Origin of the sequence: Exiguobacterium algae, from assembly GCF_018617875.1 — a bacterium.
Lineage (GTDB): Bacteria > Bacillota > Bacilli > Exiguobacteriales > Exiguobacteriaceae > Exiguobacterium > Exiguobacterium algae.
Genome location: NZ_JACSKZ010000001.1, coordinates 172,842 through 230,512, shown reverse-complemented (window position 1 = coordinate 230,512; position 57,671 = coordinate 172,842). Strand labels below are relative to the sequence as shown.

57 protein-coding genes and 1 pseudogene (2 of these 58 cut by a window edge) are annotated in these 57,671 nt (G+C 50.8%); 46 read left to right on the top strand and 12 right to left on the bottom strand.

The features are described from left to right. The 12 genes from yfmH to KNP03_RS01065 all read left to right on the top strand — a co-directional run. A protein-coding gene (yfmH, locus tag KNP03_RS01120; protein WP_214824030.1) for an EF-P 5-aminopentanol modification-associated protein YfmH crosses the window boundary here: on the top strand, positions 1-545 show its final stretch. It extends 715 nt beyond the left edge of the window; the window shows 545 of its 1,260 coding nt (coding positions 716-1,260); the start codon falls outside the window, past its left edge; it ends in the stop codon at positions 543-545. Further along, positions 542-1,237 carry an elongation factor P 5-aminopentanone reductase gene (gene ymfI, locus KNP03_RS01115; RefSeq protein ID WP_214824028.1) on the top strand — a complete coding sequence of 232 codons (696 nt, stop codon included), beginning with the start codon at positions 542-544 and terminating at the stop codon, positions 1,235-1,237. Before yfmH ends, ymfI begins: the two co-directional genes overlap by 4 nt. Positions 1,238-1,328: 91 nt before the next feature. Then, the gene (locus tag KNP03_RS01110) at positions 1,329-2,105 is read left to right on the top strand and encodes a DUF3388 domain-containing protein (protein WP_214824026.1); all 777 of its coding nucleotides are present in this window, start codon (positions 1,329-1,331) and stop codon (positions 2,103-2,105) included. Positions 2,106-2,132: 27 nt separating this feature from the next. Continuing rightward, complete coding sequence (locus KNP03_RS01105) at positions 2,133-3,005, top strand: helix-turn-helix domain-containing protein (protein WP_214824018.1); 873 nt, start codon at positions 2,133-2,135, stop codon at positions 3,003-3,005. A 32-nt stretch (positions 3,006-3,037) separates the two neighbouring features. Continuing rightward, a complete protein-coding gene (gene pgsA / locus KNP03_RS01100; RefSeq protein WP_214824017.1) occupies positions 3,038-3,616 on the top strand; it encodes a CDP-diacylglycerol--glycerol-3-phosphate 3-phosphatidyltransferase in 579 nt (192 codons plus the stop codon). 67 nt (positions 3,617-3,683) lie between these two features. After that, positions 3,684-4,910, top strand: a complete 1,227-nt coding sequence (locus KNP03_RS01095; protein ID WP_214824015.1) for a competence/damage-inducible protein A — start codon at positions 3,684-3,686, stop codon at positions 4,908-4,910. A gap of 76 nt (positions 4,911-4,986) precedes the next feature. After that, positions 4,987-6,036: a recombinase RecA gene (recA, locus tag KNP03_RS01090; protein ID WP_214824013.1), complete on the top strand. Its 1,050-nt coding sequence runs from the start codon at positions 4,987-4,989 to the stop codon at positions 6,034-6,036. Between the two features lie 187 nt (positions 6,037-6,223). Then, complete coding sequence (gene rny, locus KNP03_RS01085) at positions 6,224-7,786, top strand: ribonuclease Y (RefSeq protein ID WP_420827871.1); 1,563 nt, start codon at positions 6,224-6,226, stop codon at positions 7,784-7,786. Between the two features lie 48 nt (positions 7,787-7,834). Further along, positions 7,835-8,629, top strand: a complete 795-nt coding sequence (locus KNP03_RS01080) for a TIGR00282 family metallophosphoesterase (RefSeq protein ID WP_214824009.1) — start codon at positions 7,835-7,837, stop codon at positions 8,627-8,629. A 26-nt stretch (positions 8,630-8,655) separates the two neighbouring features. Continuing rightward, the gene (locus KNP03_RS01075) at positions 8,656-8,916 is read left to right on the top strand and encodes a stage V sporulation protein S (RefSeq protein ID WP_012726477.1); all 261 of its coding nucleotides are present in this window, start codon (positions 8,656-8,658) and stop codon (positions 8,914-8,916) included. A gap of 166 nt (positions 8,917-9,082) precedes the next feature. After that, the gene (tdh, locus tag KNP03_RS01070) at positions 9,083-10,159 is read left to right on the top strand and encodes an L-threonine 3-dehydrogenase (protein WP_214824008.1); all 1,077 of its coding nucleotides are present in this window, start codon (positions 9,083-9,085) and stop codon (positions 10,157-10,159) included. A 14-nt stretch (positions 10,160-10,173) separates the two neighbouring features. After that, on the top strand, positions 10,174-11,355 hold the full coding sequence (locus tag KNP03_RS01065; protein ID WP_214824005.1) for a glycine C-acetyltransferase: 1,182 nt from the start codon (positions 10,174-10,176) through the stop codon (positions 11,353-11,355). Between the two features lie 377 nt (positions 11,356-11,732). Here the strand turns inward: KNP03_RS01065 and KNP03_RS01060 are convergent, their stop codons facing one another. After that, on the bottom strand, positions 11,733-12,281 hold the full coding sequence (locus KNP03_RS01060) for a DUF4256 domain-containing protein (RefSeq protein ID WP_338082695.1): 549 nt from the start codon (positions 12,279-12,281) through the stop codon (positions 11,733-11,735). An 88-nt stretch (positions 12,282-12,369) separates the two neighbouring features. Between KNP03_RS01060 and KNP03_RS01055 the strand changes: the two genes are divergently transcribed. The 4 genes from KNP03_RS01055 to KNP03_RS01040 all read left to right on the top strand — a co-directional run bounded on the left by KNP03_RS01055 (position 12,370) and on the right by KNP03_RS01040 (position 14,653). Next, positions 12,370-13,176 (top strand): hypothetical protein, encoded by an 807-nt coding sequence (locus tag KNP03_RS01055; protein WP_214824002.1) that lies wholly within the window; start codon positions 12,370-12,372, stop codon positions 13,174-13,176. Between the two features lie 214 nt (positions 13,177-13,390). Then, positions 13,391-13,948, top strand: a complete 558-nt coding sequence (locus KNP03_RS01050) for a GNAT family N-acetyltransferase (protein WP_214824001.1) — start codon at positions 13,391-13,393, stop codon at positions 13,946-13,948. Next, on the top strand, positions 13,923-14,315 hold the full coding sequence (locus tag KNP03_RS01045) for a transposase (protein ID WP_240544400.1): 393 nt from the start codon (positions 13,923-13,925) through the stop codon (positions 14,313-14,315). Before KNP03_RS01050 ends, KNP03_RS01045 begins: the two co-directional genes overlap by 26 nt. Next, a complete protein-coding gene (locus KNP03_RS01040; protein ID WP_214824000.1) occupies positions 14,312-14,653 on the top strand; it encodes a hypothetical protein in 342 nt (113 codons plus the stop codon). Before KNP03_RS01045 ends, KNP03_RS01040 begins: the two co-directional genes overlap by 4 nt. A 24-nt stretch (positions 14,654-14,677) precedes the next feature. On the opposite strand, the gene KNP03_RS01035 is transcribed toward KNP03_RS01040, so the two are convergent. Further along, positions 14,678-15,682, bottom strand: coding sequence for a tyrosine-type recombinase/integrase (locus tag KNP03_RS01035; protein ID WP_214823999.1), 1,005 nt, complete (start codon positions 15,680-15,682; stop codon positions 14,678-14,680). Between the two features lie 101 nt (positions 15,683-15,783). Here KNP03_RS01035 and hflX point away from each other — a divergent pair, with 101 nt between their 5' ends. From hflX to glnA, 4 genes are all read left to right on the top strand, one after another. Continuing rightward, a complete protein-coding gene (hflX, locus tag KNP03_RS01030; protein ID WP_214823998.1) occupies positions 15,784-17,031 on the top strand; it encodes a GTPase HflX in 1,248 nt (415 codons plus the stop codon). 2 nt (positions 17,032-17,033) lie between these two features. Beyond that, entirely contained in the window at positions 17,034-18,332 is a 1,299-nt protein-coding gene (locus tag KNP03_RS01025; protein ID WP_214823995.1) for a methionine gamma-lyase family protein, read from the top strand. Between the two features lie 92 nt (positions 18,333-18,424). Continuing rightward, on the top strand, positions 18,425-18,829 hold the full coding sequence (locus tag KNP03_RS01020; protein ID WP_214823993.1) for a MerR family transcriptional regulator: 405 nt from the start codon (positions 18,425-18,427) through the stop codon (positions 18,827-18,829). A 48-nt stretch (positions 18,830-18,877) separates the two neighbouring features. After that, positions 18,878-20,218, top strand: a complete 1,341-nt coding sequence (glnA, locus tag KNP03_RS01015; RefSeq protein WP_214823991.1) for a type I glutamate--ammonia ligase — start codon at positions 18,878-18,880, stop codon at positions 20,216-20,218. 163 nt (positions 20,219-20,381) lie between these two features. On the opposite strand, the gene KNP03_RS01010 is transcribed toward glnA, so the two are convergent. Next, complete coding sequence (locus KNP03_RS01010) at positions 20,382-20,822, bottom strand: metal-binding protein (RefSeq protein ID WP_214823989.1); 441 nt, start codon at positions 20,820-20,822, stop codon at positions 20,382-20,384. Beyond that, a complete protein-coding gene (gene lexA, locus KNP03_RS01005; RefSeq protein ID WP_214823987.1) occupies positions 20,822-21,442 on the bottom strand; it encodes a transcriptional repressor LexA in 621 nt (206 codons plus the stop codon). The genes KNP03_RS01010 and lexA overlap by 1 nt, the downstream gene beginning before the upstream one ends. Before the next feature lie 203 nt (positions 21,443-21,645). On the opposite strand from lexA, the gene KNP03_RS01000 reads away from it, so the two are divergent. From KNP03_RS01000 to KNP03_RS00970, 7 genes are all read left to right on the top strand, one after another. Then, entirely contained in the window at positions 21,646-21,882 is a 237-nt protein-coding gene (locus tag KNP03_RS01000; protein WP_214823985.1) for a hypothetical protein, read from the top strand. Positions 21,883-21,953: 71 nt separating this feature from the next. Then, positions 21,954-22,598: a YneB family resolvase-like protein gene (locus KNP03_RS00995; RefSeq protein WP_214823983.1), complete on the top strand. Its 645-nt coding sequence runs from the start codon at positions 21,954-21,956 to the stop codon at positions 22,596-22,598. 60 nt (positions 22,599-22,658) lie between these two features. Continuing rightward, entirely contained in the window at positions 22,659-22,892 is a 234-nt protein-coding gene (locus KNP03_RS00990; RefSeq protein WP_214823982.1) for a DUF896 domain-containing protein, read from the top strand. Between the two features lie 200 nt (positions 22,893-23,092). Beyond that, positions 23,093-25,084: a transketolase gene (gene tkt / locus KNP03_RS00985; protein ID WP_214823980.1), complete on the top strand. Its 1,992-nt coding sequence runs from the start codon at positions 23,093-23,095 to the stop codon at positions 25,082-25,084. A 132-nt stretch (positions 25,085-25,216) separates the two neighbouring features. Next, complete coding sequence (locus tag KNP03_RS00980; protein ID WP_214823978.1) at positions 25,217-25,447, top strand: YneF family protein; 231 nt, start codon at positions 25,217-25,219, stop codon at positions 25,445-25,447. A gap of 117 nt (positions 25,448-25,564) precedes the next feature. Further along, positions 25,565-27,319, top strand: coding sequence for an ABC transporter transmembrane domain-containing protein (locus tag KNP03_RS00975; RefSeq protein ID WP_214826142.1), 1,755 nt, complete (start codon positions 25,565-25,567; stop codon positions 27,317-27,319). Then, positions 27,309-29,072 (top strand): ABC transporter ATP-binding protein, encoded by a 1,764-nt coding sequence (locus KNP03_RS00970; protein ID WP_214826144.1) that lies wholly within the window; start codon positions 27,309-27,311, stop codon positions 29,070-29,072. The genes KNP03_RS00975 and KNP03_RS00970 overlap by 11 nt, the downstream gene beginning before the upstream one ends. 77 nt (positions 29,073-29,149) lie before the next feature. On the opposite strand, the gene KNP03_RS00965 is transcribed toward KNP03_RS00970, so the two are convergent. Beyond that, a complete protein-coding gene (locus KNP03_RS00965) occupies positions 29,150-29,332 on the bottom strand; it encodes an aspartyl-phosphate phosphatase Spo0E family protein (RefSeq protein WP_214823977.1) in 183 nt (60 codons plus the stop codon). Between the two features lie 188 nt (positions 29,333-29,520). Here KNP03_RS00965 and KNP03_RS00960 point away from each other — a divergent pair, with 188 nt between their 5' ends. Beyond that, positions 29,521-30,219, top strand: coding sequence for a cytochrome c biogenesis CcdA family protein (locus KNP03_RS00960; RefSeq protein WP_214823976.1), 699 nt, complete (start codon positions 29,521-29,523; stop codon positions 30,217-30,219). Positions 30,220-30,238: 19 nt separating this feature from the next. Then, a complete protein-coding gene (locus KNP03_RS00955) occupies positions 30,239-30,691 on the top strand; it encodes a CcdC family protein (protein ID WP_214826140.1) in 453 nt (150 codons plus the stop codon). Positions 30,692-30,728: 37 nt separating this feature from the next. Here the strand turns inward: KNP03_RS00955 and KNP03_RS00950 are convergent, their stop codons facing one another. The 3 genes from KNP03_RS00950 to KNP03_RS00940 all read right to left on the bottom strand — a co-directional run bounded on the left by KNP03_RS00950 (position 30,729) and on the right by KNP03_RS00940 (position 33,297). After that, entirely contained in the window at positions 30,729-32,288 is a 1,560-nt protein-coding gene (locus KNP03_RS00950) for a solute symporter family protein (protein ID WP_214823975.1), read from the bottom strand. Continuing rightward, positions 32,285-32,614 carry a DUF485 domain-containing protein gene (locus KNP03_RS00945; protein WP_214823974.1) on the bottom strand — a complete coding sequence of 110 codons (330 nt, stop codon included), beginning with the start codon at positions 32,612-32,614 and terminating at the stop codon, positions 32,285-32,287. The genes KNP03_RS00950 and KNP03_RS00945 overlap by 4 nt, the downstream gene beginning before the upstream one ends. A gap of 251 nt (positions 32,615-32,865) precedes the next feature. Then, complete coding sequence (locus KNP03_RS00940; RefSeq protein ID WP_214823973.1) at positions 32,866-33,297, bottom strand: DUF2621 domain-containing protein; 432 nt, start codon at positions 33,295-33,297, stop codon at positions 32,866-32,868. A 179-nt stretch (positions 33,298-33,476) separates the two neighbouring features. Between KNP03_RS00940 and KNP03_RS00935 the strand changes: the two genes are divergently transcribed. The 12 genes from KNP03_RS00935 to KNP03_RS00880 all read left to right on the top strand — a co-directional run bounded on the left by KNP03_RS00935 (position 33,477) and on the right by KNP03_RS00880 (position 47,793). Further along, the gene (locus KNP03_RS00935; protein ID WP_214823972.1) at positions 33,477-35,075 is read left to right on the top strand and encodes a peptide chain release factor 3; all 1,599 of its coding nucleotides are present in this window, start codon (positions 33,477-33,479) and stop codon (positions 35,073-35,075) included. A gap of 192 nt (positions 35,076-35,267) precedes the next feature. Then, the gene (gene acnA, locus KNP03_RS00930) at positions 35,268-37,982 is read left to right on the top strand and encodes an aconitate hydratase AcnA (protein WP_214823970.1); all 2,715 of its coding nucleotides are present in this window, start codon (positions 35,268-35,270) and stop codon (positions 37,980-37,982) included. Between the two features lie 113 nt (positions 37,983-38,095). After that, positions 38,096-38,587, top strand: a complete 492-nt coding sequence (locus KNP03_RS00925; RefSeq protein ID WP_214823968.1) for a DUF3939 domain-containing protein — start codon at positions 38,096-38,098, stop codon at positions 38,585-38,587. Positions 38,588-38,714: 127 nt separating this feature from the next. After that, complete coding sequence (locus KNP03_RS00920) at positions 38,715-40,283, top strand: BCCT family transporter (protein WP_214823966.1); 1,569 nt, start codon at positions 38,715-38,717, stop codon at positions 40,281-40,283. 102 nt (positions 40,284-40,385) lie between these two features. Beyond that, positions 40,386-41,066, top strand: coding sequence for a hypothetical protein (locus KNP03_RS00915; RefSeq protein ID WP_214823964.1), 681 nt, complete (start codon positions 40,386-40,388; stop codon positions 41,064-41,066). A gap of 56 nt (positions 41,067-41,122) precedes the next feature. Continuing rightward, on the top strand, positions 41,123-43,381 hold the full coding sequence (locus KNP03_RS00910; RefSeq protein ID WP_214823962.1) for an AAA family ATPase: 2,259 nt from the start codon (positions 41,123-41,125) through the stop codon (positions 43,379-43,381). 31 nt (positions 43,382-43,412) lie between these two features. Continuing rightward, positions 43,413-43,829: an acyl-CoA thioesterase gene (locus KNP03_RS00905; RefSeq protein ID WP_214823960.1), complete on the top strand. Its 417-nt coding sequence runs from the start codon at positions 43,413-43,415 to the stop codon at positions 43,827-43,829. A 78-nt stretch (positions 43,830-43,907) separates the two neighbouring features. After that, positions 43,908-44,822, top strand: a complete 915-nt coding sequence (locus KNP03_RS00900) for a M15 family metallopeptidase (RefSeq protein WP_214823958.1) — start codon at positions 43,908-43,910, stop codon at positions 44,820-44,822. A 12-nt stretch (positions 44,823-44,834) separates the two neighbouring features. Continuing rightward, on the top strand, positions 44,835-45,452 hold the full coding sequence (gene plsY / locus KNP03_RS00895; RefSeq protein ID WP_214823956.1) for a glycerol-3-phosphate 1-O-acyltransferase PlsY: 618 nt from the start codon (positions 44,835-44,837) through the stop codon (positions 45,450-45,452). A gap of 186 nt (positions 45,453-45,638) precedes the next feature. Then, entirely contained in the window at positions 45,639-46,409 is a 771-nt protein-coding gene (locus tag KNP03_RS00890; RefSeq protein WP_214823954.1) for a DeoR/GlpR family DNA-binding transcription regulator, read from the top strand. A gap of 15 nt (positions 46,410-46,424) precedes the next feature. Continuing rightward, a complete protein-coding gene (locus KNP03_RS00885) occupies positions 46,425-47,078 on the top strand; it encodes a copper homeostasis protein CutC (RefSeq protein ID WP_214823952.1) in 654 nt (217 codons plus the stop codon). Positions 47,079-47,148: 70 nt separating this feature from the next. After that, positions 47,149-47,793, top strand: a complete 645-nt coding sequence (locus KNP03_RS00880) for a DUF975 family protein (protein ID WP_214823950.1) — start codon at positions 47,149-47,151, stop codon at positions 47,791-47,793. 52 nt (positions 47,794-47,845) lie between these two features. On the opposite strand, the pseudogene KNP03_RS00875 reads toward KNP03_RS00880, so the two are convergent. From KNP03_RS00875 to KNP03_RS00865, 3 genes and pseudogenes are all read right to left on the bottom strand, one after another. Beyond that, positions 47,846-48,040 (bottom strand): annotated as a pseudogene (locus KNP03_RS00875) (DUF2188 domain-containing protein); the annotation flags it as partial. A 45-nt stretch (positions 48,041-48,085) separates the two neighbouring features. Continuing rightward, positions 48,086-48,958 carry an NAD(P)-dependent oxidoreductase gene (locus KNP03_RS00870; protein WP_214823946.1) on the bottom strand — a complete coding sequence of 291 codons (873 nt, stop codon included), beginning with the start codon at positions 48,956-48,958 and terminating at the stop codon, positions 48,086-48,088. Beyond that, positions 48,955-50,685 carry an ABC transporter ATP-binding protein gene (locus tag KNP03_RS00865; protein ID WP_214823944.1) on the bottom strand — a complete coding sequence of 577 codons (1,731 nt, stop codon included), beginning with the start codon at positions 50,683-50,685 and terminating at the stop codon, positions 48,955-48,957. The genes KNP03_RS00870 and KNP03_RS00865 overlap by 4 nt, the downstream gene beginning before the upstream one ends. A 107-nt stretch (positions 50,686-50,792) precedes the next feature. Between KNP03_RS00865 and KNP03_RS00860 the strand changes: the two genes are divergently transcribed. The 5 genes from KNP03_RS00860 (at position 50,793) to KNP03_RS00840 (ending at position 57,546) form a co-directional block, all read left to right on the top strand. Next, entirely contained in the window at positions 50,793-51,899 is a 1,107-nt protein-coding gene (locus KNP03_RS00860) for an exonuclease SbcCD subunit D (protein ID WP_214823942.1), read from the top strand. Then, entirely contained in the window at positions 51,896-54,904 is a 3,009-nt protein-coding gene (locus tag KNP03_RS00855; protein ID WP_214823940.1) for an AAA family ATPase, read from the top strand. The genes KNP03_RS00860 and KNP03_RS00855 overlap by 4 nt, the downstream gene beginning before the upstream one ends. Then, positions 54,904-55,692 (top strand): AAC(3) family N-acetyltransferase, encoded by a 789-nt coding sequence (locus KNP03_RS00850; RefSeq protein WP_214823938.1) that lies wholly within the window; start codon positions 54,904-54,906, stop codon positions 55,690-55,692. Before KNP03_RS00855 ends, KNP03_RS00850 begins: the two co-directional genes overlap by 1 nt. A 32-nt stretch (positions 55,693-55,724) precedes the next feature. Continuing rightward, positions 55,725-56,612, top strand: coding sequence for an alpha/beta hydrolase (locus tag KNP03_RS00845; RefSeq protein ID WP_214823936.1), 888 nt, complete (start codon positions 55,725-55,727; stop codon positions 56,610-56,612). A 70-nt stretch (positions 56,613-56,682) separates the two neighbouring features. Continuing rightward, positions 56,683-57,546, top strand: coding sequence for a sulfite exporter TauE/SafE family protein (locus KNP03_RS00840; protein ID WP_214823934.1), 864 nt, complete (start codon positions 56,683-56,685; stop codon positions 57,544-57,546). Between the two features lie 12 nt (positions 57,547-57,558). Here the strand turns inward: KNP03_RS00840 and KNP03_RS00835 are convergent, their stop codons facing one another. After that, positions 57,559-57,671: the 3' portion of a hypothetical protein gene (locus KNP03_RS00835; protein ID WP_214823932.1), read on the bottom strand. 85 nt of this gene lie beyond the right edge of the window; 113 of the gene's 198 nt are visible here — the last part of the coding sequence; its start codon lies off the right edge, out of view; the stop codon is at positions 57,559-57,561.

The window sequence follows — 57,671 nt, the reverse complement described above, 5'->3', positions numbered from 1 at the left end:
TCCGTCTATCCGAACGTGTCATCGAGATGGATGTCTCAGTCCCGAAAGTGATGATCGGCTATAAAGACACGCCGCTCGCAGGTGAAGATGGATTGAAACAGGAACTGACGGTCGAATTGTTGATGCATGCCCTCTTTGACACGACGGCACCCCTTTACACGGAATTGTACGCCGAAGGCTTGATCGACGATGCGTTCTCGTTCGATTACACATCGGAGGAATCGTTCGCATTCGCCGCCTTATCGATGGAGACTCCGCATGTCGATGCGTTTGTCTCAAGAATCACGGCGGCGCTCGAGAAACCGCTCCACCTCGATGAAGCGACACTCGAACGGAAAAAACGGATGATGCAAGGACAATTCTTGAAGGCGTTGAACTCACCGGAGTTTATCGCCAACCAGTTCTCGCGCTATGCCTTAAACGACAGCAACTTGTTCGATATTCCAGCCCTTCTTGAGACGATTACGCTCGATGCGTTGCATGAGGCTTACTCACGCCTCTTCCGTCAGGACCAGCGAACCGTCTGTATCGTTAAAAAACCATGAAGACGCTGATCACAGGAGCGAGCGGTACGATCGGTCGTGCCGTCTCGCTCGCCTTTCGTGATGATGAGCTGATTTTACATGCGAATCAAAATACCGAGGAGCTCCAATCCTTCGTCGAGCAGTCGTCTTTACACGCAGAAGTGGTGACGTGTGACTTGACGAACGATGCAGCCGTCGAGACATGGGTGTCGTCACTTGGTACGGTGGACCGCTTCATCTTCGTTGCCGGGCACGCTCTAAACGGCCTGGTCGTCGATCAGTCCATTGATGAGCTGGACCGTCTGTACCAAATTCATGTCCGCTCGATGGTACGAATGGCTCAACATCTCGTCGCAATCAAGCCGTATGATCGACCGCTCGAGATCGTCATCGTCTCGAGTGTATGGGGTGAGGTCGGCGCAGCGGCAGAGGTGTTTTATTCGACAGTCAAAGCGGCTCAACTCGGCTTCGTCAAGTCGTTCGCGCGTGAGATGGGACCGTTTCACGTCCGGATCAACGCCGTGACGCCGGGCTGGATTGATTCTCCGATGAATGATACGGTAGAGGAGTCGAAACAAGAAGTGATGGCTGACATTCCACTCGGCAGGCTCGGTACGGCAGACGAAGTGGCCGCGACGATCCGGTTCCTTTGTTCGGATGCCTCCTCTTACATGACGGGTGCGGTGTTACGAATCGATGGCGGGTGGCAATAAACCGCTTTTCAGTCGAAAGCAGTTCTTTTCAATTCTTCTAAAATAATTTAGAATAACAGGGTAGCGCATCTCGTTCGAAAGGGTGGTTGGGATGGAACACAAATTCGAAGAATGGTATCTCGAATATGAGCTGTGTCAAAATCGACCGGGGATCCTTGGAGATATCGCTTCACTGATGGGCATGCTTCAAATTTCCATCGTCACCATCAATGGGGTGGACCTGCAGCGTCGGGGCATGTTGTTGAAGGCGCCGGCGGCTGACCATGTGTACCGTCTCGAGCACATCTTGAAAAAGATGGAGGCCATTGCAGTCATCAAATTGAGACGTCCGAAATTACGGGACCGTATCGCCATCCGGCATGGCCGATATATCGACCATGACAGTGACGATAAAAAGACGTTCCGCTTCGTCCGGGAAGACTTGGGGATTCTCGTCGACTTCGTCGCAGAACTCATGAAAGAAGAACGGCACCTGTTGATCGGCGTCAGGGGAAATCCCCGTGTCGGGAAAACAGAATCGATTGTTGCGGCAAGCGTGTGCGCCAACAAACGCTGGCTGTTCCTTTCGTCTACCTTGATGAAACAGACCGTCCGTACCTCGTTGTTCGAAGAAGAACGGGAAGGCGATCATGTATACATAATCGATGGGGCCGTCACGACGCGGACGATGGACGAGCGACATCGTCAATTGATCCGGGAAGTGATGCGTTTACCGGCCGTCAAAGTGATTGAGCATCCTGATTTATATGTCCGAAACACCGATTGCGTGTTGGAAGACTTTGATTATATTATTGAATTGAGAAACAATCCGGAAGAGGACATCCTCATTCCGCAAGAGACACATCGTGAGTCAGAATGGTTTGAATAATTATGTGAATGGAAGGTGTGGACCCCTGTGACAGAACTAGGGACTTTTTTGAAACAAAAGCGTGAGGCGAGCGGCTTGTCGCTCGACCAGATTCAGCAGACGACGAAGATTCAAAAACGCTATATCATCGCGATTGAGGAAGGTGACTACAAAAATCTCCCTGGCTCATTTTACGCACGGGCGTTCATTAAAACGTATGCGGAGTCGCTCGGTCTGGATGTAGATGAACTATATGAGACATATGCGAAGGATTTACCAAAAATCGAACCGCAACCGACCGTCCAGCTCTCACGAAAAAAGACGTACTCAAAAGCGTCGGAATCGACGAGCCGCGTCTCGAGATGGGTTCCGAAAGTACTGCTTACGCTTTTGGTGTTCCTTTTGATCACGGCGATCTACTTCGCTGTGAGAAGCTTCGATTTTGGTGGCAAAGAGGCGACGCCGACCGAACCACCGGATTCAGGTGTGACGGTCAACCAAAATGAGGACGTGACAGAGGAAGAGCCTGCGGAAGAAGAGCCGGTCGAGGAAGAACCGGTGGAAGAAGAGCCGCAGGTCGAGACTGGTCCGATCGCAGTCAAAGAGACGAACGGTGCAGATTTGACTTATGAGATCGAGACGAATGACAAGCTTACGACTGAAATTTATGTCAAAGACTCTCCGGCTTCATACGTCGGTGTCCGGGATACGTCACTAGAAGGTCCGTTCCTCGCTCCGGAGTATCCGAACCAATCGAAACAAAATCCGATTGTCATCGAAAACGCAGAGACAGACACGCTCCGAATCCGGATCGGTCTGATCGCAGGTGTCGAAAAAATCGTCGTCAACGGTCGTGAGCTAGAACTTCAAGATGCTCCGGTCACCCAAAACATTTTCGTAACGAAAGTCGCCGCTGAATAAGCCGCCTTTCGTTCCAAGAGGAGGAGTTCTACATGAACCTACCTAACCGATTGACGATGTTACGCGTGGTACTCATTCCCGTGTTTGTCGTCTTACTCGCTGTTGATTTTGATTGGGGAAACGTCTCGTTTTTAGGCGCAGACGTCCCGCTTCACCAATTCATCGCCGGCATCATCTTCACGATTGCCGCGATCACAGACTGGCTGGATGGTCATTTGGCCCGAAAACGGAACCTCGTGACGAATTTCGGGAAATTCATGGATCCGCTGGCGGATAAGTTACTCGTGACTGCCGCTTTGATCTTGCTCGTAGAGATGGATCTCGTGGCTGCCTGGGTAGTCGTTGTCATCCTGTCCCGCGAGTTCGCCGTGACTGGACTTCGTCTTGTCGCTGCGGATGAGGGCATCGTCGTCGCTGCCGGGAAATCCGGAAAGGCGAAGACGTGGGTCCAGCTCTTTGCCATCATCTTCTTATTATTCGGCAATCCGATCTTCAGCTACGTCGGGATCCCGTTCGGTGAATGGGCGATGTGGTTAGCCCTCGCACTCACGATTTATTCGGGAGGCGAATATTTCGCACAAAACTATAAACTCATTGTGAAATCAATGTAATCATTCATGAAAGGAGACGAGTTGTACACGCAGCTCGTCTCTTTTTTCAAACTGAGGGGGAATCCGGGTGAAACGCACCGAAATCATTGCGGTAGGTACTGAACTTCTCTTAGGGGAAATCGTCAACACGAATGCTAGTTACATATCAGAACAGCTGTCGCGGTATGGGGTTCCGGTCCTGTATCATAGTGTCGTCGGGGATAACGCCGGGCGGATGAAGGAGGCGTTTGAGTTGGCCAATCGTCGTTCGGAACTGGTGATCGTCACGGGCGGGCTCGGCCCGACTGCCGATGATGTCACGAAAACCGTGCTCGCCGAACTGCTCGACCGTCCGATCGTCCGGGATGAGGCGGCACTTGCGACAATCGAACAGTTTGTCCGGTCCCGGGGTAGAGAGATGAATGCCGGGGACCGAAAACAAGCGGATGTCTTATCGGGCTCAGAAGTGCTTGCCAATCCGGTCGGTCTCGCACCGGGCATGTGGATTGAAGGGGACACGACGTGGATGCTGTTACCGGGTGTCCCGCGAGAGATGCGGTCAATCGTCGACGCGACGTTCCCGACGAAGTTTTCAGGCGCGACACTCGTCTCGGAGTCGTTACGGTTTTATGAGATCGGGGAGTCCGCGCTCGATGAAGCGGTGCTCGACCTATTGGAAGGAACCAACCCGACCGTCGCCCCGTATGCGGAGACCGGGGAGGCCCGACTCCGGGTCAGCGCACGGGCCGAGACGGAGCAAGAGGCTCGTGAGATGATTGATCAGGTAAAAGAAGATATCCTACAACGGGTCGGACCGTATTATTTCGGCTCTGATGACGAGACGCTGGCGACGTCGCTCATCAAAGCGCTCACCCGTTTGAACCGGACGCTCGCTGTCGCCGAGTCGTTGACGGGCGGAGAAGTTCAATCGATGCTGACGTCGACACCGGGAGCGTCTGCCGTCTTCCTCGGGGGCGTGGTCACCTATTCCGATGAGCTAAAAAATAGGAGTTTAGGGGTATCGCTTGATACAATTGAACAGCATTCAGTCGTCTCAAAAGAAGTAGCCCTTGAGATGGTCAATGGATTGACCGCGCTGACGGGTTCCGATTACGGGCTTGCCTTCACGGGGGAGGCGGGGCCGACCTCGAACTCAGGTCAACCGGTCGGTACGGTATGGATCGGCGTGAAGACGCCGGGCGGCGTGGATGTCCTCGAACGTCGTTATCCCCATCAGGAGCGAAATGTCATCCGGACCCGGGCTGCAAAAGATGGATTATGGGCATTGATTCAACAAATAAAAAAAGGCGAATAAATGTTCGTAAAAAACTTGTGTATCGAAATGCGTTCCCGTATAATGAAAGTATCAATTAAAGGAGGCTCATTTATCCATGAGTGATCGTAAACAAGCGTTAGAAATGGCATTGCGCCAGATTGAAAAACAATTCGGTAAAGGCTCGATTATGCGCCTTGGTGAAAATACAGAGCAACAAGTTTCCGTCATCCCTTCAGGTTCGATCGCATTGGACGTTGCCCTTGGAGCAGGTGGGTATCCACGTGGACGTGTGATCGAAGTGTACGGACCTGAATCGTCAGGTAAGACGACGGTCGCGCTTCACGCGATCGCAGAAGTTCAAAAACGTGGCGGTCAAGCCGCTTTCGTCGATGCTGAGCATGCGCTCGACCCGAAATATGCTCAAAACCTCGGTGTCAACATCGATGAATTACTACTCTCACAGCCTGATACAGGGGAGCAAGCGCTTGAAATCGCAGAAGCACTCGTTCGTTCCGGCGCAGTAGATATTCTCGTCGTCGACTCGGTTGCGGCACTCGTTCCGAAAGCAGAGATCGAAGGGGAGATGGGAGACTCGCACGTCGGTCTTCAGGCGCGCTTGATGTCTCAGGCGCTTCGTAAGCTTTCCGGTGCGACGAACAAGTCGAAGACGATCGTCATCTTCATCAACCAGATCCGTGAGAAGATCGGGATCATGTTCGGTAACCCGGAGACGACTCCAGGTGGACGCGCGTTGAAGTTCTATTCATCGGTTCGTCTTGAAGTACGTCGTGCGGAAACGCTCAAACAAGGTCAGGACATGGTCGGGAACCGTACGAAGATCAAAATCGTCAAAAACAAGATTGCGCCGCCGTTCAAAACAGCGGAAGTTGACATCATGTACGGAGAAGGGATCTCTCGTGAAGGGGAGCTCATCGACATCGGTGCAGACCTCGATATCGTTCAAAAGAGCGGTGCTTGGTACTCGTTCAACGAAGAGCGTCTCGGTCAAGGCCGTGAGAACGCGAAGCAGTTCATGAAAGAAAACCCTGCCGTCGCAGCGGAGGTAGAGCGTCAAATCCGTGACCACTATGGATTGAACGGTGAAAAAACCGTGACGGTCGAAGGTGACGATGACGAAATGCTTTCACTCCTTGACGACGAATAAACACAACCTCTCATCCGGAATTCCTGGATGAGATTTTTTTAGTATAATTTTTTAGACAATTGGCAGTTCTATCCTGTCCGTGCATTGCATTCTCCCATGTAAATAAGTACAATAAAGTTATGCGCGGGCTCGCCCGTGTATTTCACTTATTAAAAAAATAAAATAACCTTGCGAAAGGGAGGTGAACATGATGGAATGGCTATACTGGCTTATTCTGATCCTCCTTTTGCCGATAGCTTTTGTTGCAGGTTTTTTTGTGCGTAAATCGATCGCCGAAGCGAAGATTCAAGGTGCCGAGACGGAAGCGACCAAGATTGTGGAGCAAGCCAAACAACAATCGGAAGCGATGCAAAAAGAAGCACGGCTTGAAGTAAAAGAAGAGATGATTCAACTTCGCAATGAAACGGAAAAAGAATTGCGTGAGCGTCGCGAAGAACAGAAAGTGAAAGAGAACCGACTCGTCCAAAAAGAAGAAATCCTCGACCGTAAAGCAGACATGCTCGAACGGAAAGAAGACTCATTGGACGAACGGGAAGCTGGCCTCGCGAAACGTAAACGTGAAGCAGAAGTGCTCGAAAGCAAAGTGGAGGAGTTATATGAAGAGGCGCGTCAAGAACTCGTACGAGTGGCCGCCCTCTCAAAAGATGAAGCACGTACCATCATCATGGACGAAGCGAAGCAGGAAGCGCTTCACGATGCTGCTCTCCTTCAAAAAGAAATCGAGCAAAAAGCAAAACAAGAAGCTGATAAAAAAGCGAAACACCTCTTATCTCTCACGATGCAACGATATGCTGCTGAACATGTTGCCGAGACGACGGTATCTGTCGTCAACTTACCGAGCGATGAGATGAAAGGTCGCATCATCGGGCGCGAAGGACGAAACATCCGTACGCTCGAGACGCTGACCGGAATCGACCTCATCATCGATGATACGCCGGAAGCGGTCATCCTGTCAGGATTTGACCCGGTTCGCCGTGAAATCGCGAAGATGACGCTTGAAAAACTTGTCCAGGACGGACGGATTCACCCGGCACGAATCGAAGAGATGGTTGAGAAATCTCGTCGGGAAGTCGATGAGCGAATCCGTGAGTACGGAGAAGAAGCGACATTCGAAGCAGGAATCCATGGTCTCCATCCGGACCTCGTGAAAACACTCGGTCGGATGCGTTACCGTACGAGTTACGGACAAAACGTATTGTCCCACTCGGTCGAAGTGGCACACCTTGCCGGCATGATGGCAGCTGAACTCGGGGAAGATGTCACGCTTGCGAAGCGGGCAGGGCTCTTACACGATATCGGGAAAGCCATCGACCACGAAGTCGAAGGCAGCCACGTCGAGATTGGTGTCGAACTTGCGACGAAGTACAAAGAACATCCGGTCGTCATCAACTCGATTGCTTCCCACCACGGGGACGTCGAGGCGACATCGACGATCGCTGTCCTTGTTGCAGCGGCTGACGCCTTGTCAGCAGCTCGCCCTGGTGCTCGTCAAGAGACATTGGAAAGCTACATCCGTCGTCTTGAACGCCTCGAATCGATCTGTGAGTCGTTCGAAGGAGTCGAGAAGTCGTACGCGATCCAAGCCGGACGAGAAGTTCGTATCATCGTTCGCCCTGACGTCGTCGACGATGTCGTTGCCGGTAAGATGGCACGCGACATCTGTAAACGAATCGAGGACGAACTCGACTATCCAGGTCAAATTAAAGTGACGGTCATTCGCGAAACGCGTTCCGTCGATTATGCGAAGTAAACAAAGCGGAGACATTCTCCGCTTTTTCTATTTGAAGGAGGACAACACATGAAGATCTTATTTATCGGCGACGTCGTCGGTAAACCAGGCCGGGACATCTTGAGCGATCAGATTGGCCGATTAAAAAACAAGTATAATCCGACGTTCATGCTGGTCAATGGTGAGAACGCCGCGAACGGGCGGGGAATCACGAAAAAGATTTACAATCAGTTCCTTGAACTTGGTTTTCACGGGGTGACGATGGGGAACCATACGTGGGACAATCGTGACATCTTTGACTGGATTGACGATGCCGACCGCATCGTCCGCCCGGCGAACTATCCGGAAGGAACACCGGGTGTCGGGATGATGAAGCTAAAACAGAACGGGAAAAAACTCGCCGTCATCAACGTGATGGGGAATGTCTTTTTACCGACTCTCGATTGTCCGTTCCGGACGGTCGACCGTCTCGTCGAAGAAGTACGCGATGACGTCGATGCGATTTTTGTCGACGTCCATGCCGAAGCGACGAGCGAGAAGATCGCGATGGGCTATCACCTGGACGGACGCGTTCAAGCCGTCGTCGGGACACATACACATGTCCAGACCGCCGATGAACGGGTGTTGCCGAAAGGAACGGCATATATTACAGATGTCGGGATGACAGGGCCGCTCGATGGGGTGCTCGGAATGGATGCATCGGTCGTTCTAAAAAAATTCATGACTCAGCTCCCAGTCCGGTTTGAAGTTGCCGAGGGACGGGAACAATTAAATGGAGTTTTCATTACAATCGATGACCAGACGAAACGAGCAACAAAAATCGAACGAATACACCTAGATGATCAGACCGTTTGGTTTGATTAAACATCCTACCCGAGGGGGCAACAAGAATGGACGTACTCAAAGTTTCGGCAAAATCGAACCCTAACTCCGTTGCGGGTGCTTTAGCTGGTGTTCTGCGCGAAAAAGGGACATGTGAGATACAGGCGATTGGGGCGGGCGCGCTCAATCAATCGATCAAAGCGGTCGCCATCGCCCGAGGCTTCGTCGCGCCGAGCGGTCTCGATTTGATTTGTATCCCGGCCTTCACAGATATTATGATTGACGGGGAAGAACGGACTGCCATCAAGTTGATTATCGAGCCGCGTTGAAGCGGCCGGGACATAGGTCCTATTCTTGTGCAGAGTAGCCATCGGCGCGGATGGCTACTCTTTTTTATTGAATTCTGTCGTAGTATCTTCTCAGTTTCGTCATTTTATGACAAGATGATAGAGAACGTGAAGTTCGATAACATGAGACAAGAGGGGGACGTTTTCAATGGAGCAGTTAGTGTCAACCACAGAGAAGGAAACATCGACACCTGTAATGAAAGCGATTCAAAAACACACGGCTGGATTTGGAGCAAAGTTGGTAGAAGTACCGGTACCGACTCCGGGTCCTGGGGAAGTACTCATTCAAGTGAAAGCGACATCGATTTGTGGCACCGATGTCCATATTTACGAATGGGATGAATGGTCACAGAGCCGCGTCAAACCGCCATATGTCTTCGGACACGAATTCTCGGGGGAGGTCGTGGCACTCGGTGAAGGGACGAAGCGCATCCAGATCGGACAAACCGTTTCTGCGGAGACGCATATCGTCTGTCACCAATGTAAACAATGTTTGCGCGGACAATATCACATCTGCAAGAACACGAAGATCATCGGCGTCGACACGCAAGGCTGTTTTGCAGAGTACGTTGTCATGCCGGAAGAAAACCTGTGGGTGAACCCGGAGACGATGCCGGCGAAGCTCGCCTCGATCCAGGAGCCACTCGGTAACGCCGTCCATACGGTACTCGCGAGTGATGTGTCGGCGAAGTCGGTCGCGATTGTCGGTTGTGGACCAATCGGACTCATGGCGGTCGGTGTCGCGAAAGCAGCCGGGGCAAGTCGCGTCTATGCGATCGATATCAATCCGTATCGCCTCCAGCTCGCTGAAGAGATGGGAGCGGACGTCGTCATTAACAGTCTTGAACAAAACCCGCTCGAGCTGATTGATCGTGAGACGAGCGGAGACGGCATCGATGTCGTCTGTGAGATGAGTGGACATCCGGTCGCCATCGACCAGGCGTTCAAGATGGTCACGGCAGGCGGGGACGTCAACGTCTTGTCACTCCCGGCCCGTCCGGTCGCCATCGACTTGACACGTGACCTCGTGTTCAAGGGCGTCCGTGTCCAAGGCATCACAGGTCGGAAAATGTATGAGACGTGGGGGCAAGTATCAACCATGCTCGCGACGGGGCAGTTGAACGTCGAACCGCTCATCACGCACGTCTTCAAGCTCGAGGAGTTCGAGAAAGGGTTTGAACTCATGCGGGCAGGGAAATGTGGAAAAGTCGTCCTAATACCTTAAAGGGGGAAATAGATATGGCATTTGAACATATTACGGAAGCAGTCAATGAGATGAAAGAAGCGGGTACGTTCCGAAAGCTCGTCCCGCTCGAATCTGCACAAGGGAACGAGGTCCTGGTTGACGGGAAGCCGCTCGTCCAATTGTCATCGAACAACTACCTCGGTCTCGCGAACCATCCCCGTCTAAAAAAAGCGGCGATAGAAGCGGTCGAACAGTACGGTGCGGGGACGGGATCGGTCCGGACAATCGCCGGGACGTTCGAGATGCATGAAGCATTCGAACGCGAACTCGCGGAATTCAAACATACGGAAGCGTCGCTCGTCTTCCAATCCGGATTCGCGACGAACCTCGGCGTATTGTCTGCGCTTCTCGGGCCGGAGGACGTCGTCATCAGTGACGCGCTCAACCACGCCTCGATCATCGACGGAATCCGTCTCACGAAAGCGGCGCGCCGCATCTATAAGCACGTCGACCTTGAAGATTTAGAGAAGGCGCTCCAGGAGACACAAGATTATCGCACACGCCTCATCGTCACAGACGGTGTGTTCTCGATGGACGGGAACATCGCACCGCTTCCTGCGATTGTTGAACTCGCGGAGAAGTATGACGCTGCCGTCATGGTCGACGATGCCCACGCATCAGGCGTCCTTGGGAAAAACGGTCGCGGAACGGTCAACCACTTCGGTCTAGACGGACGCGTCGCCCTACAGGTCGGGACGCTCTCGAAAGCAATCGGTGTCCTCGGGGGCTATGTCGCTTGCTCGCAAGACGTCCGTGACTTCCTGATCCATAAAGGCCGTCCGTTCCTCTTCTCGACATCGCATCCACCGGCTGTCGTCGCGGCGAACCGTGAGGCAATCCGCGTCATGCAGGAAGAAGAGGAGTTGTTCGACAAGTTATGGGCGAACACCGAGTTCTTCAAAAATGGACTTCGTGAGCTCGGTTTCGATATCGGCCAGGCGACGACGCCGATTACACCGGTCATGCTCGGCGAAGAGACACTCGCGCATACGTTCTCAGACAAATTGAAAGAGCGAGGGGTCTTTGCCCAAAGTATCGCCTTCCCGACAGTTGAAAAAGGGAAAGCCCGAATCCGAACGATCGTGACGGCGGAGCATACGCGTGAGGACCTCGAACGCGCGCTTGACGCCTTCAAGTCGGTCGCAGAAGAATTGAATGTGACGCTTCACGCGTAAGGGAGGACTGCAGACAAATTGTCTGCAGTTTTTATTTTGAAGAAAATGGTATAATCTCGTGAAGGGAATGAATCGAAGGAGATTGTGCAGCAATCATTATTTCAAATACCGAATTTAAAAAAGTTTGTTTTTACTATGTGGTGAGGAAATGGGAGGAAGGTCAATCATCTCGATTATCTGACGTACCTTAACGGGAAATCGCGATTGTAGGGATAAGTGTCATCTTGAGTTTATTCCGATCGACAGATAGTCGGTTGATTTGTTGGCCATGGCTGATAGCGTATTTTTGGTTGGGGGTTCAGTTGAGAGGATTGACGAGGCTCGACGGGAACTTCCGATGAAAAAATCGAATAGAAAAGAGAGGCGTGTAGCCTCTCTTACACAGTGACGATGCCGCGGAATCCGCGAGCGGCGTAATACGAGTCGGCGCCGTTATGATAGATGAAAACATGGTCGTAGCGACGGTCGCAAAACAAGGCGCCACCTTTTTGACGAATCGCTTCAGGTGTTTTAATCCAACTCGACGTTTTCAAGTCGAACTCACCGAGCGTCTGGAGATGGTGGTACGTCGCTTCATCAAGTAACTCGATTCCCATACGACTTGCCAAGTCAACCGCACTTCCAACCGGCTTATTCTTCTTCCGTGCCTCTAAAGCTGCCTCATCATAGCAGAGACTACGTCGACCGGTCGGACTTTCGACTGAGCAGTCGCAAAAGGCGAGGTCTCCGTTAGGCAAACGAATAACATCTGGTTCTCCACCGGTCTGTTCCATTAGGGTGAGTGAATTCAACTTGTCCTGATCAACTTGAATTCGTTCCAATACATCAGACCAAACAATGTCAGGATGACGTTCAACGTTCGCTTTAAAGCGAGACTCAAGTTTATTTAATAACTCAACAATCTCTTCGTTTGAAAGATTCGACACGAAAATCACTCCAATCATTTGTTTCTTTCAGTATAAGACATTACTTAGTTCAATTTACTTTATTCGTTACAAGAAAGGGGAACCTAATTTGAACTTCGATGAAATAAACGTCGAGCATCTAAAGATGGATTCATTTCAGACGATGGACATGTTTACGTTGAAAAGTGATTATCTTCTTCAATTGCCTGTCGGATTGTATCGCGTGATAGATTTTTGTGAGCTTGATTTGATTGTCACGAAGTCACAAATACTTCAAATCCGGTACATTGATTTGACCCTACCACTAGGAATTTATGTGGGACAACGTCTTCTCTTCTTATACGATCCGTATCGTCGTGAAATCTTTTCAACCCATGAACGTGTCAATCATTCTAAAAACCAGCGTATCTCGACAGTTGATTTCTTATGCGCTTACAGCCGAGACTTTCATGATCCTGACTCGTATTCTCTAAAAACAGAAAATCTGTATAAACTACCGTCGGATAGCTACTGGAGGGAATTTGGGTTACCAAAAGTGCAGTCATCTCCTGCGTTCATCTCCCGACTACTAAAATTACTAGACGTCTCTTCTTTTCAGATCGTTTCTCAAAAAAATCGATTTTTCTCTGACCTCAAGGGATGGGCAGATGGGACAAAGTGTGAGTACAATGTCGAACATAACGGGAAAAGGATGTGGTCAGATTACTATACGATGACCTGTCATCTTTCAAACGTATCTGAAAGTGAATTCCTTCAATTGATTACAATGATTGAGGCAAGTGAAGAGTTAGACGGATTTCGATTTTTGATCGAGACTGAAGCGTGCCTTCTTTCACTTTTCATTTTAGGAGATTTGAAGCGTGGCTATGGCTTAGGAGTGTTTCAATACGAAAGTGAGACGAATAGGGAGCTATGACGATGTAGTTCGAGGTATCACAAATCAAGCGATTCGAATAATCCGGGTATTTGGATTTTTTGAAACGAAAGCGTTTCTCATTTTGGGAGTTGATTTTATAGTTTACGGAAAAGAGTAACCACATCATCAACATTTTAAAGTTTAGGAGACGTATATTACTTAAGGTCGATATGGATTGGTACATATTTTGATGAGTGAGAAGGATGGATCAAAAATGCTTGAATACAACATAAATGATGATATAACTCTAAGAATGTTTAATGTAGACGATGCTGAAGCATTATTTCAACTGACGATGGCTTCGAAGCCTTATCTGCGAGAGTGGCTCGGTTGGCTTGACTACATTGAAACAGTAGAAGACTCGAAGCAGAACATAGAGGGTCGAATCAAAGGATTGATTAAAACGGGTGGATTCCCAAAATCATTCGCTATCATGTATAAAGGAGTGCTTGCCGGAACGATTGGATTTAACGAAATCAATCGTGGAATCCAATGTGGCACGATTGGGTACTGGCTCGGGGAAGGCTTTCAAGGAAAAGGCATCATGATGAAATCACTCGAGGTATTGATTGACTATGGGTTCAGCGAACTTGACTTACATAAGATTGAGATCCGGGTCGCACCGGGGAACGTCAAGAGTCGAGCATTACCGGAACGTCTCGGGTTCAAACAGGAAGGTGTCATTCGGGACGCCGAATGGCTGTATGACCGTTACGTTGACCATGTTGTGTATGGGTTGTTGAAAGATGAATGGAGAAGGAATAATGACTGAAATAAATCAAGAATTCGTTAAAGCGATATATGACACGGTAATAAAAGAAGGAATCGACGAATATAAAGATTTGTATGAAACAGTAGAAGTGGATTCAAGCATGGATGCGTATTGGAAAAATGCAATTACGTTATATCAAGACTCTAATCCTGAAGAAAAGGAAACATTATTAAAGATGATGGAACAAACCATGATTGATACAGTCTCTCATATGCTAGGGATCATTGATGGAAGTTCCACGCTGAATGATAGTGAACTCGAACCTAAATTACTGCTAGATTCACAAGATACAGAGAACGAGCTACAGGACTCATTCTTAGAATTGATCGAATTGAAATCGTATGACAACGATGAGGAGAATAGATGAGATATTATATTGATTTAAATGATGATTGTAACGATCAATTTGAAATTGCTGAAGATAATGTAGGTACCGTCAAAATCTTAGATGGAGGCGATGAGGTATTAGGTGGTAATTATAGAGTCATGTTGACATTGAGTAAGAACGGAATGATTGGTCTTGGAACAGAATTGATTCGAATGGCTCACCAGTTTGAAATCGGTCGACACGATCACATAGAACCTATGGTAGAAGATTTCATTGTTCAACGTATGGGGATTTTCTTAACTCCGGAAAGTAGAGAAATCATTGTAGCATGTGGAACTGAAAGTGAAGTGGATTCGTATTTTCCTCCAGATTCTTGAGTTTACACTAGAAAGACCCGCCCTTCACGAGAGGGCGGGTCTTTCATCTGACTCGAACAATTCTGTTCCGAACTCTTCATACGCCTGCTCATAGCGGCGAAGTGAAGATTCTTTATGCATACACGTGATGTTCATGCGCTCGGATGGCGTCATGTCGGTCGCGTACGTTTTCAGCACATGTGCGTTCCGAAGCATCGACGGGGTGACGGATCGTGCGAGTCCGCTTCGCTCGTTCAACTGGCGCATCATCTTTGTGATCATGACGATCGTCAGCTGCTTCGGCTGATTCTTCGCATACACCCAGCGGAACGTCATCCGGGCGAAGTCGAACGAGACGAACACCGGGTCTTCCGAATACCAGCGCGGGCGTACCGGTGTCGGGATATCGGCCAGGTAGTTCATCAACAGCGTTTGGTCTTCTTGCGATAACTTCAATGTATAGCGGTTCCCGAGCCGGTCATACACGTCAAAGGTGTGATCCGCCAAATGCAAGTCGCTCATTCGCAAACGAATGATGTGATGGACACGCAATCCGTATTTATAGAAGAGTGTCACGATCAGCTCATTCCGGTTGACGAGATAAGGATGCGCCTGAAGTTGGTTCTCGCTCAAGCCCCGTGTCGAACGGATGGTTTGAATCAACCGGTCAAACTCGGGCTCGAGGGCGATCTGGTCAACGGTCAGCGTATGTGCCGGTTGGGAATACGCGAGCATCTTTTTCCGGAGCGGATTCAAAAAATGCGTCAAGCTGTTGATGACGGTGACGATCCGGGCGACGGTCGCTTGTTGGTAATGCTTTTCTTCGATCAAAAAGTCATTGATGAACGTCTTCCACGACTCGAGCGGGACTTCCAGCCAGTCCGTCGGTTCATTCAGTTCCACGTTATGGTCGTGAAAATATTTGTGTACGTCAATCAGGTCATAGCGATAGCGTTTTAACGTCGACGGCTGTCGACCGCTCGCCCCAAGATGATACAAATAGGACTCGATAAATTCCGGGAGCGGATAGTCTTTTCTTCGTTTCGTCATGGACGTTCCTCCTTCTTCTTTTATCCTACCACAAACGGACGTTCTCCATTCGGTGATTCGTGGTAAGATGGAGTGTGAGACTTTAAGGAATGAGGGATACCATGATAGAACGTGAAAAAGTAATCATCGTCGGTTGTCAGTTACCGGACGTCGATGATTGGACATACGAACAGTCGATGGGCGAGCTGGTCGAACTCGTCGATACGGCAAAAGGTGAGGTCATCGCCCGTCTCGACCAAAAGCGTCAGCAAATCGACCGGCGTACCTTCATCGGGAAAGGGAAGATGGAAGAGCTCGCGATGCTCGTCGAACAGTTGGAGCCAGACCTGTTGATCTTCAACGCCGAACTGTCCCCTGCACAGTCGAAGAACATCCGAATCGTGCTGAACGATCCCGATGACATGAAGTTGATCGACCGGACGCAGCTCATCCTCGACATCTTCGCGGGCCGTGCTCAGTCGAAGGAAGGGAAGCTTCAAGTCGAGCTCGCCCAGATGAATTATTTGCTTCCCCGATTGATCGGACAAGGAACCCAGTTGTCCCGTCTAGGCGGAGGAATCGGGACACGTGGTCCGGGTGAGACGAAACTCGAATCGGACCGCCGTCATATCAAACGCCGGATCGACGAGATCACGATGCAGCTCGAAGGGACGGTCGCGCACCGTAACCGATACCGAGAACGCCGGAAAGAAAACCGGGTGTTCCAGGTCGCGCTCGTCGGATACACGAATGCCGGCAAATCGACGATTTTCAACCGGCTGACCGAAGCGGACACGTATGAACAGGACGAGCTGTTCGCGACACTTGACCCGCTCACGCGTGAACTCGAACTGCCGCGAGGTGGAAAAGTGCTCATCACCGACACGGTCGGCTTCATTCGTGATCTGCCGACGAAACTCGTCGCGGCTTTCCGCTCCACTTTAGAAGAGGTCGTCGGTGCCGATTTGATCCTTCATGTGATCGATGCGTCGAACCCGCACTATTTGAACCAAATCGATACGACGAACGATGTTCTCGACGAGCTCGGTGCGAGTGAGGTACCGCAACTCGAGGTATATAATAAAAAAGACCGGCTGACGGATGACTTCGTCGGCGGACCGCTTCTCATCTCGGCAATCGACCCGGAGGATATTGAAAAGTTGACCGGGGCGCTCGAGGATAAGATCGCGGACGTCTTGACGAAAGTCCATGTCGTGTTACCGGTGACGTCGTTTGAACATTATCATCCAGCGAAAGAGGCGATGTATCGACTCGAGGAAAAATTCCTTGACGACGGATCGGTCGAACTAGAAGGTTATATGAGAGAAGACACGCGTCTATATGCGACGCTAAAACAATTTGAGGTGTAAGTATGTGGCAAGAAAAGGTTGAGTATTATGATGAACTCGCGCCGTTCGTAAAAGAAGCGGAGGCGCGGGTCAAACCGTTCTTCGAGGAGATCGAGGAGACGGCGGAATTTAATCAGTACCGTGTGCTGGAGTCGTTCAAGAAACATAAAGTTTCTGATTTTCATTTTAATCCGACGACCGGCTATGGTTATGACGATATCGGGCGCGATACGCTCGAGTCGATCTACGCGGACGTGTTCGGTGCCGAGCTCGCCCTCTGTCGACCGCAAATCATCTCGGGGACGCATGCAATCGGGATCGCCTTGTTCGGTGTGCTGCTGCCGGGAGATGAATTGCTTTATATCACAGGGAAACCGTACGACACGCTCGAAGAAATCGTCGGGATCCGTGGGGACGGACGCGGTTCGCTCAAAGAACTGGGTGTCCATTATGACACGGTCGAGTTGAAAGAGGAGCGCGAAATCGATGTCGAACAGGTCATCGCCCGTATCCGTCCTGAGACGAAACTCGTCGGGATTCAGCGCTCGAAAGGGTATGCGAACCGTCGCAGCATCCCGGTCGCCGAGATCGGTGAGGCGATCGCCCGGATCAAAGCGGCCCATCCGCACGTCTATGTGTTCGTCGACAACTGCTATGGTGAGTTCGTCGAGACGATCGAACCGACGCATGTCGGTGCCGACTTGATGGCAGGGTCCCTCATTAAAAACCCGGGTGGGGGTCTGGCGAAGACAGGCGGATACATCGCCGGAAAGCAAGAATTGATCGAGCGATGCTCGTTCCGGATGACAACACCGGGAATCGGGAGTGAGGCCGGTCCGTCGCTTTATTCCCTTCAAGAGATGTATCAAGGCTTCTATATGGCACCGCATACGGTCGCGCAAGCTCTGAAAGGCGCCCATTTGACAGCAAGCCTGTTGTCGCTCCTTGGTTTTGAGACCGACCCGCACTATACGACACGTCGCACCGATTTGATTCAATCGGTGACGTTCCGTGACCGGGACAAGATGATCTCGTTCTGTCAAAGCATCCAGATGGCCTCTCCGGTCAACGCCCATGCGTTACCAGTCCCGGCCTACATGCCAGGATACGTTGATGACGTCATCATGGCGGCAGGAACGTTCATTCAGGGCTCTTCGATCGAATTGTCGGCGGATGGACCGCTCCGTGCACCGTTCACCGCCTATGTCCAAGGTGGTCTGACGTATGCCCATGTAAAAGTGGCATTGATGTTGGCACTGAGCCATTTACGTTCAAAGCAGCTTGTTGATTTTGAGCGGACAAATCACACATCCAATTTGTAACCGATCTGTCATGTTAAGTTTCTTAACATCTATTGACAGAATTGTTGTCATATATTATTCTCACATTGTGAGACAGAAAAGGAGGGGTAAGGATGGCCGATCAATTTCGTCGCTCCAACCCGTTGTTTCCGATTGGAATCGTCCAAGATCTGACGCAGCTGACAGGTAGGCAGATTCGGTATTACGAAGAGCAGGGTCTGATTTCGCCTAGTCGGACGGAATCGAAACGACGACTTTATTCCTTTAATGATGTCGAACGTCTACTCGCAATCAAGGACTACATTGACCAAGGGTTCAATTTAGCGGCAATTCGTCATATGTTGGACCAAGAAGGGGAAAAGGAAGCAGAACCGTCTGCTCCGGTAGCACCGGTCAATGAAGCACCAAAGGTTTCAGAAAAAGAGTTACATCATTTGTTGAAGACACAGCTTCAAGAAGCTGGTCGTTTCAATAAGACGTCGCTCATTCAAGGCGAGCTTTCACGTTTTTATCGATAACGCCAGCCACACATCAACCATTACTCAATGTGAGAGGGGACATTTACCATGGCCAGAAAAACGTTCACAAAAGAAGACATTAAACGCATCGCACAAGAGGAAGACGTACGCTTTATCCGTCTTCAATTCACGGACATCCTCGGAACAATCAAAAACGTCGAGGTGCCGATCAGCCAATTGGACAAAGCACTTGATAACAAAATGATGTTTGACGGATCGTCAATCGAAGGATTCGTTCGCATCGAAGAATCAGACATGTACTTATATCCAGACCTCAACACATGGGTTGTCTTCCCGTGGACAGACGGCAGCGGTAAAGTCGCTCGCTTAATTTGTGATATTTATAACCCGGACGGCACGCCGTTCAGCGGTGACCCGCGTGGTATCTTGAAACGCAACCTCGAGAAGATGCAAAAGCTTGGTTTCACAGCGTTCAACGTTGGACCAGAGCCGGAATTCTTCTTGTTCAAGAAAGATGAAAAAGGCAAACCGACACTCGAACTCAACGACCAAGGTGGATACTTCGACTTGGCACCGGTTGACCTCGGTGAGAACTGCCGTAAAGAAATCGTCATCGAACTTGAAAACATGGGCTTCGAAATCGAAGCATCACACCACGAAGTTGCACCAGGACAACACGAAATCGACTTCAAATATGCAGACGCAGTCACAACTGCGGATAACATCCAAACGTTCAAGCTCGTCGTCAAGACGATCGCTGCGAAATACGGTCTTCACGCGACATTCATGCCGAAACCACTCTTCGGTGTGAACGGTTCAGGAATGCACGCGAACATGTCACTCTTCAAAGGGGACACAAACGTCTTCTACGATCCAAACGGCGACATGGAACTTTCTGACACAGCTCGCGCGTTCACAGCGGGTATCTTGGAGCACGCTCGTGCGTTCACAGCGGTATGTAACCCGACTGTCAACTCATACAAACGTCTCGTACCTGGTTACGAAGCGCCTTGCTACGTTGCATGGAGCGCGCGCAACCGTTCACCACTCGTCCGTGTACCGGCGGCTCGTGGTCTCTCGACTCGTATCGAAGTACGTTCAGTTGACCCGTCAGCGAACCCGTACCTCGCACTCGCTGCACTCTTAGCTTCTGGCTTAGACGGAATCGATAAGGACTTGAACGCTCCAAAACCAATCGACAGCAACATCTACGTGATGGACAAGCCAGAACGTGTTGCGAACGGGATCGACGATCTTCCGGCGACACTCTTCGACGCACTCGAAGTACTCCGTGCGGACAAGGTTGTCATGGACTCACTCGGTGAGCATATCGGCGAACACTTCCTCGAGTTGAAAGAAATCGAGTGGGATATGTTCCGTATGCAAGTAACAGAGTGGGAACGCGATCAGTACATGACGCTCTACTAAGAAAGAGTAAGGAGTTCCTTCTCCTTAACCAAAGAACCCTGAATGGCGATTTCGGTTGCTCATTCAGGGTTCTTTTTGCCTGAAATAGGGCGTGTGTGTAAAACGCTATGAATGAATAAAAACCCTTTTCTCGTAAGAAAAGGGTTTTTGGTCACTCATTTTATTAAAACGCCCGTTTGAAGAACGTTGACGTATAATCCAATGCCGTATGGAGCGTCGTTGCGATGACGAGTCCGAAGAAGAAAGACATGCCGTTCGTGTCGACCCAGGACCGGGCGTTCGCCTCATACTCCGTCAATGACGTGAGAAGCGTGATCGGGAATCCGATGTAGGCGACGCGGATGACATCGCTCAGCCCGGGTAGATGCGAAAACAGGGAGCGGTGCGGCATGAGTTTTACGTAAGGCAACCAAATCCATTTCAATGGACCCCATCGATAAAAAGCGTCCGATTTCAAGTCGAGGTCCGGGGAGAGCCAGAGCGTGCCGATGAGGGCGCCCAACACGACGGTGAATGGAACGGCCACATCAATAAAAGGCGTGGCAACCGCAAGAGCACCGATTGCCACGAGATTCGTACGGGTATGGGTCTTGCCACTAGCCATTAGTGAATCGTCCGGTATACACCGATGACCTTTCCTAAGATCGAGACGTTATCAAAATACATCGCCTCGAGCTCGTCGTTCTCCGGTTGGAGGCGGACTTTTGAAGCCTCTTTATAAATGCGCTTCACGGTTGCCTCGCCTTCATCGGTCATGGCGACGACAATCTCTCCATTGTCTGCCGTATTTTGTTGACGCACGAGGACGCGGTCCCCGTCCAAAATTCCGGCGTTGATCATCGAATCTCCAGATACCGACAGCATGTATACATTATCTGAACCGACCATATGTGCGGGAAGCGGGAAATGCTCTTCCACGTTTTCAATCGCCGTGATGGGTGTCCCGGCCGTGACTTTCCCGATGACAGGAACATACATGACCGATTCATGCTCTTCGATCATCGGCATATCCTCAGTCAAAATCTCAATCGCACGAGGTTTCGTCTTGTCCCGGCGGATCAAACCGCGTTTTTCTAGACGGTCCAAATGCCCGTGTACAGTCGAGCTTGAAGCAAGCCCGACGGCTTCTCCGATTTCCCGTACAGAAGGGGGATACCCTTTAGCCCGAACCTCGTCTTTGATGAAGTCAAGAATCTGTTGTTGTCGCGCTGACATTTTTTTCATTAGTTTCACCTCGATAATATCGAATAACCTGCGAACGCATCCTATTCTTTATGCATTCAGTGTAACACAAGAACACATGAGCGTACAAACATTCGTTCGTTTTTTTATCTTGACCGAACAAAGGTTCTTGTTTTATGATGAGAACAGATAAACGAACAAACGTTCTAACGAACATATATTCTAGTACAGGAGGACATGCAATCATGAAGGATACACTTAACGGAATCATTTTAGTCGGGATGCTCTTGCTCGGGATGTTCGCTTTTTATATGGCTGGTGAGATGCGCGGGGGACAGGAGACGGTGGCACCGGTCGTGGTGTCAGAGCGTACGATCGAAGAAGAGGTGGCTCTCGTCGAAGCGGAATCACTCGAAGAAAAAATTTTGGCCGAACGGGAAGCACATAACGAACGGAAGACGAAATGGTTCGCTGCGGAGTGATCGTTTAGGATTGCGACGTCCCATTTTCCTGTGTATCGTATGGAATGAATGGAAAGAAAGGGAGTGATGCGATGCGAGTCGTCATTTATTGTCGGGTTTCGACGAACAAGTCCACCCAGGAGACATCACTCAGTCGTCAGGTCGAGGAATTACGTCAGATGGCAGCCCGATTGAACGCGGAAGTGATTGATGTCATCACAGAGCAAGAGAGTGGGTATGAGGTGAATCGACAAGGGTTGCTTGACCTGCTTGAACACGTCTCTGCTTCAGAACTGGATGCCGTGCTCGTGACCGATGATAGCCGCCTGGGTCGCGGGAATGCGAAAATCGCGATCCTGCACACCTTGATGAAACATGAGGTCAGGTTGCTTACATTGCAGTCAACGGACGAGTACGTCGTTTCCGATGCGGAGAAGATGGTGCTCGAGATCGTGAGTGTCGTCGAGGAATACCAGCGTAAAATCCACAACGCGAAAATTTCCCGAGGCATGCGGCGTGCGGTCGCCAACGGGTTCGACCCTCAGCGCAATATCCAGCATCAGGATCAGGGTGGCCGGCATCGAATCGAAGTGCCGATCGAAGAAATCGTACAGTTGCGGGAACGGGGGCTCACGTTCGCGGAGATTGCCGCGACGCTCCGGGGATTTGGCTACGAAGTCTCGAAGGCGACAGTCAACCGGCGTTACCTCGAGCACATGTCGGTATCTGAAACTTGATTCTCCTCTCCTTATTTTGTAAAGTTAAAGGACAAATTAAGTAGAGAGGGGGCGAGTCTGATGCTAGCACCTGAGCAATTGGAGCGAATCAATTTCCTCGCCAACAAAGCGAAGACAGATGGACTGTCTCAAGAAGAGATGAATGAGCAACAAGAGTTGCGTCAACAATATTTGAAAGCGTTCCGTCAGTCATTCAAATCACAGATGATGGGAATGAAAGTCGTCGATCCTGAAGGGAACGACGTCACACCGGAAAAGCTAAAAGAAGAACAGAAGCGCCATCGCGGCGAGTAATTTTCAATGCACATCCTATTTCGTATAGGATGTGCATGTTTGTTATACGCGAACTTTGAACAGGGAAACGAATTACATAAAAAAACAGCGAATGTGAAGAAATGATTGTGACAAATGTGTTATACTAATTAATTGGTTGTGACACACGAATGAGTGTGATAAAATATGACGGGTAGAAAACTTTCTTAACAACAGAGAGGATGAAATTAGTGGAAACAACTACTAAAGAATTATTAGCGATTAACACGATCCGGACGCTCTCAATCGATGCGGTCCAAAAAGCGAACTCTGGTCACCCGGGTATGCCGATGGGTGCGGCACCGATGGCATTCACGCTTTGGACAGATCAAATGCGTCATAACCCGAAAAACCCGAACTGGTTCAACCGTGACCGGTTCGTCCTTTCAGCGGGACACGGTTCGATGCTCTTGTATTCACTTCTTCACTTGTCTGGATACGATGTGTCGATGGATGACCTCAAATCGTTCCGCCAAATGGATTCGAAAACTCCGGGTCACCCTGAGTATGGTCATACGGCTGGTGTCGACGCAACGACAGGTCCACTTGGACAAGGGATTGCAATGGCTGTCGGGATGGCCATGGCAGAAAAACACTTGGAAGCGACATACAACCGCGATGAGTTTAACGTCGTTGACCACTATACGTTCGGGATTTGTGGGGATGGAGACTTGATGGAAGGTGTCTCTGCAGAGGCGGCTTCGCTCGCAGGTCACTTGAAGCTCGGCAAACTCGTCGTCCTTTACGATTCAAACGACATCTCGCTCGATGGCGACCTTCACAAATCGTTCTCTGAAAGCGTAGAAGACCGTTTCAACGCGTACGGTTGGCAAGTCATCCGAGTCGAAGATGGAACGGACATCGATTCGATCGGTAAAGCGATTGAAGCAGCGAAAGCTGAAACGTCGAAGCCGACATTGATCGAAGTGAAGACTGTCATCGGATTCGGTTCTCCGAACAAATCTGGTAAATCGGCTTCACACGGTGCGCCACTCGGTGACGCTGAAATCGAATTGACGAAACAGTTCTACAAGTGGGAAGGCGAATCGTTCTACGTACCGACTGAAGTATACGACTTGTTCAAGGAGAAGGTTGTTGAGGCAGGTGCTCAGCATGAGTCAAATTGGAACGAACTCGTTGCAGCTTATAAAGAAGCGCATCCTGAGCTTGGCGCTCAGTTCGAACGTGCAATGAACAACGAACTTCCTGAAGGTTGGGACAGTGAATTGCCAACATTTGAAGTCGGTTCGAAAAAAGCGACACGTCAAACAAGCGGTGAAGTCTTGAACGCGATCGCAAAAGCTGTACCGACACTCTTCGGTGGTTCAGCTGACCTTGCAGGATCGAACAACTCGATGATCAAAGGCGCAGCGGATTTCGACGAAGATCCAGCGGGCCGTAACATCTGGTTCGGTGTCCGTGAATTCGCAATGGCAGCCGCTGTGAACGGTATGGCGCTTCACGGAGGCGTTGTGCCTTACGGTGCGACATTCTTCGTCTTCTCAGACTACCTTCGTCCGGCAGTCCGTCTTGCGGCGCTCATGGGTCTTCCATCAACATTCATCTTGACGCACGATTCAATCGCGGTCGGTGAAGATGGTCCAACGCATGAACCGGTCGAACACTTGATGAGCTTCCGCGCGATGCCAAACCTTTCTGTTCTTCGTCCGGCAGACGGAAAAGAAACGATTGCGGCATGGAAACAAGCGGTCACATCAACATCGAAACCTTCACTTCTCGTCTTGACACGTCAAGCATTGCCTGAACTTGAAGGAACATCTGTCGAAAATGCTGCGAAAGGCGGATACGTCGTCGCGGGTGATTCGAAAGATGCGGACGTCCTCTTGCTCGGTACGGGTTCTGAAGTACACGTTCTCGTCGAAGCACGCGAACAGTTGGCTTCTGAAGGCGTGAAGGCAGCGGTCGTATCGATGCCATCATGGGAACTCTTCGAAGCTCAGTCTGCTGAATACAAGGAGTCTGTCCTTCCAGCATCGATCACGAAGCGTGTAGCCCTCGAAGCAGGCGCGACACTCGGCTGGTACAAATACGTTGGATTCGGCGGAAAAGTACTCGGTATCGACAAGTTCGGCGCATCTGCACCTGGGGATCTCCTCATGAAAGAGTACGGCATGACGGTTGAAAACGTCGTTGAGGCTGTAAAATCTCTCTAATTGAAGAAAATAATCGATTTGTGACAGCCGAGTGCATTCTTGGCTGTCACTTTTTTTCATGACGACTAGCGATTTCAACTATTTTAGTGTATAGTAAAAAACGATGTTTCATATGGTAGAGGAGGTAAAACCTTGAGTACATTATTCTGGATTCTTATTGTAGTGGCAGCACTCATCGGGGGTATCGCGATCGGATTCTTCGTCGCGCGTAAATACATGATGAACTACCTTGAACAGAACCCGCCAATCAATGAAGACATGATTCGTACGTTGATGATGCAGATGGGTCAAAAGCCGTCACAGAAGAAAGTCAACCAAGTAATGCGCGCCATGAACGTGCAAATGAAGAACGAAAAGAAATAATTTTGAATCATGAAAGCACTTCGACACCGTCGAGGTGCTTTTTTCTGTTAGACAATCGAACAGACTTTCGCTACGATTAAGAAATAACTTTATAGAGATACGAAGGGGGCGTTTCACATTCAAGTTTTTAAACAACTATCCTGGTTCTTCCGTCTGGAGTGGAAGACGTATGCGATCGGGGTCGTCTTACTCGTTTTCGTTGCGGGTCTGGAATTGATCCCTCCACGCATCATCGGTCGGATCGTCGACGAGATGAATCAGGGGACCATCACCTCGAACGTCTTGTGGCTCTTTCTAGGGGGACTTGCCGCAGTCGGGATTGCCAATTATATCGCCCGTTTCTTTTGGCGGTATTTTATTTTTGGGGCGTCCATCCGATTAGGGCGCATGTTGAGAAGTCGATTGTATCGCCATTTCACGGATTTGGACCAACGATTTTATAAAAGGTCACGGGTCGGGGACTTGATGGCCCATGCGACGAATGATGTCCAGGCGGTGTCGATGACAGCCGGCGCCGGAATTTTGACACTCGTGGACAGTTTGACGATGGGGACGTTCGTCATCATCACGATGGTCACGACGATCAGTTGGAAGCTGACCGTCGTCGCGCTCCTTCCTTTACCGGTCATGGTCGCGTTGACGACGCGTTACGGAAAGATGTTACATAGCCGTTTTGGGGTCGCCCAAGCAGCGTTTTCAGAATTGAATGACAAAGTACAGGAGAGTGTCAGTGGCATTCGGGTCTTGAAATCGGCTGGCGAAATCGACCATGATGTCGAGTCGTTCGAGGATCTTTCGAACGAGGTCATGGCCAAAAACGTACGCGTCGCCAAAATCGATTCTTTGTATGACCCGACGATTTTTGGGATTGTCGGACTATCTTATATTCTTGCGGTCGGATACGGGGCTTATTTGATCGAACTTGGAGAACTGACGATTGGACAGATTGTCAGCTTTACGGCCTATCTGGCATTACTCACCTGGCCGATGCTCGCTTTCGGCTGGTTGTTCAATATTGTCGAGCGGGGACGCGCCTCATACGATCGGATTGAGCGGATGCTCGCGGTCAAACCGGAAATTCAGGATGATCAGATGGCCGCGACGACCATTCCGCACTCGGAAGTTGAAGTGGAAGTCGATTCCTTCTCCTATGAACAGTCGACCGTGCTAGAAGACATCCACTTTCGGATCGAACGCGGGAAAACGATTGGAATCGTCGGTCGTACCGGGGCCGGGAAAACGACGGTCGTACGCCTGTTGACAAGGGAATACGATGTCTCGAAAGGAAAAATCAAAATCGGTGGCAAGAACATCCGACAAGTGAAAAAGTCCTTGTTGCTCGAGAAAATCGCCGTCGTCCCGCAGGACCATTTCCTGTTCTCTGAGTCGATTGCGGACAACATCGCTTTCGGACGTCCGGAAGCGACGATGGAAGAAGTCATGGAAGCTGCCAAAATCGCAGAGGTTCACGAAGACATCATGCGACTCCCGGAAGGTTATGCGACGCTCGTCGGAGAGCGTGGTGTCACACTATCCGGCGGTCAAAAACAACGGGTCTCGATTGCCCGTGCCTTGATGACCGAGGCGGACATCCTCATCCTGGATGATGCGTTATCTGCTGTCGATGCGAAGACGGAGGAAGCAATCATTGACCATTTCCGGGTAGGGAATCCGGAACAGGCCCGTGTCATCGTAGCGCATCGCCTCTCGGCGGTCGAGCACGCGGATGAGATCCTCGTTCTCGAAGATGGGCGGATCATCCAACGCGGGACGCATGAACAGTTGATCGAAGACGGCGGTTGGTATAAAGAAACATATGACCGACAACAGCTCGAAGCGATTGTCGAAGGGGGTGGGCATGATGAAACATGATGTGAACGAGTGGGCGGTCATCAAACGATTGCTCGGCTATGCCAAACACTATCGACAACCGCTCAGTTTGGCATTTATTTTTCTACTGCTTGCCACGGGGGCGAAACTTGCCGGACCGTTTCTGATCAAAGTGTTCATTGACGAGTTCGTCACGCCGGCGACGTATCCGACGAACTGGGTCGTCGCACTTTTCGTCGTCTATATGGTGCTTCACCTATCGGCGGTGCTGTTCGATTACTTACAATCGATCTCGTTCCAAAAGATTGCGCTGAACATCGTCCAAAACATCCGGATGGACATTTTCCGGCATGTGATGGGGATGCGTCTCGCTTATTTTGACCGGACACCGGCAGGCGTGCTCGTCTCACGTATCACAAACGATACGGAAGCGGTCAAAGAACTGTATGTCGGGGTCATGAGTACTTTCGTGCAGTCAGCGGTCCAGTTGGTCGGAACGTATATCTTCCTGTTCATCCTGGAACCGACACTCGCGACGATGGGGCTCGTCCTTGTGCCGTTATTTTGGCTCATTATTTGGACGTATCGTCGTTTCTCGACAAAATACTTTGCACAAGTACGTGATTTGTTATCACAACTGAATGCGCAATTGAACGAATCCATCAACGGGATGGGGATCATCCAACAGTTCCGTCAAGAAGAGCGATTGATTCGGCAGTTTGAAGAGACGAATGAAGCGCATCAGGAAGCCCGTTTCCGTAACTTGAAGCTCGATAGCATGCTGCTTCGTCCGATCATCGAGCTATTGCTCGCTTTCTCCATCATCGGCTTACTCGGCTATTACGGCGTCCTGTCGATGAATGAGCAAGTACAAGTCGGGGTCGTCTACGCATTCATCAGTTATATCGAACGAATCTTCCGACCGGTCCTCGATATCATGCAACGGTTGAGTGAGTTTCAGCAGGCGGTCGTATCGGCCGACCGGGTATTTAAAATATTGGATACGGACGAGCCGGCGCCAGGGAAGAGCCTTCCCGGCGAAGCAGACATCACGTCCGGGGAAGTACGTTTTGAGGACGTGACGTTCAGCTATGACGGGGAAGTAGATGTATTGAAAAACATCTCCTTCGTCGCCAAACCGGGGGAGACGGTCGCGCTCGTCGGGCACACCGGGAGTGGGAAAAGTTCAATCATCAACTTACTGACCCGTTTTTATCCGTACCAGCAAGGCCAAATCACGATCGACGGCCAACCGCTTGAACAGTTCGAAGAAAAAGAATTACGAAGTAAGGTCGGTCTCGTCTTGCAGGACCCGTTCCTGTTCACCGGGTCGATCGAAGAGAACTTGAAGCTGTTCAATCCTGATGTCGACTCAGAACGTGTACGTGAGGCTGCTGAGTTCGTCCAGGCGCACACATTCATCGAAAAATTGGATGCCGGGTATGGACACGTAATCGGCGAGCGTGGGGCGACATTCTCGAGTGGCGAGCGGCAACTGCTTGCTTTTGCGAGAACCGTCGCCCGTGACCCGAAAGTTCTCATCTTAGATGAGGCGACAAGCTCGATTGATACCGAGACAGAAGAACAGGTGCAAGTCGCGCTCGAGCGGATGCGAAGAGGACGGACGACGATTGCCATCGCCCACCGACTGTCGACGATCCAGGATGCAGACATGATTCTCGTGTTACATCGTGGAGAGATTGTCGAACGCGGGAACCATCAGGAACTATTGAAGCAAGACGGTTTGTATAAAAAAATGTACGAATTGCAGTCAGGTCAACGTCTAATGTCATAAATTACTAAGGACACCCCCGTAGGTGTCCTTTTTTCCATGGAAAAAGCTCACCACATGAATGTGATGAGCCGAAAAAGTTAAGATTGAAGTTGGTCTTTTGTATGGTTTGACAGGACGTGCCGGTTGATCAAGGAATCCAGTTCCTGACTCACGTGTAAGACTTCAGGAGACGTCCACGTATACTGTGACGCAATCCGATAGAGTTCGGCACGTTTTTGCTCAATGGCTTGGTGTAAGGTGTCTGCTGCGGTGACGGCCACGATGTTTCCCCCATCTTCATAAGATAGAATTTTGTGAAGTAGAATATCCAAATCTTAGCACCTTGGTTTACAGATGACAAGTTTCATTTCCATTTCAAAAATTACAAACTGATGTTACAGGACGAGGAAAAGATGCGAGCATTTTAAATAGGTTTTCGCTATAATGGTCCTGAAAGGTGGAAATCGTCATGGAACTCACATTGTGGCTCGCATTTGGGGCGGGCGTCTTGTCATTTTTATCACCGTGTACGCTTCCGTTATATCCAGTTTTTCTTTCTTATATCACCGGGGTCTCGGTATCGGAATTGAAAAACGAAGGATTGAAACAGCGGACGGCATGGTTCCACACATTCTCATTCTTATTTGGCTTCTCGATCGTATTCGTCGTCCTCGGCCTGTCGACTTCTCTGATTGCAGACGTCTTCATCCAATATAAAGATAGTTTACGGATGTTTGGCGCAATCTTGATTTTTGTTTTCGGAATTTTCTTGGCGGGCATTTGGAAACCGGAATTCATGATGCGGGAGAAAAAGTTAAATCTCGGAGAACGGAAGAGCGGGTATTTCGGGACGATGCTCATCGGAGTCGGATTTGCTGCGGGGTGGACACCTTGCACCGGACCGATTTTAGCAGGCGTCATCGCTTTGGCCGCCTCGAACCCGAGCCAAGGGTTGGGGTATATGCTGGCTTACATCATCGGCTTCTCGGTTCCCTTCCTCGTCATGGTGGGATTCGTCGGGAAGATCAAATATTTGGCCCGCAACAGTGCGACCGTCGCGAAAGTTGGAGGTTATTTGATGATGGCCTTCGGCGTATTATTATATTTTGACGGAATGAACCGGTTTGCCGCTTGGATGAGCGAGCTAGTCGGATTCACCGGATTTTAAGGGGTTGACCGAGATGGCAATGTTATGGGGGTCGACTCTCGTCGCATTACTCATGGGTGTCGTCGCGAGCTTTGTCCGTGTCAAAGCGTCTGCAAAGCCGACGAACGCCAAGAAAATTTTAATACCACCGCTCGCGATGTCGACCGGGATGATTCAATTTTTAATTCCCGCATTCCGCTTGTCGTGGTTCGAGGTCGGGGAAGCACTAGCCGTCGGTCTCATCTTCAGTCTGTTTTTGATCAAGACATCCAATTTTGAGAAACGCGACGGAGAGGTGTACTTGTCCCGCTCGAAGGCGTTCTTCATCGTCTTGTTCATGCTTCTCGCGATTCGTACCGCGATGAAAATATGGATCGGGCACGAAGTGGATTTGTTCTCAACGGGCGGATTGTTCTATTTGATCGCATGGGGCATGATCGTCCCATGGCGGATCGCGATGTATCAGAAATACAAACGAATCGCTGTAACCTAAAAAAACGGAGCGCCGACTGGTGCTCCGTTTTTGGTATTTAGTTTTCAGTTGTGACGGCGACTTCAGGATCGGCATCGATGCCGGTGTTCGCTTTCACGAGAATTCGTTCATAGTTTCCGGCGACCTCATCCGATTTGGTCAGGTACGTACCGATGATCGCAGCGATGAATCCGAGCGGAATCGAGACGATGCCGGGGTTGGCGAGCGGGAAGAGCGCTTCACCGACAAAAATCGCAGACCCGTCAGGCGACCACAGGTTCGGGCTGAGGGCGACAAGAATCAATGATGAGAATAGTCCAACGACCATTCCGAAAATGGCACCACCCGTGTTGAAACGTCTCCAGAAAATCGTGAACAGGATGACAGGGAGGTTGGCACTTGCTGCCACGGCGAAGGCGAGGGAGACGAGGAAAGCCACGTTCATCGACTGAGCAAACAAGGCAAGTCCCATCGAGGCGAGTGCCACGACGATCGAGGCGATACGGGCCGCGAGCACCTGTTCTTTTTCAGTCGCATCTCCTTTTCGGATGATGTGTCCGTAAAAATCGTGAGCGAAGGCGGATGCCGCCGATAAGACGAGTCCTGCGACAACGGCAAGAATGGTTGCAAACGCGATGGCGGCCACGAATGCGAACAATAAATCCCCGCCGAGCGCCTGGGCAAGGAGTGGTGCCGCCATATTCCCGGCCGGGTTCGCAGCCAGAATGGCATCTCTGCCGACGAAGGCGGCGGCGCCGAAACCAAGGAAGACGGTCAAAATGTAAAACGCACCGATGATCCAAGTAGCGTAGACGACCGACTGCCGTGCGGTCGGCGCATCTTTTACGGTAAAGAAACGAATCAAAATATGTGGGAGCCCGGCCGTCCCGAGTACGAGCGCTATATTCAGTGAAATCGTATCGAGCGGGAGCTTGAATTTGTTCCCCGGGTTCAAGAAGTCGCTTCCGAGCGGCGTCGCCTTACTCACTTCAGAGAACATCGTCATGACCGAGAAATCAAAACGCGCGAACACGAGGAATGAGATGATGGCCGTTCCGATCATCAACAGCACGGCTTTGGTGATTTGCACCCAAGAAGTAGCCGTCATTCCACCGAATACGACATATACTGTCATGAGAATGCCGACGACAAACACGCTCGTCGTATAAGGGATGCCCAACAGCAACTCGATCAAGGCACCTGCCCCCACGAGCTGGGCGATCATGTAAAAAATCGAGATGACGATCGCGTTCATGGCGGCGACACCACGAACACGCGGTTTGTTGAAGCGGGCGGCGATCATGTCGGCCATCGTATATTTTCCTAGATTTCGAAGCGGTTCAGCGACGAGATACAGGACAACGAGGTAGGCGACAAGGAATCCGATTGAGTAGAAGAATCCATCGAAGCCAGCGAGGGCAATCATACCGGCAATCCCGAGGAATGAGGCGGCGGACATATAGTCACCTGCGATGGCGAGTCCGTTTTGAAAGCCGGTCAACCCACCGTCTGCCGTATAAAAATCGCTCGCGGTTTTTGTTTTTTTCGCTGCGAAATATGTAATGACGAGCGTCAAACTGACAATCAATGTGAATAGTGAAATTGCCGTCCAGTTCATGATCCTACCTCCTGTTTCAACTGTCTCACCAACTTGTCAAACTTTCGTGCGCGGCGACTATAGAGCACACAAAGCGTCCATGTCATCACGAACTGGGAGAAAGCGAACAGCCACGCCCATGTCAAATCCCCGATGGCCGGAGTATTCAAAATCGTGGAATAACTGGTCATGACCGGGAGTGTGAAGTAGAAGACGAGTGAAAAGATGATGGCAGGCAGAATGAAACGGTTTTTCTCGCGCATTAATTGGTGGAACGTTTCATGTTCTGTGACGGCTTGAGCGGAATGGCGGCTTTTGGACTGTGCAACTTGCGTGACGTCATGCATAAGACCCCTCCTAATATGTAAGATAAATCCATTATAGAAACGAAAGAATAAGAAGTTCCATTTCTTTTTTTATGTCGATTTTTGAATCATTATAGTAATATTGGTCCTACCAATTTATTGTAAGCGTTTACAATCGTGTCTAAAATGTGAACGGTATATATGGATAATAAAAGAATGAATAAAAGGTACTTTCGACCTATTAGGCGGAAGTCACAATTCGACAAAACAAAAAAGCTCCCGACTTCGGGAGCTCACTGCTGGAAGTAATGTTCGTACGGTGTCCAATCAATTTTTTCTTCTGCCAGCGCCTTTTTCAAAAACTTATGGTCCCGTTTCGGCGTCGCGGCGATGTATCCTTTGACGACGAGTTCGGTCGTCATCTCACGGGCGCGAGACTCGAGTGCGAACTGGCCGATTTTACCCGCGATCTTTCGGATGGCCACGTCGCGGAACAGTTCCGGTACCGGCGACACGAGTCGGTCGAGCAGCGTTCGTGTCTCAGGTGTCCATAAGTGACGTGTCTTTTCTATATAATCGTCCTCGATGTCGAGAAGGGACCGGCCGTCCTCTTTCGGCATGCGTTTTAAAAATTTTCGAAACATGAAGTACCCGCCGATCGTCATCAGACCGATCATTACGAATCCCCAGAATACAATGAAATACATCATCAAGTTTTCTGGCATCGTCTTTCCCCCGTTCTATTGATTCACATTCATTCATCGTTAAGTATACAAAAAAGTCCGGGTTTGCAAAAGTGGGGCGTTCCGTAAGGATAGACGAACGGATTGCATTTCGTTAGAATAGATAGCGTTGCTACGAGAAAAGCATGAACAGGACTCGAGAAAGGATAGGTCTACATTATATGAGCCAATTGAAACAAGAAGTCGAGAGACGCCGAATCTTCGGCATCATCTCTCACCCGGATGCGGGTAAAACGACACTGACAGAAAAGTTACTCTTACACGGTGGGGCGATTCGTGAGGCCGGTACGGTCAAGGCCCGTAAAAACTCAAAACATGCAAAATCAGACTGGATGGAAATCGAGAAACAACGTGGGATCTCGGTCACATCGTCTGTCATGCAATTCATCTATCAAGACAAGGTTGTATCAATCATGGATACACCTGGACACAACGACTTCGGTGAGGACACATACCGTGTTTTGACATCGGTCGACAGCGCGGTCATGGTCATCGATGCCGCGAAAGGGATCGAGGCGCAGACGAAAAAACTCTTCCAGGTTTGTCGTATGCGTGGAATCCCGATCTTTACGTTCATGAACAAACTCGACCGTCAGGCAAAAGATCCGCTTGAGTTGATGGAAGAGCTTGAAGAAGTGCTCGGCATGCCTTCGGTAGCGATCACGTGGCCGATTGGAAGCGGGATGCAGTTTGAGGGGGTATATGACCGTCTGAAAAACGAGGTCCACTTATTCCGTGGAGAGAAATCTACTTTGACGTTGAACGAAGACGGCGTCAACGACCCGATTTTAGCGGATCATTTATCTGAAGAGAACCTGAACAACCTCCGCGATGAGATCGACCTTCTCGACGGGGCTGGGAACGAGATTGATGTAGATGCGATTCAAAGCGGTAAACTGACACCGGTCTTCTTCGGGACGGCGCTCGTCGACTTCGGTGTCACGGCGTTCTTGAACCACTATCTCGAAATGTCTCCGGCACCGGAAGCCCGGAAATCAAACGTCGGTCCGATCAACCCGACATCAGAAGAATTCAGCGGGTTCGTCTTCAAGATTCAAGCGAACATGAACCCGGCCCACCGCGACCGCATCGCCTTCGTCCGGATTTGTTCAGGTGTATTCGAGCGCGGCATGGACGTGACGCTCACGCGTACCGGGAAGAAAATCAAATTGAGCCAATCGACACAGCTCATGGCCAATGACCGGGAAACAGTTGACCAGGCATTCGCAGGAGATGTGATCGGGATCTACGATTCGGGCACATACCAAATCGGGGATACGATCACGACATCGAAACAGAAAATTGCCTTTGAGGCATTGCCGACATTCCCGCCTGAACTCTTCATGCGCGTCTCGCCGGTGAACTCCCTCAAGTCGAAGCATTTCCACAAAGGGGTGGAACAGCTCGCACAAGAAGGGGCGATCCAGGTGTATCGCAATGAATATAACGAGATTTATCTCGGTGCCGTCGGACAACTTCAGTTCGAAGTGTTCGAATATCGTCTGAAGAACGAGTATGGTGTCGATATCCGAATGGAGCCGGTATCATACAGTGTGGCGCGCTGGGTGAAAGACAAAGAACTCAAAGCGCTCAAACCGTTCCAGGATTCGCGAAACATGCTCGTCACGGACCGTTGGGACCGTCCGGTGTTCCTATTCGCGAACGAGTTCACGTTCGAACGATTCGCAGAACGCCATGCGGATGAACTGACGCTCGTTGAAGCACTAGACGTCAACGTCGAAATCGGGACAGAAGATTAATGTGGAAGACACCTCAAATGGGGTGTCTTTTTTCGTTCAGGGGCATATGGATTAATCTATAAGTTTTACTTATGGACAATTTGTGACGGAATGTATTTTACGCCACGCTATAGTTGTATTATGATAAATATGTGAAAAGTAAGCGATTACGTTCAAAAGCGTAGTCGTCGCTTTCAAAAAGGGGGAAATTGCATGGATCAGACTAATGTTTTAGACGCTTTCTCGTCACGGACACAGTTCGAGGCGAACGGGCAATCGTACGATTTTTATCGGTTGAAAAAGTTGGAAGAAGAAGGGTTGACGGACATCAGCCGTCTTCCGTACTCGATTCGCGTTTTACTTGAATCGGTACTTCGTCAGCAGGACGGTCGTGCCATCACGAAAGAGCACGTCGAGAACTTGGCAAAATGGGGTACTGCCGACGTCTCGAAAGACATTGACGTACCATTCAAGCCGGCACGTGTCGTTCTTCAGGACTTCACGGGTGTTCCGACTGTCGTTGACCTTGCTTCACTTCGTAAGGCGATGTCAGACCTCGGTGGCGACCCGAACAAAATCAACCCAGAAATCCCGGTCGACCTCGTCGTTGACCACTCGGTTCAGGTCGACGCTTATGGATTCGCCGGCGCGTTGATGAAGAACATGGACATCGAGTTTGAACGTAACGAAGAGCGTTACAAGTTCTTGCGCTGGGCGCAGACGGCATTCGACAACTACCGTGCTGTACCACCGGCAACCGGCATTGTCCACCAGGTGAACTTGGAGTACTTGGCTTCGGTCGTTCTTGAGAAGGAAGATGGAACGGGCACTGTCGCGTATCCGGACTCACTCGTCGGGACAGACTCGCACACAACAATGATCAACGGACTCGGTGTCCTCGGTTGGGGCGTCGGCGGAATCGAAGCGGAAGCAAGCATGCTCGGTCAACCTTCGTACTTCCCGGTACCTGACGTTGTCGGTGTGAAAATCATCGGAGAAGTCAACCCGGGTGTGACAGCAACAGACGTCGCGCTCGTCGTCACAGAGATGCTCCGTCATGAAAAAGTTGTCGGGAAGTTCGTCGAATTCTTCGGACCATCCCTTCACACAATGCCGCTCTCTGACCGCGCGACAATCGCGAACATGGCTCCGGAGTACGGTGCGACTTGCGGATTCTTCCCGGTCGACACGGAGACGCTCAACTACATGCGTACAACAGGCCGCTCTGAAGAATTGATCGACCTCGTCGAAGCGTATGCGAAAGCGAACGACCTCTTCTACACGCCAGACCAGGCAGACCCGTCGTTCACGAAAGTGTTGACGCTCGACTTGTCGAAAGTAGAACCGTCACTCGCTGGACCGAAACGTCCACAAGACCGCATCAACCTCTCTGACGTTCAGACTTCATTCATTGACAGCTTGAGCGCACCAGCAGGCAACAGCGGTTTTGGCCTTGACCGTTCAGAGCTCGAGAAGACAGCAAAAGTGAACTACGAAGACGGTGCAGTCGACATGAGCACGGGCGACGTCGCCATCGCGGCAATCACAAGCTGTACGAACACATCAAACCCATACGTCATGGTCGGCGCCGGACTCGTCGCGAAAAAAGCGGTCGAGCGTGGCCTTGAAGTACCGAAATACGTGAAGACATCACTCGCACCAGGGTCGAAAGTCGTTACAGACTACCTCGACAAAGCCGGATTGACGTCTTATCTCGATCAGTTAGGATTCAACACGGTCGGATACGGTTGTACGACATGTATCGGTAACTCGGGTCCACTCGACCGTGAAGTAGAGGATGCCATCACAGAAAACGACTTGCTCGTCTCTTCAGTCCTTTCGGGTAACCGAAACTTTGAAGGACGCGTTCACCCGCTCGTCAAAGCGAACTTCCTGGCTTCACCGCCACTCGTCGTCGCGTACGCACTCGCAGGGTCTGTCAACTTCGACATCATGAACGATTCGTTCGGGAAAGATAAAGACGGCAATGACGTATACTTCAAGGACATCTGGCCATCAAACGATGAGATCAAGATGGTCGTTCAAGACGTCGTGTCTCCTGAAGCGTTCCGTAAAGAATACGAGACGGTCTTCACAGGAAACGAACGTTGGAACGCGCTTGACGTGCCGGAAGGCAACTTGTATGACTTCTCAGATGAGTCGACGTACATCCAAAACCCGCCGTTCTTCGAAGACCTCGAGCCGGAAGCAGGAGAAGTCCATGCCTTGAACGGACTCCGGGTAATCGGGAAGTTTGCTGACTCAGTGACAACCGACCACATCTCTCCGGCAGGATCGTTCTCGAAGACGACACCAGCTGGTCAATACCTCCTTTCAAAAGGAGTGGAACCGATCGACTTTAACTCATACGGTTCACGTCGTGGTAACCACGAAGTCATGATGCGCGGAACGTTCGCAAACATTCGGATCCGTAACCAGGTCGCTCCAGGAACGGAAGGCGGATTTACAACGTACTGGCCGACTGGCGAAATCATGCCGATGTATGACGCCGCAATGAAATACAAAGATCAGGGGACTGGTCTTGTCGTACTCGCTGGAAACGACTACGGAATGGGATCGTCTCGTGACTGGGCGGCGAAAGGGACGAACCTCCTTGGTATCCGTGCGGTCATCGCACAAAGCTTCGAGCGGATCCACCGTTCAAACCTTGTGATGATGGGTGTGCTCCCGCTCCAGTTCTTAGAGGGCGAGTCTGCTGAGACGCTCGGTTTGACTGGCGAGGAAGCAATCGATATCCAAGTCGATGAATCGGTACGTCCACGTGACATTTTGAACGTGAAGGCGACACATGAGAACGGAACGGTGACTGAATTTAAAGTCGTCGCTCGTTTCGACTCAGAAGTCGAGATCGATTACTACCGTCACGGCGGAATCCTGCAAATGGTTCTCCGCAACAAATTGAAGTAACAAAAAGTTCACGAACCTTCCTTTGCAAAAAAGGAAGGTTTTTTTCATGAATGTGCGAATTTATAGTGATAGCATGCGTAGAATCGGGAACAGAAAGACAGGGAGGGGAGCCTATGGAGCGTGAAGGTAAAAATGGTAAAAGTTGGTGGAAGCGTTTTTCGCAGCAAAAGGAAGAGGAAGTCGATCATGAGATCGATGTGACCCTTCCGCAAATTCGTCAAGCGATCCATGAGTATGAACAGACGTTACCGAAAGGAGTCAACCGTACCGTCCTGCTGGATGACACACAGGAAATTGATACGAAGCGATTGAAACAACACTTGGCAGGCGTACCGAAACAGCGGTTTTTTATGTCAAAAGAGACGTTTCACATCGTGCCTGAAGAGGAGCGGGACGTCATCTACGAGATGGATCAAGTTCAACGTGCACTCGACCTGTATATGGACCAGGAGCAAAAATTGCCTTTACGAAAATTTCAGGACACGCTGCAACTCGATTTGACACGATTACGTGAAGGTGGTTATTTACAGATATTGCCTAAAAGACCGTATTATGTTGTAGACGAAACGCTGATTGTCTCACTCGAACCGAAACAAAATGACTGATCCAGAATGAAAAATTCGAATTGGAAATCTTTTGGGGAATTCAAAGTGAAGGGTTGAGCCGTGTTTAAAAAATATGTTAGGGTGGAAAACGTATATGAAAATAGAAAATTGAATAAGGAGTGATTTTATGGAACGGAAAAGCCGAGTGACGACGGTTTTCACAGTCTCGACAATCGTAACGGTTCTGTTTACGATTTGGGGAATCTTCCCGGAGAGCGTCATTGGCGATGCCAATCTTTTGAACGTGACGAGTAAGCTACAGGGGTGGCTCTCGAACGGGATGGGTTGGTTTTATCTGTTAAGTGCGACAGGATTTTTACTCGTGGCTATCTTCTTAATTTTTTCACGCTATGGTTCAATTCGTCTCGGTAAAGATTCTGATCGACCTGAGTTTGGCTATTTGACATGGTTTGCCATGTTGTTTAGTGCTGGAATGGGGATCGGGCTCATCTTCTGGGGAGCTGCAGAACCACTTCTACACTTCCACTCCCCGCCATTCTCTGCACCGACACCTGAAGGAGACGCCCGTACAGCGATGCGGTATGCGTTCTTCCATTGGGGCTTCCACCCATGGGCAATCTATGCGATGATTGCGCTCGCCATCGCTTACTCGACGTTCAGAAAAGGACGTCCGGCGACAATCGGTGAGACGATCGGTTCGCTCGTCCATAATCGTTATGAAAAACCGGTAAAACAAACGGTCGATATTCTTGCGGTCATTGCGACTGCGTTCGGGGTAGCGACATCACTTGGGTTTGGTGCCCAACAAATTGCCGGGGGGCTTCATTACTTGATCCCTGGTGTACCCAATGCGTTCATGACGCAATTAATCATCATCGTCGTGGTGACGGTGCTGTACATGATCAGTGCCTCGACCGGTCTCGACAAAGGGATCCGGATTTTAAGTAACACGAACATCTTCCTGGCCATCGTTCTGCTCGTCGCGACGATGATTGCCGGACCGAGTGCGTTCATCTTCGACTTGTTGACACAGACGATCGGAACATACTTGCAACAGCTACCGGCGATGAGTTTCCGGACGGCGGCATTCCAGCCGGCTGAACGGGAATGGATCAATGGATGGACGATCTTCTATTGGGCATGGTGGATTTCTTGGTCACCATTCGTCGGGACGTTCATCGCCCGCGTCTCGAAAGGTCGTACGATTCGTGAGTTCATCATCGGAATCCTGCTCGTACCGACTTCGTTCGGTGTGCTCTGGTTCTCCGTATTCGGCGGATCGGCCATCTGGGCAGACCTATTCGGTGGTGCCAACTTGATCGACGAAGTGACGAACATTGGGGCAGAGGTCGGATTGTTTGCACTCTTTGATACGTTCGGTGGATTTGGTACGGTCCTCAGTATCGTCGCCATCTTCCTCATCTCGACATTCTTCATCACATCGGCCGATTCGGCGACATACGTTCTCGGGATGTTGACGTCGAACGGGAAACTCGTCCCGCCGATGCGAATCAAGATGACATGGGGGATTATTCAATCTTCCATCGCGGCAGTCCTCTTATATGCAGGGGGTCTGGGTGCGCTTCAGGCGGTCGCGATTCTGGTCGCCTTCCCGTTCATCTTCGTTCTGGTCTTTATGATCGTCGCCTTGTTCAGAGATTTAGCTGACGAGCCGGACGAACGCGATAAATGGTTGGAACTTCAAAAACGAGAAGATGACGATCAACTAGGATAAAGGAATGGGTCTCGGTTACGGGACCCTTTTTTAGTTGAAAATATTTTGCTTGTTCTCCACGCTAGTGTAGGATAGTAAGTGTAGAAACGAGGAGGACAGGCGATGAAACAACAGATAAAGAAGCGATTGAGTTGGATAATTTTGGCCGGCATCCTCATTGTCGGTGCTTTACTTGCCTACAACTTTTATGTACTCATGAGTCTAGACAAGTCGAGTGACGAGAAACAGGCAGAACCGTTCTATTCGAACGTCGTCATCGGGTATAAAGAGAAGAAACTGCCCAAAGACGGTGAAACACTGGAAGAACGGGAATATCTCGTGACATATGATGAAGAGGGTCACTTTGTTTCAGAAGTCGTGGCTGGTCCGAACGTCGGCGCAAAAGCCGAATGGAACGGGGACACCTATCAGGAATACAATCCCGATGGGGAACAAGTGCTCACGCAAGAGACGAACTCCGGTGCGGTTGCGCCACACCCGTTCCTATCACGTGCGACGAACGAACAAATCCGGAAATGGCTGGATGATGGGACACTCGGTTCAAGTGAAGGGGATGTGGTGATTGTCGGTCGTACGGCACAAGCTTACGTCAAATCAGAGCTATCTGAAACGGTGCCTGAAGACTGGGTCAAAAACTATCCAAACATCTTCAGTGATGGTGAAAACAAAGAGACGGTCACATATTACGTGGATGCAAAAGAACATTTCTTGCTTGCGGCAGAGTCGCGTAACAACGGAAAGTTGTTCCACTCGATTCGCATGACTTCTTTTGAATCAAGATAACCCGATGAGGAGCAGACCGTGCGTCGGCTCCTTTGTCGTCTGAAAGGAAGAATGGGATGAAACAAATTCAAATCGAACAAGTTCAAGCCGATTTGACCGACTGGGAAGCAGGCGGAAAAGTAGATGAGGCGGCACTGCTATCCTATGCACACTGGTCGCGCGCGACAGGTCATCAAGAAGAATTGATCCGCTCGCTCACCCTTCTCGCTACGAGACGGTTCAAACAAAAAGAGACGATGGACCCGCTGTTGAACCGATGGGTGAAAGAATTGGAGGCGATGAACGCCTTGCCGGCAGAGCTCCGCTTATTCCAATTGAATGAACAATTGCGCCGCTCGAAGCAGGCGCTTCAAATCGATTGGCCATCATTACGTGAGACGGACTATGCCTCGATGAAAGTGCAAATTTTAACGGAGTACGAATCCAAGACATCGGCGTTGCTCGAACAATTGGACCAGCTTCACGATGAGGTGGAGGCTGCGAAGTCCGACCTTCGCGATTCGGAATGGAGAGAACAACTCGAGAAGCTGTTTATCTCGATCATCCAAGCGATGCAGGAAGTGGCAACGCTCGAAGATGATACAGCGTCTTTACTCGCATCGATGCAAGGAAACTACTTCAGCCGCGAGGCGTTCAAGCGTTTTGGAGATCGGGTTCACTCCGTTAAACACATCTTGGAGGAGATTTGCGAACTGCTTCCCGAGCGGGCGGAAGAAACACGCTCGAGTGCGATCGAGTCGCTAGAGGCGATGATTGGACTCGAAGACATAAAAGAACGTGTCAAAGCCTGGTACCGTTTCCTGTTGTTCCAGCAGGAACGTGAAAAAGCCGGATTCTCTTCAAAGCACCAGCCGTCCCTCCACCTTGTCTTTACAGGGAATCCCGGTACAGGGAAGACGACACTCGCACGCTTGATGGCTCAAATCTACTTTGAGCTCGGACTGCTCGGGCGACCGGATATCGTGGAGGCGGACCGATCGAGCCTGGTCGGGGCCTACGTCGGTCAAACCGAGGAGCAAGTGATGAACAAGGTGAAAGAAGCGGAAGGCGGCGTGTTGTTTATCGATGAGGCGTATGCACTCAAGCGTCAGGATGCGAACGGCAGTGATTATGGTCAAGCCGCGATCGACACCCTTGTCGCGGCGATGACGAGCGGGGAGTATGCCGGGAAGTTCGTCGTGATTCTGGCGGGCTATCCGGAAGAGATGCGTCACTTCTTATTGGCGAATCCAGGGCTCCGCTCCCGCTTCCCCGAATCCAATCATTACGAGCTTCTCAATTACAGTGACGATGAACTCGTCGCCATCGGGGAAAAAGTCGCCTCGGAAAACAATTATGTGTTGACCGAAGAAGCCAAACGCGCCCTTCTCGCCCGAATCGACAGGGAACGAGTCGATTCGACTTTCGGAAACGCACGTACGGTACACAACATCTTACTCGATGCGATGTTCAAGAAAGGCTCCCGACTTGGACCGGATGCCCCGCTCGACGAGATGGCGCTATTGACTGAAACCGACTTTGAACAATCCAACGGGGAGGATGCCCGGACGTCGGTAGACGACCTCGTCGGAATGGAGAAGGCGAAAGCCGAACTGGAAGAAATCGAGGCGTTGATCGAGGTGCAGAAGAAGCGGCAAACGCTTGGGTTGAAGACGGCTCCCGTTCAACTTCATATGACACTCACCGGGAACAGCGGTACAGGTAAGACGACGTTCGCTTATTTATATGCCCAGATGCTGAAGCGGACCGGTTATTTGAAGCGAGGTCACGTCAAAGTCGTCAGCCGTGCCGATTTGGTGAGCGGGTACGTCGGACAGACCGCACAAAAGACAAAAGCGGCCATCCGTGACGCGCTCGGTGGTGTCTTATTGATTGATGAGGCATACAGCTTGAACGGTGGAGCGAACGATTATGGACGCGAGGCGATCGATACACTCGTTGATGAGATGCCGAAGCATGGAGAAAATCTCGTCGTCGTGTTGGCAGGCTATGAAGGACCGATGCGGCGCTTGATCGAATCGAACCCCGGACTGAGCAGCCGGATGAAGCGGACGATTCACTTTGAGGATTATTCGCCTCAGCAACTTGTTGAGATCGGAGTGAACTATGCCCGTCAATTCGGTTATGAGTTAGAGGAGGATGCGGTGTCCGCGTATGAGGAACGGCTACGGGGCATCGTCAATGCGAACGCTCGAACCGCTTTGTCCGTGATCGACGAGGCGATCGCCCGTCAGTCGTATCGACTTGTCAAACAGGACATCGACGATTCGCTCATCAATCAAATATTAGTAGTAGATATTAAGACTAAACTATAATACACTAAGAGTATGAAAGAAGGATGATCTGATGCATACGGTTCAAATACCGGTTCGGTACCAAGAAACGGACATGATGGGCATCGTCTATCATGCGAATTATTTAGTTTATCTCGAAATCGCGAGAACTGAGTTGTTGCGCCAGCTCGGCGTCGAATATAAGGATATGGAGGAGGCGGGCTTCGTCTCACCGGTGACGAACGTGTCGATGGACTATAAGAGGAGTGTCACGTACGGGGATACCGTCCATGTGCGTGTCTGGGTCGATCAATATTCGAAGATCCGGACGATTTATGGATACGAATTGACCGACCAGAACGGAAATCTCGTCGGCACCGCCAAAACGACACATGTCGTCGTCAAACGGGGAGATTTCAAGCCGATTCGACTGGACCGTGAGTTCCCAAAGTGGCATGAGATGTATTTAAACGTCTTGAACCCGGTCTAAGAATGTCCTGTCTTTGTACCGTCAGTATGGTATCATATCTTGACGGTACTTTTTGTTATTTAGAAAGGGGAAGATCGCATGCGTCATCCATCTGTCTGGATGGTAAGCAGCGTCTTGACGTTCATGTTAGTCGGTTGCACCACAAACGAGCAAGCTGAACCGAAAGAACCAACGACTCAAACACCATCAAATGAAGATCAACCTGTTGTCCAACCGAATGATTCTGAATCGAACCCGAACATGGAAGAGCCGGATGCCTCGCAAGAGGAACCGGTGACGGAAGAACCCGCAACGACAGACGAACCTGTTGACGAGCAACCACCGACGACTCTTGAACCGGCACCTGAACCCGAACCGGCCCCTTCCGAGGAACCGACGGACAAAGCGGCACCAGAAGCCGAAGGGAAAATCGCGAATCTCGACCTCGGCACGCTCGTCCTCGTCAATAAGCAGATTGCCTTACCCGAAAATTATAAGCCGAGCGACCTCGTTCCTGCTCAAATCGACTTTGTCTCCACAGCCAGCGGCGAACGAAAAATGATGCGGGCCGAGGCGGCACGTGCCATCGAAGCACTGATGCTCGGGGCAAAAGCGGACGGCATGGATTTGAAAGGGACGAGCGCGTTCCGTTCTTACGCTTATCAGGTCCAATTGTTCAATGCCTACGTCGCACGCGACGGGAAAGAACAGGCGATGAAATATTCGGCTCAACCGGGTCACTCGGAGCACCAGTCGGGTCTCGCGATCGACGTATCCAGCGCCTCGGTCAACTATCAGCTGACACAAAGCCTCGGTCAGACGACAGAAGGGAAATGGTTGGCGGATCATGCGCATGAGTATGGATTCATCATCCGATATCCTCGTCAGTTCGAAGCGGAGACGGGGTATATGTATGAACCATGGCATTTACGCTATATCGGAATCGAGCACGCGGCCAAGGTTCGTGCTGCGAACGAACCGCTCGACCGTTATCTCGAGGAATACATGAAGTAAGGGGAATTTGCGATGCCTTATGTAAATGAACTAATTATTGTAATTCTGAGCTATTTGCTCGGTTCCATTCCGTTTGCCCTGATTATCGGAAAAGTCGGGTATCGGGTGGATGTGCGTGAGCATGGGAGTGGGAACTTAGGCACGACGAACACCTTCCGTGTACTCGGGAAGAAGGCGGGGATCCTCGTCCTTCTGGGTGATATGGGCAAAGGTCTCGTCGCCGCGCTCCTTCCGCTCCTGTTCGGAAGTGAGATGAGCTTACTGTTAGCCGGTATCCCGGCGGTAGTCGGTCATTCCTACCCGATTTTCGCTAAATTTAAAGGTGGGAAATCGGTGGCGACGAGCGGCGGTGTCCTGCTGGCTTCATTCCCGTGGTTCTTCGTCGTGGTCGTCGGGACCTTTATCGTCACGCTCCTCATCTCGAGAATGGTCTCCCTCTCGTCGATGGCAGCGGCGGCTGTCGGTCTCGTGACGGCGACGACATACAGTTTGTTGACAGAAGATTGGTTGCCTTTGATTGTGATCGTGCCACTCGCCTTGTTTATCATCATCAAACATCGAACGAACTGGGAGCGGATCCGCGCAGGCAAGGAACCGAAAGTTCCACTTTTTCAGAAAAAATCTCAGTGATTTGAATGAATAAACGTGAAGGTGCGTCTGGAATAGACGTGCCTTTTTGTGTATTGTCGTTGATTTACACAAAAAACAACAAAAAACATGTTGGATTTGCTCGTTCTTTACTTTCACTTTACGTTAAATTTACATGCGTTCGTTACACTGGTAAAGGATATGAATTATTGTGGAGGAGGCAGGGATGTGTCTTTAATCGGCGAAGAAAGAAAACAAAAGATTGTCGAATGGATCGAACGCGACGGAAAAGTGAAAACGAGTGAATTGATTGAACGCTTGAACGTTTCGGGAGAGTCGATTAGACGATACTTGGAAGAATTAGAAAAAGAGCATCGAATCAAACGGGTTTACGGGGGAGCTGTGTTGCATCAGAGCATGTCGTTCCAGCCCGTATCGACTTCAAACATGGATGGCATTCGTCGGATCGCCTATACTGCTTTCCAGCTCATCCCGAATGATGCGCTTCTTTACATCGGATATGGTGTCGCACCAGAGCAAGTGGCCGTACGGTTGAGAGGGAAGAATCTGACCGTCGTCACGCCCTCTTTAGCGGTCGCGAAAGCGTTATTCGAACAGCGTGCCAAAGGTGTGTTCGGGGGAGACATTCAACTGCTCGGCGGCACGATTGACGCGAAGCATCTCGTGACGACCGGTGAACAGGTCCTCGCACAATTGAAATCATACATGTTTGACGTAGCGATTCTATCTGTCGAAGGCGTGGATGCTGAGATCGGTCTCACATGTGACGCGTTCGGTTTAGCGAACATTACGCAAGCGGTCATGTCGCAGACACGGGAGACGTATTTATTGACCGATCATACGCAGTTCAACCAACAGAAGCGTTACCGTATTTCTGATTTCTCACCGATTACAGCAATCATTTCAGATTTTCCTGAGCCGCAGGAATGGAAAATCGCCTTGGCGAGCCATGGTGTCGATTGGCGGTTTGCACCTTAACGGAGGAGGAGTTTGATGAAACGAGAGATTATTGTGACCACCTTGTCAGAAGCCATCGCGGCGGAACGGTTCGGTGCCGACCGTCTCGAACTTCTGTTTGATTTGGAGAAAGGTGGCGTTACGCCAAGCTTTGGAACGATTCGAAACGTCGTCGAACATGTGTCGATCCCGGTTCATGTCATGATTCGTCCCCATACGGCTTCGTTTCATTATGATGACGATGATGTGGAGACGATTTTGGCGGATATCGGACTTTGCCGGGAACTTGGGGTGGACGGCATCGTGTTCGGGGCGTTGACGCGTGAAGGGACGATCGACGAGCGGGTCCTCGGAGAGGTCATCAAGCATAAAGGGGAGATGGCGCTGACGTTCCATCGCGCAATCGATGCCTCCCGTGATCTTTTCGAATCCCTCACTGTCTTAAACGAGTATCCTGAAGTGGATGACGTCTTGACGTCAGGCGGGGCACCGACCGCACTCGAGGGAGTCGAGCAGTTGGTGCAGATGAGTGAGCAGGCGGAGATGAACATTTTGCCTGCAGCGGGAATCGATTCAGAGACCTTGCCTTTCTTGAAAGAACAGCTCGATTTGAATTGGGTCCACATCGGGTCCGGAGTACGGACGAACGGCAAGCTGGACGAAGAGAAATTTATAGGACTCGAATTGTAAATCCAGGTCCAAAACAGTCGAAAGACTGTTTTTTTGCTATAATGAAGAAAAAACAAGTGTAGGTGAAGTCATGCAATCCACAGTTTATAAACAATATGCGCTCCGCATGCTCTCTGGGAAGTGGGGAATCTCGATCCTGGTCGTCCTTGCCGTCATGGTCGTTCAGGCGATGATCACGACACGACTCGACTTTACTTCAAGTGACCCTGGCGTTCTATTCTCATCGATCGGGTTATTGTATGCCGCGACCGTCCTGCTCGCTCCAATCGAACTCGGAAAGAACTGGGTATTCCTCCAAGTGGCCAAAGATGAGAAACCGTCGTTCGGGCTTTTGTTTGAAGCGTTCGGCTCGTTAAAGGAATATATGCGTTCTGTGACGTATTATGCCCTGTTTTATCTCGGGTTAAATGTGTTGATGTTACTCCTGATCGTACCTGGCGTCTGGTTTTACTTGACGTATCGGATGGCTCCGTTCATCATGCGCGACCATCCGGAAATGACTGCCATCGATGCGATGCGTGAAAGCAGGTACTTGATGAAAGGAAAGAAAGGGACGATGCTGAAACTATTTGCAAGTTTCATCGGGTGGTACGCCCTCGTCCTGTTGACGAGCGGACTCGCTTATATTTTCGTGACGCCGTATCTACAGACCGCCCTTTCCGGTTTGTATTTGGAACTGAAGGCATCATATAACGCAAAACAACCGGTCGGATAATCCGACCGGTTGTTTACGTTGCGTGCGTATCTGATTTTTTAGGAGCAGGTGCGTCTTCGAACTCTTGTAACTCTTCCTCCGACGCGTGCTCATGCCATTTTTTCGCCTGTTCTGTCGCAATCGGGATGGCCTGTTGTTCCGAATAACCTTGAGCGAGCAGGGCATTGGCGATATCGATGGCTTTCTTTTTTACGAGTGGATCGAAGTTTTTCAGTGATTCAGGATAATCTTTCATATTCCATGGCACGAAAACCGCCTCCTTCTCTCCTACTAATTCCACAATGCGTTCGTTTCAAACGTCCTGGTGCAGATAGTATTCAACGAGGGCTTGCGTTCCATTCTCGTCATAGCCGTTCTCCGCCAAAATCGTATAGAGCCGGTGGGCGAGCTCGAGGCCTGGGAGTTTCACGTTCATTTCATTCGCGCTCTCGATGGCGAGCGCCATATCTTTGATGAAATGTTTGATGAAGAAGCCCGGTGAGTAGTCCTCGATGATCATACGTGGGACGAGGTTCTCTAAAGTCCAGCTCCCCGCGGCGCCGCCGCGGATTGTGCGGGCGAGCGCCTCAGGGTCGAGACCGGCCTTTTTACTGAAAGCGAACATCTCGGCATTTCCCATCATGATGCCGGCGATTGCAATCTGGTTCGCCAGTTTGGCATATTGACCGCTTCCGGCTGCACCCATCCGTTCGATCGCTTGTCCCATCGCCTCGAACAACGGTCTTGCTTTGGCGAAAGCGAATTCACTGCCCCCGACCAGGATGGATAAGGTACCATTACGTGCCCCGACGTCACCACCTGTCACCGGTGCGTCGAGGGGAAGTAAGCTACGTTCGGTCGCGGCCTCCGCGATCCGTTCGGCGAGCTTCGGTGAAGAAGTCGTCATATCGATGAGGAGGGTACCCGTTTCCGCCGACTCGAGAATGTTCCCTTCTCCGAAGTAGATCGACTCGACGTCAGACGGATAGCCGACAATCGTGATGATGGCGTCTGCACCGGTACAGGCCGCCTGTACCGAGTCACACCAAATGACGCCTTCTTCAAGCAAATCAGCCGCTTTTTGTTTTGTCCGTGTGTAAGCTTGGACGGTGTATCCTGCTTTTTGTAAGTTTCTGACCATGGATTGACCCATGACACCAAGGCCGATAAAGCCGATTGTTTTCATGTGGATTGTCCCCCTAATAGTTGTTGTGTGACGAGGCGTTCATATAATGCGTTGTCTTTCAATAGTTGTTCATGCTTGCCGACACCGCTGATCTGACCATTCTCGAGTACGACGATCTGGTCAGCATGTTGAACCGTGGAGAGTCGATGAGCGATGACGAGTGTCGTCCGCCCTTGCATTAAACGGTCCAATGCTTCCTGGACGACACGTTCCGACTCTGAGTCGAGACTTGAGGTGGCTTCGTCGAGCAGTAAGATTTGAGGGTCACGTAACAGTGCTCTGGCAATCGCCAGCCGTTGGCGTTGACCGCCGGATAAGCGAATCCCGCGTTCCCCGATCTCTGTTTCGAGTTGTTCCGGCATCGTTTCGATAAACGTCCAGGCATTCGCCATCTCACACGCCTGCTGGATTTCGGCGTCGGTCACGTCTCGCTTCAGGCCATACAAGATGTTTGTTCGGACGGAACCGGAGAGGACGGGCGAGTCCTGGGCCACATACCCGATCACTTGACGCCATGCATCGCGTCCGTAAGTTGAAATGTCGCGCGCTCCGTAACGAATCGCACCGGAAGTAGGCAAATAAAATTGTTCGACGAGGGAGAACAGTGTCGTTTTCCCGGCACCGCTTCGTCCGACGATGGCTGTCGTCGCATTCGTCGGAACCGTCAACGTCAATCGATGGATGATGGAAGTTTCGCCATACTGGAATGAGACGTCGTCGAAGGTCAGCATCGATGGTGTAATCTGCGTTGGAGTCGTCTCATACGATTCCGGCTCGACCTCGAGCAGTTCGGAGATGCGTTCGGTCGCCCCCCGTGCTTTTTGAACTTTCGTCAAAAACTCACTCATCGTGACGAGCGGGGTGATGATTTGGAACAAGTAAAGCATGAATGCCAGTAATGCCCCTGTCGTGAGCGCCCCTGTCGAGACACGGTACGCACCGAACCCGAGGATTGCAATCAGCATTCCGGTCAACGTGACGTTCAAGAGCGGGATGAGAATCGCCTGGATGCGTCCTTCACGAACTCCGTAGTCAAAGAGTCGCTCAATCCGTCTCGTTCCGGCCTTTACTTCTTCCGATTCAGCAGCCTGTGATTTGACGAGTCGAATCTCTCCCAGCAACTCGGCAAAAAATCCGGACAAATCGCCCAGTTCACGCTGAGTCTTTTTTGCGATGATTCGAAGTTTTCGTCCTAACGGGATGACGATGAGAAGCGTTGTCGGAACAGAGATGAGGATAACGAGCGTCATCTGCCAGTCCAGTGTGAACAGGATGATGACCGCCCCGACGACGGAGACGAGAGAGGTCAAAAGCCGGACGCTCTGTTCGGAAAGCAATTGCTGGAGTGTCGTCGTATCATTGTTCAGTCGGGAGACGAGCTCACCAGACTTGACCCCATCATAAAACGGGATCGGGAGCATGACGAGATGTCCCCACAGCGTCATCCGCAAGTTGGCGACGACCCGCTGTCCGACGATTTGTAACCAGTAGATTGAAATCGCGCTCGAGGCGACCTGAACGAGAAACGCCACGATGAATAGCGTCACGAGCCCCGGATTCAACAAGTCGATACTCCAACGGTCGACCAGACGCTGCAGGATGAGCGGGATGGCGAGCGATGCAATCGCTTGAATGAGCGAGATGATGATCGCGCCGATGAAAAGACCTTTCGGCGGATTGGCGAGTTTGAACAGCCGGATGAAGGTTTGCCATGTGGAATTTTCCAACGAGCACCTCTCCTTTCTCTATTACTTTCGCTGTTTCGAATTGTAGTGTCAAGACGTCGAACAGGACCGGTCATTAATGATAAACTAGAACGGAGAGGTGAAGTGAAATGAAATGGATTCATACGGCGGACTGGCATCTGGGAAAGATTGTCCATGGCCGTCACATGACTGAAGATCAACGAATCGTCTTGTTCGATTCTTTTTTACACATCGTCGATGACGAGAAGCCGGATGCGATCATCATCGCCGGTGACTTATACGACCGTGCGGTCCCTCCGGTGGAGGCGGTCGACCTGTTGGACGAGATGTGGCGTGAGCTGGTACTCGAGCGGGGAATCCCGGTCGTGGCCATCGCCGGAAACCACGATTCGGCGGAACGTCTCGAATACAGTTCAAAACTATTGAGACAGGTCGGCTTACATATCGTCGGCAAGTACGACCCGGAAGCGGGTCCGCTTGAGATTGCCGGCACCCCGTTTTACCCGATGCCGTTCATGGAGCCGGCACGGGTCCGTCACCTTCTGGAAAATGATGCAATCCGGACGCATCACGATGCAGTCGAGGCGGTCATCGACCGATTCGGTGTCATTGAGAAAGGGGCGGTCGCAATCGGCCACAGCTTCGTCGCTGGAGGCCTCGAGACCGATTCGGAACGTCAACTGTCCGTCGGGACGGCAGGACAAGTCGCGAGAGGATTGTACGACCCGTTCAGTTACACGGCACTCGGTCACCTTCACAATCGGGATGCGATTCGGGACGGGCAGATCGCCTATAGTGGTTCTTTGATGAAATATTCCTTCTCCGAGGTCCATCATGAAAAATCGGTCGACGTCATCGAGTGGGACGGTGATTGGACCAGACGCCGTCGTGCGTTACAGGCCAAGCGGGACATGAGGCAGTTGACGGGTACGTTAGACGAATTGATCGCCCCGTCGTTTTATAAGCAGCAAGAAACTGAGGACTACTTGAAAATCGTCCTGACGGATGAAACGGCCTTGTTTGACCCGATGTCCAAACTTCGAACGGTGTATCCGAACATTTTACACCTGGAGCTGGATTTATTGCGTCGACAGGAACAAACATCGACGTTCAAACGGGAGACGCTCGAGCAGCAATCCGTGGAAGAAGTGTACTTGCAATTTTTTGAGGCCGTCCATGGACGGAGTCCGAATGAGGACGTGAAACGAATGATCGAAGAAGGTGAGACAACTTGAGACCCGTACAGTTAACGATGAGTGCGTTCGGTCCGTATGCCGAGACAGAGGTAATCGATTTCACAAAACTTGAAGGTCGATCGATGTTTGTCGTCAGTGGCCGGACGGGTGCCGGAAAGACGACCATCTTCGACGCGATGACGTTTGCTCTATACGGACGTGCCAGCGGGGCGCTACGAAACCCGAGCGACTTTAGAAGCCAATACGCTTCACCGGAACAGAAGACAGAGGTCGACTTTTCCTTCACGATTCGCGAGGAGCTGTACCGGGTCGTCCGACAGCCCCAGCAGCCTCACCCGAAAAATAAAACGCCGATCCCGCACGAAGCCGTGCTGTATGAATGGGATGCGGACTGGAAACCGGTCGCGACGAAAGTGAACGAGGTGCAAGAAAAAATCGAAGACATCCTGCAACTTTCCTATGAGCAGTTCAGTCAGATATTATTGCTCCCACAAAACCAGTTCCGTCAGCTCCTTGACTCTGACTCGATGAAAAAACAACAGATTCTGCAGTCGATTTTCAAAACAGAGGCATACCGGTCTTTCCAGGAGAACTGGGCAGACCGTCATAGTAAGTATCGACGACAAGTCGAATGGGCTGTCGAGCGGACGCGATTGAAACTGCTTGAACTTGAGGACGAAGCAATCGAAGCGGTTGCAGAACGACCGATCGAGGAAGTACTGTCATGGCTTGACGAGCGTGAACAAACCCTTGCTGAACGGGTGGGGACACTTGATCAAGAGAAACAGGGAGCGGCGAAACGTCTCGAAACCGTCCGGCAAACAGTAGAGGAGTCGAACCGTGTATTACGGCTCTTCGAAGAGCGAGACGCGAGCCGTGAGCGGCTGGCGGCATTCAAAGCCGGTGAATCCGTACGTTCCTCACGACGTGAATTATTGAAGCAACTTGAGGCGGCGAACCATGTCCGACCATCCTATGAACGAATGACCGATTCAGAACGACTCGTCGACCAGCTGACCAAGGCAAGCATCGAGTCGGCAAAACAGTTGTCGGGTTTAAAGGAACGACAGGCGAACCTCGTCTCGAATCAAGATACGATGCAACGCATGAAAAAAGAGCTGGACGTTCATCTCGAACGCCTGCGGGTGATCGAGGAGTTGCTGCCGCATCTTGATGAGCGTACGAAACTGATCCAGGAGCGGCAACGTTTAAGAGAACAGGCCGACCTACGCGCATCATTCGACCAGGAAACACGGCTTGGTGAGTTGCAACAACAGGAAACGAAGCTCCTGCAGGAACTCGAACAAGCGCCGGCAGAACGCGCAGTCGACAAAGAACGTGAATTAGACCGTCTCCGTTCCCTTTACAAGCTCGAGCAAAAGCAGATCGAGCTAACCGAACGACTCACGCGATGTGAGCAGAACGGGAAGCACGTACAAAAACGGCATCAGACGCAACTTGACGTCGTGGCGAAGTTTGAACGGGCAGAACGCCTGATTTGGGCGAAGCGGATCAGTGAGACGCTTGTCGAAGGAGAGCCTTGTCCGGTATGCGGGTCGCTTCATCATGAGGTCACGCCTCACCAGGAGGCTACAGAAGATCTCGTAGAGCAGGAGCAGGCAGTCGAACGGCTGAAAGAACTGGAAGGTCGGTTGTATGAAGCGCGGGCCGAGTATCGCTCAATCCTTCAGCAGTTGGAAGAGGCGAAGCAGGAGTTTAAGGTCCAAGCGAACGAAATCCATGTAGAAGGCTCAATAAAAGAGATGATCGAACAGCTTCAAGCACGTGTCACGACATTGCAACAAGCCGAGTCGGACCGTATGCAAAAAGAACGGACAGTGCGTCAAATGGCTGTAGAGATCAAGCGACTTGAACAATTGAAGCGAGAACAGTTTGAAGAGCGCCAAAACCTGCTCAAGCGTGTCGATTCGATTCAGGAGCGTCTGGCTGAGATCGGTCAGATGGAAGACGGCTCGCTACAAGACTTCAAAGACGAACAGAAGAAGCTGTCAGAACAGGTGCGTCAACTCGAACGGACAGTGACAGCGCACGAGAAAGAGCTTGAGGACGTAAACAAGGCGACCTGGAAAGAGGAGGAGCGCCACACGTTGTACGAGGAGCAGCTGCGGGAGGCGACTACTCAATTGAATAAAACCCGTGTTGCCTACTCCGAAAAGTTAGAAGAGCAGGAGTTGACGGACGAGATGTACCGGAAGCTTGCGGATCGGATCGATGAACTGTCGGCCATGAGAGAGCAGCTTCAACAGGAAGAAGAGGAAGGGCTTCGTTTGACGCATACCCTGCAATCGATCGAGGAAAAGCTCGGGGATATCGAAAAACCGGACCTCACAGTCGTGACGGAACAGTTAAGACAAGTGAATGAGCAGTATGAACACACGTCAAAAGAACTGGTCACGGCGACATCGACCTTATCCCGCCATCGACAGATCGTCAGCGAGTGGACAAAGCTTCGTGCGGAAACGGCAGAAGAAGAGAAAAAACTTGAAACAATCAAGCTGATTGCCGACACCGGAAAAGGGTTCAACCCACAGAAGATGACATTTGAGACGTACGTTCAGACGGCATTTTTCGACCAAATCCTCCATGCGGCCAACATCCATCTTGACCAGATGACGAGCGGTCAATTCCGATTGGAGCGAAAAATGGAGACGGCGAAAGGAAATGCGAAGTCTGGTCTCGAATTATTAGTCTTTGACGCCTATACGGGTCAGACCAGACGTGTACAAAACCTCTCGGGCGGGGAAGGCTTCAAGGCGTCCTTATCTCTCGCACTCGGACTGGCTGAGGTCGTCCAACAATTGAGTGGCGGGGTCAGCCTGGAGACGATGCTGATCGATGAAGGGTTCGGGACATTAGATGCCGAATCGCTTGACCAGGCCATTGAACTGTTAATGTCCCTACAGTCGAGCGGACGTCTCGTCGGGGTCATCAGTCACGTACAAGAATTGAAAGACCGTGTGGATGCGCGAATCGAAGTGAAGAAATCAAGAAGTGGGTCTACGATCCAACTTATCGTGGAGTGATGAAATTGAAACAGATGGTGACGAAGTCCGGTCTCGTAGAAAAACTGAAAGAGATTGGCATCAAACGGGGGGATGCTCTGTTCGTGCACGTGTCCCTGTCACAACTCGGCTATGTGTGCGGCGGACCTCAAGCGGTGATCGAGGCGTTACAAGAGGTGGTCGGAAGCGAAGGGGTACTCATGATGCCGGCACAGAGCACAGACAACTCGGATCCCGCAGAATGGATGAACCCTCCGGTGCCTGAAGAGTGGTGGGAGACAATTCGCCGGGAGATGCCGGCCTATGACCCGCTAAAAACACCGACACGGGGAATTGGGAAGACGGCCGAACTGTTCAGAACATTCCCTGGCGTTTTCCGCAGTGAGCATCCGATGTGGTCGGTTGCAGCGTGGGGGAACGGTGCCGAACAGCTCGTTTCCGGGCATTCGATCGACGTCGGATTCGGTCCGGGCTCTCCGATTGAGCGCATGATCGATTTAGACGCACGCGTGCTCCATCTCGGGTCACCACTCGACTCGACCACCCTGTGGCACTACGCCGAGTATGGAATCGACAGTCCGATCAGGTCGTTTGGTTGTGCGATGGAAGGACGAGGGGAACGGGTGTGGAAGACGTTTGAGCATATCGATGTCAACAGCGACCCGTTCGGCGCCATCGGGGAGAACATCGTAAAACAAAAAAACGTTCAAACGTTTCATGTCGGTGGAGGGACGTGTTATCTGATCCCTTCAAGCACATGGGAGCCGGTCCAACATGCGATCATCGCGTTGCGGAATTGGCTCAGATAATGCACTGAATACATGAAGAGGGGAAGTTTGAGATGAATCGATGGATCAAGTTTTTATGGATTGCTTTGATCGTGGTGCTCATTGGAGTTGGCGTGACAATCGGAGGCATCTCGGCACATGTCGGAGATCAGCTGACAACGCCTGAGCGTGAGACGTTGACGTATACACCGAAATCACTCGGCTTGAAATATGAGAATGTGACCATCCAGTCCGAGGAAGGGTATGACTTGTATGGATGGTGGATCCCGCACCCGACTCCGCGCGCGACAGTCGTTTTCGCTCACGGATATGGGAAAAACCGTGAACAAAATGACTTGCCGCTCAAAGAGTTGATCCCGGAGTTCCACGAACAAGGGTACAATTTTTTGACGTTTGATTTTCGCGCTTCTGGAATCTCGGAAGGGGAGCGGGTGACGGTCGGTGTCAAAGAACAGGAAGATTTGAAGGCGGCCATCGAATACGCGAAAGGCAGATCAGACGGGCCGATCGTTCTTTATGGAATCTCGATGGGGGCAGCGACTGCGTTGTCGACGGCGGATGATATCGAGGTCGCTGCCGTGATCGCGGATAGCCCGTTCAGTGATTTACGTGCCTACCTGGAGACTAACTTACCGGTATGGAGCGATTTACCGAACTTCCCGTTCACACCGGTCATCATGACAGTGACGCCTTGGTTCACGGGACTCGATGCGGACGTCGTCAAACCGATCGAGGACATTAAAAAAATCGATGCCCCGATCTTCCTGATTCATAGTAAGGATGACGATGCGATACCGGTCTCAGAAAGTGAACGGTTGGCGGAGGAAAAAGAAGGAATCGAGCTTTGGGTGACCGACAACGAAGGGCATATCGGTTCGTATCGTTCGTTCCAGGACGAGTATCGTCAACAGATTTTCGAATTTTTAGAGCAATCTTTATAAAAGGAGGGGCGAAATCATCGCCCCTTTTTGGTATGATTGCAGACGAAACGGAACGAAAGAAGGGCTGAATATGGATATTTTTCAAGTTTTACAATTTTTGATGCTCGGGACGCTCATCGGGATTTTGAGCGGGTTCTTCGGCATCGGTGGCGGAATTTTATTGACGCCACTCCTTCTCGTTTTCGGTTATGAGGCCAGCGCTGCCATTGCCTTAAGTTTGATGCTGACACTCGGCTCGACGACAGCCGGTACGATCTCGCACATCCGTTTACGCAACGTGAACGTGAAGCATGCCGCCTGGATCGGAGCGTTCGGGATCGCCGGGACATGGATTGCGACGCCGCTCGTCTTCTATTTAGAAGGGGTGGACGGGGCGACGCTCATCATTTCACTCGTCTACATCGCCTTGTTGACTTACTTCGCAGTGTCATTCTTCCGCTCGAAACAGCATGTTGAAGGGAGTGTAGGCACGGCAACGGTGCCACGACTCGGCTTGATCGGTTTATTCGCCGGGTTCATTTCTTCTTTGATGGGTGTCAGTGGTGGATTTGTCCTCACGCCGCTCCAAGTGAAGCTGTTGAACACGGAGATGAAGCGCGCAGTGGGCACAAGTATCTCGGCCGCCCTGCTCATCGTCATGTCGGGCGTGATCAGTTATGCGGTCGCAGGAGCGGAGACGAATTACTGGCATGGTGCCGCCTTGATCGCCGGCGCGATGATCGGCTCACCGTTCGGTGCGAAGCAGTTACATCGTTTCAGCTCACAACATGTGAAAAAGGCACTCGGCGGTTTTTATATGACCGTCGCGGTCAGTGTCGGCTTGAATCTGTTGGGATGGAACACGGTATCGCTTACGCTGCTGGTCGTCCTGGCACTCTTATTCATCGCCACATTGGTCATTCAACCGAAAAATAAGAAAAACCCGTCAAAATGAATTGACGGGTTTTTAGCGTCTCGAAATATGGTCAATGTTTTCCTGAATCTCTCCGACTTTACTTTTTGCTTCACGCAATCGGCGTTCAAATGCCTGCGTGTCGCGTTTTTCGTGCCGCGTTTCGT

Coding starts and splice junctions, on each gene's coding strand:
- KNP03_RS00970 (WP_214826144.1), top strand. CDS start 27,309: ATGAAACATGATGTGAACGAGTGGGCGGTCATCAAACGATTGCTCGGC.
- KNP03_RS00960 (WP_214823976.1), top strand. CDS start 29,521: ATGGAACTCACATTGTGGCTCGCATTTGGGGCGGGCGTCTTGTCATTT.
- KNP03_RS00910 (WP_214823962.1), top strand. CDS start 41,123: ATGAAACAAATTCAAATCGAACAAGTTCAAGCCGATTTGACCGACTGG.
- KNP03_RS00885 (WP_214823952.1), top strand. CDS start 46,425: ATGAAACGAGAGATTATTGTGACCACCTTGTCAGAAGCCATCGCGGCG.
- KNP03_RS01020 (WP_214823993.1), top strand. CDS start 18,425: ATGGCCGATCAATTTCGTCGCTCCAACCCGTTGTTTCCGATTGGAATC.
- KNP03_RS01040 (WP_214824000.1), top strand. CDS start 14,312: ATGAGATATTATATTGATTTAAATGATGATTGTAACGATCAATTTGAA.
- KNP03_RS00900 (WP_214823958.1), top strand. CDS start 43,908: ATGCGTCATCCATCTGTCTGGATGGTAAGCAGCGTCTTGACGTTCATG.
- KNP03_RS00940 (WP_214823973.1), bottom strand. CDS start 33,297: ATGCCAGAAAACTTGATGATGTATTTCATTGTATTCTGGGGATTCGTA.
- KNP03_RS01110 (WP_214824026.1), top strand. CDS start 1,329: ATGGAACACAAATTCGAAGAATGGTATCTCGAATATGAGCTGTGTCAA.
- KNP03_RS01050 (WP_214824001.1), top strand. CDS start 13,391: ATGCTTGAATACAACATAAATGATGATATAACTCTAAGAATGTTTAAT.
- plsY (WP_214823956.1), top strand. CDS start 44,835: ATGCCTTATGTAAATGAACTAATTATTGTAATTCTGAGCTATTTGCTC.
- KNP03_RS01065 (WP_214824005.1), top strand. CDS start 10,174: ATGGCATTTGAACATATTACGGAAGCAGTCAATGAGATGAAAGAAGCG.
- recA (WP_214824013.1), top strand. CDS start 4,987: ATGAGTGATCGTAAACAAGCGTTAGAAATGGCATTGCGCCAGATTGAA.
- KNP03_RS00925 (WP_214823968.1), top strand. CDS start 38,096: ATGGAGCGTGAAGGTAAAAATGGTAAAAGTTGGTGGAAGCGTTTTTCG.
- KNP03_RS01000 (WP_214823985.1), top strand. CDS start 21,646: ATGAAGGATACACTTAACGGAATCATTTTAGTCGGGATGCTCTTGCTC.
- KNP03_RS01010 (WP_214823989.1), bottom strand. CDS start 20,822: ATGGCTAGTGGCAAGACCCATACCCGTACGAATCTCGTGGCAATCGGT.
- KNP03_RS01080 (WP_214824009.1), top strand. CDS start 7,835: ATGAAGATCTTATTTATCGGCGACGTCGTCGGTAAACCAGGCCGGGAC.
- KNP03_RS00945 (WP_214823974.1), bottom strand. CDS start 32,614: ATGCATGACGTCACGCAAGTTGCACAGTCCAAAAGCCGCCATTCCGCT.
- KNP03_RS00860 (WP_214823942.1), top strand. CDS start 50,793: ATGAAATGGATTCATACGGCGGACTGGCATCTGGGAAAGATTGTCCAT.
- KNP03_RS00920 (WP_214823966.1), top strand. CDS start 38,715: ATGGAACGGAAAAGCCGAGTGACGACGGTTTTCACAGTCTCGACAATC.
- tkt (WP_214823980.1), top strand. CDS start 23,093: ATGAAATTAGTGGAAACAACTACTAAAGAATTATTAGCGATTAACACG.
- hflX (WP_214823998.1), top strand. CDS start 15,784: ATGATAGAACGTGAAAAAGTAATCATCGTCGGTTGTCAGTTACCGGAC.
- ymfI (WP_214824028.1), top strand. CDS start 542: ATGAAGACGCTGATCACAGGAGCGAGCGGTACGATCGGTCGTGCCGTC.
- KNP03_RS00950 (WP_214823975.1), bottom strand. CDS start 32,288: ATGAACTGGACGGCAATTTCACTATTCACATTGATTGTCAGTTTGACG.
- KNP03_RS01025 (WP_214823995.1), top strand. CDS start 17,034: ATGTGGCAAGAAAAGGTTGAGTATTATGATGAACTCGCGCCGTTCGTA.
- KNP03_RS00870 (WP_214823946.1), bottom strand. CDS start 48,958: ATGAAAACAATCGGCTTTATCGGCCTTGGTGTCATGGGTCAATCCATG.
- KNP03_RS00955 (WP_214826140.1), top strand. CDS start 30,239: ATGTTATGGGGGTCGACTCTCGTCGCATTACTCATGGGTGTCGTCGCG.
- KNP03_RS00880 (WP_214823950.1), top strand. CDS start 47,149: ATGCAATCCACAGTTTATAAACAATATGCGCTCCGCATGCTCTCTGGG.
- KNP03_RS00995 (WP_214823983.1), top strand. CDS start 21,954: ATGCGAGTCGTCATTTATTGTCGGGTTTCGACGAACAAGTCCACCCAG.
- KNP03_RS01035 (WP_214823999.1), bottom strand. CDS start 15,682: ATGACGAAACGAAGAAAAGACTATCCGCTCCCGGAATTTATCGAGTCC.
- acnA (WP_214823970.1), top strand. CDS start 35,268: ATGGATCAGACTAATGTTTTAGACGCTTTCTCGTCACGGACACAGTTC.
- KNP03_RS01075 (WP_012726477.1), top strand. CDS start 8,656: ATGGACGTACTCAAAGTTTCGGCAAAATCGAACCCTAACTCCGTTGCG.
- glnA (WP_214823991.1), top strand. CDS start 18,878: ATGGCCAGAAAAACGTTCACAAAAGAAGACATTAAACGCATCGCACAA.
- KNP03_RS00935 (WP_214823972.1), top strand. CDS start 33,477: ATGAGCCAATTGAAACAAGAAGTCGAGAGACGCCGAATCTTCGGCATC.
- KNP03_RS01045 (WP_240544400.1), top strand. CDS start 13,923: ATGAATGGAGAAGGAATAATGACTGAAATAAATCAAGAATTCGTTAAA.
- KNP03_RS00990 (WP_214823982.1), top strand. CDS start 22,659: ATGCTAGCACCTGAGCAATTGGAGCGAATCAATTTCCTCGCCAACAAA.
- KNP03_RS00905 (WP_214823960.1), top strand. CDS start 43,413: ATGCATACGGTTCAAATACCGGTTCGGTACCAAGAAACGGACATGATG.
- KNP03_RS00915 (WP_214823964.1), top strand. CDS start 40,386: ATGAAACAACAGATAAAGAAGCGATTGAGTTGGATAATTTTGGCCGGC.
- rny (WP_420827871.1), top strand. CDS start 6,224: ATGATGGAATGGCTATACTGGCTTATTCTGATCCTCCTTTTGCCGATA.
- KNP03_RS00840 (WP_214823934.1), top strand. CDS start 56,683: ATGGATATTTTTCAAGTTTTACAATTTTTGATGCTCGGGACGCTCATC.
- tdh (WP_214824008.1), top strand. CDS start 9,083: ATGGAGCAGTTAGTGTCAACCACAGAGAAGGAAACATCGACACCTGTA.
- lexA (WP_214823987.1), bottom strand. CDS start 21,442: ATGAAAAAAATGTCAGCGCGACAACAACAGATTCTTGACTTCATCAAA.
- KNP03_RS00850 (WP_214823938.1), top strand. CDS start 54,904: ATGAAATTGAAACAGATGGTGACGAAGTCCGGTCTCGTAGAAAAACTG.
- KNP03_RS00845 (WP_214823936.1), top strand. CDS start 55,725: ATGAATCGATGGATCAAGTTTTTATGGATTGCTTTGATCGTGGTGCTC.
- pgsA (WP_214824017.1), top strand. CDS start 3,038: ATGAACCTACCTAACCGATTGACGATGTTACGCGTGGTACTCATTCCC.